Genomic DNA, 57,671 nt, shown 5'->3' on the forward strand with positions numbered 1-57,671 from the left:
AAGGCAAAACGTCGAGTCTAATGTCCGCACAAAAACAGGTCAACGCTGCACGACACAAGATGTCTCCGGTAGGCAAGCCGAAGCTCGGGCAAAATTTCCTGGTAGACGCAAACGCAGCACGACGCATCGTTGATGCCTTAGGCGACTCGCGGCAGTCTAACGTGGTGGAGATCGGGCCAGGACGCGGCGCTCTTACCCATCTGCTCGCCGAGCGTGCCCGCCATCTTTTCGCAATTGAATTCGATTCGATGCTGGCCCAGCGCTTGCGCGTCGCCTTCGCGAGTGCGAAGAATGTGGAGATCGTGGAAGCGGACTTCCTGAAGGTGCCACTCGAAGAACTGTTGCTCTCGCGTGGTGGTCAAGATCAACGCGCCAAGGTTGTCGGAAACATTCCGTACTACATCACTTCAGACATTGTCTTGCGTCTCTTTGGGCAATACACGTGGATTGAAACAATCGTACTTATGGTGCAAAAGGAGGTAGCGGATCGGCTCGCCGCTGAACCAGGCACTCGCGATTATGGGTTGCTGACGGTAACGGCGAATCTTTTTGCGGATGTGGAGCAGCTCTTTACATTGCCGCCCGGAGCGTTCTCTCCACCCCCAAAGGTGTATTCGAGCGTGCTCCGCTTTCGGATTTCACCGAAGATTGCCGAATTGGGAGTTGATGCCCGGGAATTCCTCAATTTTTGCAAATTGGCATTCGCGCACAAGCGTAAGACTCTCTTTAACAACTTGCGCACTCGGTATGGAGGCAAGGAGATCCGCGAGGCAATCCAAGAAGCTGCGGCTGACCCCAACGCTCGTGCCGAAGCCCTGAGCTTGAGTGAGCTAGCGAAGATCCACTATGCCTTAGGCACTGCGCCTATAGGAAATCATCGGTGATTGCCGCCCGAGTGTCCGCCGCCACCGCCTCCACTCGATCCATGTGACATCGATCCGCCACCAGACGATGGGGACGCTGAGCGCGACGAACCCATGGACCCTGAAGCTCCCATAGGCCGCGACTCCATACGCATGCTCGGAGTTCGCGGGGATTCCATTCTGGGACTCATTGACGGACTCGGATGATTCTCAGAATGCATCGGTGACGAATGGCCAGCGGGCTGCCGTCCCGCTGAGGGAACTTGCATGGCCTGCCGGGAACGATTTAGTTCAAAGTTGCGGTGATCTCGTTCCATGCGCTCATTCCGCAGAGCGTCCGAGCGACGCAGCGCGTCATTCGTCTGATTCACTCGCCCAGAGCCCGCAACTGTGGTCGTCGGGAACGTGCCTACGATCGTTCCTGCCGGTGCGGAGGTACCCGAGGTGAAGCCAGATGCCGGAACCGTCGTCTGCGATTGGGCTTGGCGCAGCACCTGCCTGCTGGCATCCGTCTCTTTCACTGCGTGAGGCCAACGGTGCTCTAATGCGTCATTGTCGATCACGACTCTGCGTGGCACTGGCATCTGCGTTCCGCCATTGACAGCAATTACTGGTGGACCGTGATGCGGAGCCTCGGGATGATGGTAGTTCGGCGGGCGATTATGCACGGGAGGCACCGTGTGCCAGGAGTTCCAGTGATTTCCAGGAGCCCAGCACCATCCCCGGCCATTCACGAACTGCCATGACCCATATCGATACGGAGCCCAACCCCACGGATAACTCGAAACGAACAAATATCCCGAGCCGGGATAAGACATCCAGTAGCCGTCGGCAAAGGGATCCCAACCCAATGACGCAGACGCTGGACGCCACATGTAGCCGTATCCGGGAACATAGAAGTAGTCGCCGTAAGAACTTAAATCGGAAAGCCCATAGACAAGGCTGTTGTTGGTACCTGTAAGAGCCGTGCTCGAAACTACGTCGTCATGATTCTTGACCCGCTCGCCGTCCCAATTGTCGTAGTTCTCTACGTCGATATTCCTGGCGAGATAATAACGGCTGGGATCATCGTCATCGAGACGAATTGTCTCTCCCTTTCGCACTGCGACTTCAGCCGCCGTTCCGTTAGAAACCTGCACCTCGCCACCGAGCACCGCTAATTCAACCTCATGCTGGTCCGCAGAAATGCGGAAGTGCGCTGCTTTCAACAGATCAATTCGATCGCGTCCGGCAGTGAGCTGGAACCTGTCTTGATCGCGATGACGCATATCAAGATAGGCGGTTCCGTGCTGTAGCTCCACCGAAGTATTGCGCCCACCATTGGAATCCAAGCTCAAATCCGAAAACACGATGAGTGTATCGGGCGTGAGTCGAATGGAGCTGCCATCCTCGAACTCGGCTTCGGCTTGACCGTCGCGTGCCCATAGTTTCCATCCGTGTGAGACGGGCATGTTCATGTACGCGGTATTGAACCCGCGGCCGTCGCCTTTGTCGAGCTCCACGTCGCCATCGACATAGCTCAAGCGCACGATGCGCGCATGCGAATCCGCTAGCAGCGGTACAGCCAGACTTAGACAGAGAAAAATGAGGAAGGCAGGAAAGACGCGAACGCAGCGGGACGAGCCTAATGCCAAACTGGACATACCGGGCTCCCTAAGTAGCTCAATATATTAGAACACTTTCTGAAGGCCAGCGTTGCGAGTTATTGAACTGGGTTGGGAGCAGCTGCCAGGCCAGCCCGGCCTAGAATTCGCTGTGCGGCTTGCTGAGCGATGTGCAGGACCGTGCGATCCGCCGCGATCCGTTGCAGCATTGGCGCAATCGCCTGGACTTCGTAAAGGTGTCCATCCTTGGAGAGAGCGTCCATGGCCTTGAGATCCTGATCGAGAGATAGCTTGTCGAAGCGACGGTCAAAGTCCAGTTTGCGGCCGCTCTCGATGGTTAGAGAAATGCCTTGAAAGATCTCCGTAAGCTGCTGGATAGATGGATTCTCAGAGTAGTTGTAGGTGGTCGAGGTATGACGGCTAGCGTCTTGGAAGCTCAGCGTCTTGCTCCCCGTTTGAGCAATCGGATGCGCAGTGAAATCAAACTGCCCGTCAAAAAACTTGACCTGCTCCGCCAAGACAAAAATCTTCTCTCGTATCGCGTCCGTCGCCTGGAACTGCTTCGTAAAGCGGTCCTGCGACGCCGCATCGGCGGCCTGGACCGACTGCTCAACGTTGCTCTCTACTGGCTGATTCCGTTCTTGAGTCTGGCTCAATGAATGGTCATCGGAAACGTAATCCACCTGACCGCCGCGGTGGACAGTCACGATGTAGTCGGAAGGCTTCCCGTATTTCCATGAAAAGTTGAATATGACTGCTGCATCCTGTTGCTGCGCCTGCAGTTGGCTAGCAATGAGACAGATCACGGAATACCCGGCAAACCGCCGAAGAACGCTCATCCGCGACTTGCCACCTCGTAGCGCTTCAGCGTCGCATGTGTGTGCAGATGGCATATAGCAATCGCGAGGGCATCCGCAGCATCGGCAGGGCGCGGCAGTTCGGGAAGGTTTAATAAGTGTGCGACCATATGCTGGACCTGAATCTTTTCGGCTTTGCCATATCCCACGACAGCAGACTTGATCGATAGCGGTGAATATTCTGCGACTTCGAGCCCCGCTGAGGAAGCGGCAAGCATAGCAACCCCCCGAACCTGCCCCAGTTTCAGCGCCGACTTGGCATTCACTGAGTAGAACACCTCTTCGATCGCGACCATCTGCGGAGAGGTCGAAAAGATCAGATGCGAAAGCTCTGTAAACACCGTCGACAGACGCTTTGCCATTGACTCGCGTCTTGAGAGCCGAATCGCTCCGGCCATCACAAAAGCGAGGCGCCCATCGGCATGCTGCTCCACGATTCCGTAGCCCGTGTATTCAGTGCCGCAATCGATGCCGAGGACCCGCATTGCTCCGAGTTTAACTCAAGGAAGGCAGGCTGTCGGCTCTCAGCTGTCAGCTTTCGGCCGGTTAGCTTCAGTGCGCTCACTATCCTCCGTACTGGCCGATCGCCGACTGCCGATCACCGACGGCCCTTCTGTATGCCTTCGGTTGATACACCTTTCACCTCTGATTTAGCTTGTAGTTACTCCGCATGATCCTTGAGGCCCTACATCAGGTCGCGAACCACCGCGAATCGCTCTCGCGCGACGCGGCGCGCGAGGTTATGTCGGAGATTCTCAGCGGAGGGGCTACAGACGCGCAGATCGCGGCGCTCTTGGTCGCGCTTCATATGAAGGGCGAGACCGTGGAGGAGATCGTCGGCTTCGCGGAGGCGATCCGCAAAGCAGCGGCTCCGCTGAAGGTCCACAATTTTGCCCTCGATGTCAGTGGGACTGAGCGTGACGCTCTCGTCGACACCTGCGGTACAGGCGGTGATGCCAGCGGGACCTTCAATATCTCGACTGCGACGGCGCTGACCGTGGCTGGCGCCGGCGTTCGCGTTGCCAAGCACGGCAACCGCAGCGTCACGTCCAAGTGTGGGTCGGCGGATGTAGTTGAGGCTCTGGGAATCAACATTACGTTGCCACCGGCGCGCGTTGCCGAGTGCCTGGAAACGGTCGGCATAGCTTTCCTGTTTGCGCCATCGATGCATTCGGCAATGAAGTATGTACAGCCGGCCCGACGTGAACTGCGGCTGCGGACGGTATTCAATCTACTAGGTCCGCTATGCAATCCGGCGCACGCGTCGGCTCAGGTGGTTGGAGTCTACTCTGCGTCACTTGTAGGGAAACTCGCACAAGCGCTGCAGATGTTGGGACTGCATCGCGCGCTGGTTGTTCATGGCAGCGATGGCTTGGACGAGATCACCATCACCGGCCTAACCCATATCGCCGAAGTCAGAAATGGCCAGATCCGGCATTACGATGTCTCGCCCGAAGAGTTCGGATTGCGCACTGCTCCCATCTCAGAGATACAGGGTGGCGACACGAAGGCAAATGCTGAGATCATCCGCCGCATTGTAGACGGAGAGAAATCTCCGCGGCGTGATGTGGTATTGCTCAACGCCGCCGCAGCGTTGGTCGTTGCAGGGCGGGCCGATTCCATGTCGGAAGCAATGCCGATGGTTGCGGAGTCACTCGACTCCGGAGCAGCTCGCGAGAAGCTGGTAAAGCTGGTCGAGTTTACTTCGAGTAAGTGGGCCTAAGAGACACCGCTTCCTCCTATAGAATCAGAACTCGAAGCTCACCTTCACCATGCCGCGCTACGAATACCGCACGCTCCATCCTGACGCCGAGAAGAGTTTTCTCGCCTGGATCGATCATCTCGACAAGGAATTCTCCAATCCCGATCCGGCTCATCGCAGCGTGGTCGTGCGCGACGCGCTCCACCAGATCTATCTAGGTCGTCCCTATGTACCGGAAGATGAGAATGAAGAGTACGACAACGCTTCGGTCACTTCCCAACTCTCAGCGCGAGCTTTGACGCACTCATTCGACCCGCGGAATGCCACACTCGAGCCTGAGTATTACGGCGACGTCGATCCCCTTCGATACGCGCCGCGCAAGCCCCTCATCTGGTTCTGGATGATGTTCGATCGCTCTCCGCTAGGCCTCAATCACTGGCTGGGATATCGCATGCGCTACATGGTCGCCAAACACGTGTTCAAGTCGCTTGGCAAGAATGTGAAGCTCTTTCACGGAATTGAAGTTTCGTTCGGCTACAACCTCACGATCGAGGACAACTGCGTCATCCACAAATATGTTCTCCTCGACGACCGCGGCGAGCTCATCGTTCGCGAGGGAAGCTCCATCTCCGATTACGCAAATGTTTACTCGCATGCGCACGATTTGAACGACTCAATGATAGTGAGCAACCATAAGACGGTTATCGGTCCACGCGCTCGCGTGACCTATCACGCAACCGTGCTCAGCGGAGTCACCGTTGGCGAGCAAGGAATCGTTGGCTCGATGGGAGTCGCCACCAAAGATGTTGAGCCGTATAACGTGGTGGCAGGAATTCCAGCCAAGACCGTTAAAGTGAAGACAATCGCCCCAGAGGCAAGAGGAGACAGGGTACAGCGGTCGGGACAACGCTGATCCACCCTCCTTTTTCCCTGTTCCCTCCCCTGTAACCTCTCCCCTATTCCCTGTTACCATCGACTTTCCGCATGAATTTGCATGCTGTCATTGTCGTTTTCGACATCATCGTCTTCCTTTTTGCCATCAGCGTGCACGAATCAGCACACGCATGGATGGCAAATCGACTGGGCGATCCTACGGCGCGAATGCTTGGTCGCATTAGCCTGAATCCCATCAGACACATCGACCTTTTTGGCACGATTCTGCTTCCGCTGATCGCGGCAATCACTGGAGCTCCGCTCCTGGGATGGGCAAAACCTACGCCGGTTGACACACGGAACTTCAAGCATCTTGTGCGGGATGACATTCTTACTTCGCTCATTGGTCCTATCAGCAACTTCATCGTTGCCGTTGGCTGCTTTCTCTTTTTGGGAATTATCGCGAAGACGTCGCCCACAGGTCATCGTGTTGTACACGACATTGTTGCGAGCGGATCGCTCAACACAGGCACCATACTCACGCCATTCGCGGCGCTTCTATACGAAGGAATATTCATTAACGTACTTCTCGGCATTTTTAATCTGATTCCCTTGCCGCCACTTGATGGCAGTCATGTCCTGCGTCATTTCCTGCCGGACGGAGTGCGCCGTATGTTTGACATGGCAGGAATCGCGATCTTGTGGATACTCGTCCTCTTGAGAGTGCCGTTTCTCGGACCTTTGCTCGGACCTGCGATGGACATCTTTAGAAATAATCTAATGAGACTTTGATGGATCAGGCCTCTTCTCAAGCCTCTACTCTCACCCCGAACTCGACGATTTCCGGACGAAAGCAGCGCATTCTGAGCGGCATGCGCTCCACCGGAAAGCTGCACCTCGGCAACTATGTGGGCGCCCTCGCGAACTGGGTGAAGCTGCAGGAAAACTACGATTCTTTTTTCTTCATCGCTGACTGGCATGCACTAACCAGCGATTACGCTGACACCTCACTCATTAAGCAAAATTCGATTGAGGTGATGCTCGACTACCTGGCAGCCGGACTCGATCCGCAGAAGTGCACGATGTTCATCCAATCGCATGTGCCGCAGCATGCGGAGTTGCATTTGTTGCTCTCGATGATCACTCCACTTGGATGGCTGGAGCGCGTTCCCACTTATAAGGAGCAGCAGCAAAATATTCGTGAGAAGGACCTGAATACCTACGGCTTTCTCGGCTATCCGCTACTGCAATCCGCGGACATCATGATCTATCAAGCCCATTTCGTGCCGGTGGGCGAAGATCAGGTCCCACACATCGAGATCACGCGGGAAATTGCACGTCGCTTCAACGGCTTTTACCCGCGCGTGGTTAAGTCGGGCGATCCCGATGCGAGGCGCACGTATGTCTTTCCGGAGCCTCAGGCGCTGCTGACGCCTTCACCCAAGCTGCCCGGCACCGATGGACGCAAGATGTCGAAGTCCTATGGGAACTCAATTCTGATGAGTGATCCCGAGCCGCTGATTCGGCAGAAGCTGAAGACGATGGTCACCGATCCGGCGCGAGTGCGCCGCAGTGATCCCGGCAATCCCGATGTCTGCCCGGTCGGCGATGTGCACAAAATTTTTAGCAGCAAAGATACTCTGCAAAAGGTATACGCTGGATGTCGCAGTGCCGGCATTGGCTGTATCGAATGCAAAGGATGGGCCGCGGATGCACTCGTATCAGTGCTGAATCCGATGCAGGAGCGCCGCCGGCACTACGAGAAAAATCCACGCGAAGTATGGGAAGTGCTGGAAGATGGAACGAGTCGGGCAAGCCGCGCAGCCGAAGTAACGATGGAAGAGGTTCGCGCAGCGATGAGGATGTCAAAGCATTACGAAGAGCCAGTCGAAGGAGCCGCACAGTAGCTCATGCCTGAGATGCCGATCATCAACCGCGAACCCAGCGAGTTTCCTTTCGCCGTGAGTGTCGGCACCGTTTTTGAGGGGCCGCTGGATTTGCTGCTCGACCTGATTCGTAAGCAGGATATCGACATCTACGACATTCCCATCGCCAAGATCACGGCGCAGTATCTCGGCTACGTCGAAAATCTGAAGCAGCTCGACGTGGACGTAGCGGCGGAGTTCATCTACATGGCCGCCCTGCTCATTCACATCAAGTCAAAGATGCTTTTGCCGCATGATCCCGACGCTCCTGCGGAAGTGCAAGAGGACCCGCGCAATGAGCTGGTTGAGCGCCTGCTTGAACACGAGAAATTCAAAAGCGCGGCGCAGATGCTTCTGCAGAAGCAGCAGATTGAAGAAGCTGTCTGGAGCAATCCCGCACTGAAGGACTTCAAAGAAGATGAAGGCGCCGAGCCGGAACTGGCCGCCGACGTTGTCGACCTGGTGCGAACCTTCCAACAGATTCTCGATCGTGTGCGTGAGCGTCCCATTATTCAGATTGATCAGGACGTTGTCACAGTCTCGCAGATGATCGACTATCTTCGCCGACGGCTGCTGCTTGAAGACAAGCCGCTGCGTCTGAAACGCCTGCTGCAGCCCATGCAATCACGCAACGCGCTCGTGTGTACCTTCCTTGCCATTCTGGAACTCGTGCGCTTGCAGGCGATCCTGCTGCGGCAGGAGAGGGTGTTTGGCGAGATACTGATTAAGAAGCACGAGAATTTCGAAGCCGTGATGGGTGAAGGTGCGGCCGTTCGGGACGACTGGAAATGAACGACTTTTTTGCCGTCGTATGCTGAATGGTAGAGACGCAGATGCCGCCTCTACTATGCTTTACGAGTAACCGATGAGCCTTAAAGCAAAAATCGAAGCCATTATTTACGCTGCCGAAGAACCGGTCATACTCGAGCAGATACTCTCGGTCGTCGCAGACGAGATTTCTGCAGAGCTCGGATCTCAACCTTCCGAGGCTCCACTGCCGATGCAAATAGTCGAGAACGACGGCCATCCGACAGAATCGGATGAGACGCTCTCCGACGCGAAGCAGGAAGCGAAGCAACATCGCGAGCGCAGCCGCCGACGTGTTCGTGAAGTCCTCGACGAGCTGGTGAAGGAATACGACTCGTCTGAGCACGGCATGGAGATCCGGCAGGTTGCGGGCGGTTACCGGATGTCGACCAAACCGGAGCATCATGACGCGGTGCGCTCCTTCGCCAAGAGTCTGAAGCCGCCGATCCGACTTTCGCTGCAGGCATTGGAGACACTCGCCGTTATCGCCTACAAGCAGCCGGTCACAGCGCCCGAGATCAGTGAAATCCGCGGAGTCGATTGCAGCGGAGTGCTCGCGAACTTGATTGCGCGTAAGCTGATTACAACCGCCGGTCGAAAGCAGGTGATCGGGCGTCCGATTCTGTATAAAACAACGAAAGACTTTCTATTACGCTTCGGCCTGAAAGACATCAACGAACTTCCGAGCATCGAAGAATTTGAGAAGCTGACCTCGGCAGCGCAGAGCGATCTGTTCGTCGAAGGCCGTGCCGACACGAATGGCGCCGACGGTTCTTCTTCTTCCGTAAGCGAAATTACAGACCAGCAACAAGCCTCGATGCCGCAAGACGAGCACTTGGATACAAAAGCAGCGTCGTAGAGACGCAGCATGCTGCATCTCGGCCATGCAGTAGGTAAACACCATGCCTCTCGAACGCCTTCAGAAGATCATTGCCGCTGCCGGAATCGCCTCGCGACGCAAAGCCGAGGAGCTGATCCAATCGGGCCTGGTGAGCGTCAATGGCACTACCATCACAGAGCTCGGCAGCAAAGCCGATCCTCAGGTGGATTCCATCCGTGTCAATGACAAGCTTCTAAAAGGCGCCGAGGGTCATGAGTATGTCGCCCTCAACAAGCCCAAGGGATACGTAACCACTGTATCGGATCCCGAGGGCCGGCCCACGGTAATGGAGCTCGTGCACAGCAACGCTCGCCTTTACCCCATCGGACGTCTCGACTTCAACAGCGAAGGCCTGCTGCTGCTCACGAATGATGGAGTGCTGGCGCACAAGCTGATGAAGGCCGCCTCTCACATTCCCAAGACCTACCTGGTCAAGGTTGCCGGCCAGCCGGACGAGCAACAGCTTCGCCGCCTCCGCTCTGGGGTCTCTATCGCCGAGGAGCGCGATCCGAAGCGCCGCGTACGCACCGCCGCGGCACAGATTCGCGTGATTAAAGAAGCGGACAATCCCTGGCTCGAAGTCACGCTGCACGAAGGACGTAATCGGCAAATCCGGAAGATGTTCGAGGAGATCGGACATCACGTGGAAAAAATCCGTCGCGTTCGCTACGGACCGCTCGAGCTGGATGTGCCGCCAGGTGAGTCACGAATTCTGACGCCAAGAGAGGTATCGCAGTTGCAGCGCGCGACGGAGCCACAAACGACATCTCGATCCGAGCGCGATGACCAACGTTTCAGGCGCCAAGATGGCGGAGCATCTCGGCGGCCATTTCGACAGAGAGATGAAGAACGCCCGCGTGAGAGCCGCAGTGAGCGCGAACCCCGATTCAGCGAAGAGCAAAAACGCAGAGACCGCGAAGACGGTGGACGAACCTTTCGCGCCCCTCGGCGCGACTACGAGCGTGCGCAGCACGCAGGCGAGCGCGCGGTGAAGTTCGGCGGCGGCAAAGGGGATCGCCGCCGGGAAAGGCCAGGGCAGTTCTCTGATCGAACGCGACGGGACAAGCGCGCACAAGAATTCTCTGAGCGGCCACACGATAATCGCGGTTCTTTCGCTGATCGACCGTCATTCAAAGATCGTGGTGGTGCGCGTCAAGGTTTTGGAACTCCAGAGCGCTCCAAAAGCGCACGAGGAGGCTTCAATCGAGGATCGAAGTCCTCGCAATTCGGGCAAAGCAGTGCGGGCAAGAAATGGTCAAAGCGCCCTGATGGCAGAAGTGGTCAGAGGCGCCCAAACAACGGCCCCCGTCGCCGAAGTTCCTGATACACTCTCAAGTTCTTTTGACCCTCCTGAAGCGAATTGATGAAAAAGATCGAAGATTTTGTACCGGCTCACATACGAGCGCTGTCGAAGTATGTGCCGGGCAAACCGGTGCGCCAGGCCGAACGCGAAAGTGGCATTCGCTGCATCAAGCTAGCGTCCAACGAGAATCCTTTCGGCCCATCTCCACTGGCAATCGCCGCGATACGGCAGGCAGCAACTGCGATCAATTTTTATCCCGATAGTGATGCCAACCACCTGCGCCTCGTACTCGCTGAGCATCACGGCGTCGAGCCGGAACAGATTCTCGTTACTGACGGTTCGACAGCCCTGATCGACATCCTTGCCCGCACGCTGCTGGCTGCAGGGCTGAATGCGGTGACCAGCAGGTGTTCGTTCATCATCTATTCGATCGTGACGTGTGCGGCAGGGGGGCGGCTGATCTTGGTTCCAACCCGGGACGATGGCTTCGACCTCGATGCGATAGCCGAAGCGATCACGCCGGATACACGGGTCGTGTATATCGCGAACCCGAACAATCCGACGGGAACCATGTTTTTCGCCGACGAGCTTGATCGATTCATCGAGCGCATCCCGTCGCATGTAATGATCGCGCTGGACGAGGCGTATTCGGATTATGGAGAGTTTTCCGCGCGCAAGAAGAATCAGGTTTACTCACGCTCGATCGAATGGGTGAGGAAAGGACGGCAGAACGTCATCGTACTGCGGACCTTCTCGAAGGCGCATGGACTGGCTGGATTGCGCGTTGGTTATGGCCTCGGCGATCCGCAGATGCTGCGCTATTTCGCCCAGATGCGGACGGCATTCTCGGTCTCCAGCACAGGCGAGGCCGGCGCGATCGCAGCATTGAAAGACGAGACGCACATTCATCTTTCTGTTGAACGCAACAGCGAGGGAGTCGAGTATCTGACTCCGCGGCTTCAGGAACTGGGCTTCCGAGTAGTGCCAACCACCGCTAACTTTCTTTATCTGGAAACTTCGGAAGATCCGACCCAGCTCGCAGCTCGCATTCAAAACGAGGGCTGCATTGTCCGCAGCCTCACGCCCTGGGGAATTCCCAATGCGCTGCGCATCACAGTCGGCACGCCTGACCAGAATCGCATCCTGATCGACGCCATTGCGCGCGTAATGCGGCCAGTGGATGCACCTTGACCGCCTCAGGCACTGGTCAGCTCTTGCCTGATACGTTGAGTAGGGATGTGATAGCGCTGCGCCGGCTACGGGAACACTAAGAGCGTGATCTCTGCCGAGCTACTCTTTCTTCTTTTTGCTGTGCGGCTTTTGCGCCTTCTGCGCACGCTGGCGCGCGCGATCCGAAGCGCTTACGTCATCCGCATTTTCGTCGTGTTCCTGCATACCGAATGTGAAAATAAAACAACATTTCTCCAATCGCAAGAGTTTTTCAAAAATTTTGGATACACAAAGGTAACAAATAGTTTCCGCGCACAACCTTCCGAAACGAAAATTTCGGACCGACACGTGCAGAAAATTGCCGCGGCTCCCAATGTGCAGCCTCAGGAACGCTGCTTGTTGTGCTCGTCGTAGTAGAGCAGAAGATCAGTCGAGACCGCCGCCGCGCCGAGCTGCCGCAGCATCGTAGTGACCTGCCCGCGATGGTATGTCGAGTGATTGACTACATGCGCGAGCTGCTGCCATAGCGGATAACTGTAGAACTCTCCCCGTAGATTCCGATAGCGCATGTCCGCGCCCAAGGTCTTCTCCGGCAGAGTGGAAATCCACTTCTCGCGATCTAAGCGAACTTGGTTCAGCTTCGAACGAAGCGCCTTACGATCACTGAATTCTGATGGCTGCAGCAAAGCCGGAGGCCAGCGCCCAAACCAGCGCTCCAGCCAGATCCACTCTGCCCCGACAATATGCGTGAATGTGTCGTGCAGTGAGCCGAAGCTATTGCCCAAGTCCCGCTTCAACAAGTCTGCGTGTAGCGGTTCGGCAGCATCGAAGGCACGATCGTTCGCCCAGGTGTTGTAGGCATATAACTCCTTGAAGTAGGCGATAGTTGGACTCAATTCATCCTCCTGACCTTCCCAGTCGGTATGATGGAAGTTGCGGCAGTGTACTGGATTTCCCAGCAACGGGGGGTTTTCGTCCCAGCTGCAGCATCGAACGAGACGTGGCTACGCTGACCACAAGTTTGCCTTCGCGATTTGCCGGCGCCTTCCGCTCTTTGCGCCATCGTAATTTCCAGCTCTTCTTTGCTGGTCAACTGATTTCGCTGGTCGGCACGTGGATGCAGAATGTCGCTGAGGCTTGGTTGATCTACCGGCTGACAGGATCATCGCTGCTGCTCGGCGCGGTTTCCTTTTGCTCGCAAATACCCATTTTCCTGCTCTCGCCTATTGGGGGCGCCGTCGTCGATCGTCGCCACCGGCATCGCGTAATTATTGCTACGCAAACCCTGTCTATGATCCTCGCCTTCATCCTGGCGGCAATCACCTTGCTTGGAGTAGTAAAGGTGTGGCAGGTCTTCGTGCTCGCCGCTCTGCTTGGATTTGTAAACGCCTTCGATATTCCCGCGCGCCAGGCATTCATTGTCGAAATGGTGGGTCGGGATGACCTGATGAACGCCATCGCACTGAATTCCTCGATGTTCAACGGCGCCCGCGTCATCGGCCCGGCGATTGCCGGCATCCTGGTCGCCAGTATCGGCGAAGGATGGTGCTTCTTCGCTAATGCAGTCAGCTACGTCGCCGTGCTTGCCGGGCTTCTGATGATGAAAGTTCCACCGTGGACTCGTCGTCCCCAGGAAACATCGGCTGTGGAGGACATCAAAGAAGGCTTCCTCTGGGTCTTTCGAACAAAGCCAATCTTTGCCCTGTTGCTGCTGGTTGGCATCGTGAGTCTCGTAGGAATGCCGTATGCAGTGCTGATGCCGATTTTTGCGGATCAAGTCTTGCACAGCGGAGCCCGCGGATTGGGAATGCTGATGGGATTCAGCGGGACGGGAGCGCTGATCGGCGCCCTCACGCTGGCAACCAAGTCCAGCCTAAGAGGACTGGGAGCATGGGTTCCCGCGGCCTCAGCTTCCTTCGGAGGCTTTCTAATTCTGTTTTCCTATTCGCGACTGTTTTGGCTTTCCGCAGTTTTCTTGATTCCGATAGGTCTGTCCATGATGGTGCAGATGGCCTCGACGAATACGCTTATCCAGTCCATGGTCCCCGACCGCCTGCGCGGCCGCATCATGTCTGCGTATTCCATGATGATGATGGGCATGGCGCCATTAGGAGCGCTGCTGGCTGGCGCGCTCTCTGAACACATGGGAGCTCCATTTACCGTCGCGGTCGGCGGCGCCTGCTCTATTCTGGGATCTATCTGGTTCAGTACTCAGCTCAAGGAGTTCCGTGTTGAAGCTCGCCGCCTGATCATTGCCCAGACTTACGCGGGGGGTGATCCGGCTGAGGAGATCACGACAGTGCGGGAGACATGACGATTCGGGACCTATCCCTTGACCATAGGCCTGTCGGAGATCTGCTGCAGGTTCCTGATCGCGAGGGCGCCGAGCAATTCAAACTCAACAGCGACCAGATCCGCTTCTTTCAAGAGCATGGATACGTAAGCGGCATTCGAATCCTCGACGAGGACCAGGTCGAGATCTTACGGCGAGAACTCGCTCAATTGGCCGATCCGTCGCATGATGGGTACGAACTGTTCTACGAATTCCATTCCAACGAATCCTCCGATCCAAACAAGGTACTCTTTCACGCCTTAGGCGCCTGGCGCATCGCGCGCGGCTTTCATGACCTGCTTTGGAGCCGACGATTAACGGTGCCAGCCTCGCAACTGCTCGCTGGGCCTATACGCTTCTGGCATGACCAACTCTTCTGCAAGCCAGCGCACCACGGCGGTGTTGTAGCCTGGCATCAGGATTACTCTTACTGGACTCGCACCAAGCCCCTCGCCCATCTAACCTGCTGGATCGGTCTCGACGACTCGACTCGCGAGAATGGATGTTTGCAGTACATCGCAGGAAGCCATCGCTGGCCAGATCTACCGATTACCGGGCTCGCTGGAGACATGGATGCGATCAATGCAGTGTTAAGCCAGCAACAGCGAAGTCAATTCGCGAATCCAGTGGCTGTCGAGTTAAAGAAAGGTGAGGCCTCGTTCCATCATCCGCGGCTCGTTCACGGCTCATTCGCAAACCACTCGACTCGCTCACGCCGAGCGACTGTAATCAACGTAATGCGAGATGGAGTGAAATCAGTGAGCAACGAGCCTTTGTTACAGGGCGTTCCGGTCATTCCATCCGGAGAGAAGATTCAGGGACAGTTCTTTCCGCTTCTCTACGATCCGAACGCTTAAGTAGAGACGTAGAATGCCTAAGCAATGCCGCGTGAGCCAGGCATGCTATGCGCTTCAAACATTCGAGCACGGAGGAGACGCAGCATGCTGCGTCTCTACTTGTCCTCCCCGCTTCCCTTCTTTTGCTGGTCTGGCTCCTCGACCGCTTTGAGTGGAGTGTGGGAATCCACCGGTCGCCCCGGAGGAGCATTCGTCACTGTATAAAGCTCGCCGTTCCGCATGTACATCCGCAGCATCTCCTGCTGATTGAAAGGCCGCGCGCCACGACGTCCAAATACTGAGAGCTGATTCCCGCTCTCATCGACGCCGCGATCACGGTCAGTGCCTTCTGAGACGATGAGCGCCGGTCCTTTGGTCTTGTATCTGGCGATAAGCTTCGGAGTTGGCGGTGGACTGAATCCATAGAATTTATCGTTATCGACCGGCGAGAATAGCTGCACGATTTTGAAGCCGGCTTCGCCATCCGCGACGAACGCAAACTGGCTGGAGCTAACCATTCCTGTCTTTACATCGCGCGTATCCCTCAATTCGCCATTGGCATTGAACATTTGCGCAAGTTTTGGATGCTCTGGGCGTTCGATATCGATAATCGCCATGCCATCCTTACCGTCCGCGACATAAGCGTATGTGCGGGCCAGATAGACGTTACGGGCATCACCTAAGAGGACCTTCGCGCCGTCGACCAATTTGGGCTGGTCGAGATGCGTGATGTCAAAAACTTTCAAGCCCTCCTTATCGGTCACAAACGCATAGCGGAATTGAACGGCCACACCGGTTGGCTCGTTCAGCACAGGCGAACCGATCTCAGCCGTAATCTTCGGGTGCAACGGATCGTCGAGGCTCACAACCTCAAGACCTCGATCGCACAGGATATAAGCGTAGACTCCGGCGATAGTGATGCGGCGAGCTCCGTTTAGCTTTCCGTCAGGATTGAACGTAGCGGCCCGACGAACGAAATTATTCGCCGGATTGCCATCGAGCAGCGTGCCCACTCCGGCAAAGTCCTTCTTCTCCTTCAGGTTGTTGCCGAGGACTACAAGCCCCTCATACTTGTCGGTTCCGTAAAGGAAGCCGTACATCAAGTGGATCTGCTGCTCTTCATTTTGTGGATCATGGCGCCGCAGCGGATCGACTCCGAGCGTAGTCGGGGTTGCGATTGCCGTGGCATATTTGCTCTTCACGTAAAACTTTTGTCCGAACGGTGAAACTGGAGCGGTAACGATCTTTTCCGAGAAATCCTTGTTATCAATCTGGGCGACGTCGTAGAAGCGGAATCCCCCCTTGCCCAGCGCTGCGTACGCGTACTCGCCGCGTAGTTGAATGTCGAGCACCTCTTCTCCGCCGAGTTTTGCGCGCACCGGATGCTCATCCGCATCCAGCTCCCGCTTGTGCTTTTGGAACTCCTCATAATTTTTGGGATAGGCAATCTTATGGAAGTCACTGCCGTAGATCGCTGGTGGCTCCTCGTGCTCGGCGATCTTGACGGCATTGAACCCCTCCTCACCCGCGGCGACGTAGACGTAGCGTCCCATGAAGTTGAGGAAGTTTGTGCCTTGAATCAGGACCTGCGCCATCCACGCATTGTTATCTTTCTCCTGCGAGACGTGGCAGTCCGTGCACTCTTTCGTTTCTTTGGCGCGCACAGTGTGCGGGACGTAGGGACTGAAAGCCTCTCCGCTGAAGCCTTCTACTGAAACAGTTTGCTGCTGGTAGTAGAGCCAGTCGCGCTGAGCGTTCTGCGAGCTCACCACAACTGCACAGGCTGAACGAATCGGAGAAACGCGATTACCGGTGACCGTGCCATCGATGCCGAGCATGTACACGTCATCCCGCAACACCATGAAATCGTAGGCGGTGTAGTTGCGCGTGAGCAGCCCTTCGTTGTGCAGCATCGGCATGCGCTGATTGGCAGACATCGACAAGTGGCATCCGAAGCAGCTTGTGGTCCAGGACGTGTGACAGCTCTGGCAGCTCATCTTGGTGGAAGCGTGCGCGAGCTTCGTGAGATCGTTTTGATCGGCGATGGTTCCCCAGGTAATGCCGTCCTTCTGAATCGTCTTTGCCAGCCGCGACTTCTCGCTGTAGTGCGGACGACCAGGCGTGATCGTGTCGATTACCTGCACGACTTCCCATTCCTGATTTGCCTCCATGATCGAACGCTGGTAGAGACGATCGCCGCGCCAATAAAACTGTTTCTCCTTGAATGGCGTTGTATTGATCGCAAGATTGATTCCGTTACCCGGTGCTGCCGGACCATTCGCGACCAGGGTTGCGCGGGAGCGAAGATCGCCATGGCAAGCTTCGCAGGTGATGACCAGCGCATTGCGCGTCTCGCCATAGAGCTTGCCGTTGCCATGGTTATCCTGCGAGAAATGGCAATCGGCGCATTGCATTCCCTTATCGAGATGAATGTCGGAGAGGTGAACGGCTTTCTTGAACTTTTCCGGATCCTTCCAGTCCACAACATTGCCGTCTGCGTCGAGCAGATTCCCCTTACGGTCATGCTTGTACACCGCGCGGAAGATCCAGCCATGACTGTGGAAGTCGGCCATCTGGGTCTTATCGAGCTGCTTGTTGAACTCAGGCGTGCCGACTTGCTGCAGGAAGCTTACGTCGCGCCATTTACCGCGATCGGCAGATCCTTCGGGATTGCGCACCTGGGCTCGATATGCATCCGTTGCCGATGGATCGTGTTGCTTCTGCGGATACATTTTGTCGGCGTTGATCTCGTTGTCCCACCATGTGTAGCCGTAGTACGTGGTGACCATGTTCGTGCCGGGATGAACGTGGCAAGTCATGCACTGGCTGGACGGAATCGAGAGCGTGAAGACATGCTGCAGAGGATGCCCGGTCTCGCTCTTCGAGATCGTCGGATCCGACTGCTGCGATATGCCGAGGTTCCCGTAACGGGCATACTTGCCGGAGTGCATCGGGTCGCGATCGTTGGCATAGACCACGTGACACCCGCTGCACCCGCCCTGGCGATAATCACCGGGCTGGTCGTTGGTGCCGGGAAATGACAGGAGTGGATCAAGCAGCCGGGTTTTTTGCAATCCAAGGAAAACTGGATCGGTGCGCAGCTCTGTGCCAAATCCCCGCGTGGACAGCTTCACGTCGGGATGTCCTGGATCCTCGTCCGAAACAGGATTCCCAATCTCGCCCTTTTCCCGTCCACCGCGCTCGAACACTCGCAGCACATTCCCAGGCTGGGAGATCTCCCAACGCTGCAGCGGATCGATGTACGGGAGGACTCCCTTCTGCTTCGTCTCTTCTGGAGTCGGTGGGGGCCAAGTGATCAGCCGCTGCGGCTTGCCATCCCGCGAGTAACTCTCTCCGAAGCGCGGATTCTTTAACGGATATCCGCCGTTGTTGTACAACGCAGCGCCCCAGAGCATGGCTCCGTGGGTCATCATGCTGGTGCGGACCTGGTGAACTTCTTCGGAATGGCATCCGGAGCGCCCGCAGGTCTCCTGGGACACGCGGTTGTCGCCGGGATTTACAAACTTCACCCATTCAGCGCTTTCCTTCAACCAAAGCGACCCAAAATAGGAACGCACCGGATTCGCGGCGGAGTGCTCGTCTTCGCGAAATCGCGCGCGAACGTGGGCCCTGTTTTTTGCATCGTTGTATTGCGCAGAATCCTTAGCCGCGCTGTTCATCACCGAGGCATCCCCGCCATGGCAATCGGTGCATCCGAGGCGCACCGTTCCCGGAGCATGCATCGTCGCGCTATCGATGGGATTGTGGCAGCCCGAACTCATGCAGCCGCGCGTCTTGGCGTCGGCTTCGTCCTGTGTCTGCAGGATCAGAAGTTGCGATCCTCGCCGCTGCGTGCGTTCGGTGATGCTCTCAGTCTGATCCTGCGACGAAGTTTGCGATTTTGTGGAGCTGGATTGCTGGGATTGCTGCGCTCCATGATGCTTGCTGGAAGCATTCGCTCCTGCTGCCAGACGCGTGATGAGCACCAGGCAAATTGCGAGGCCAAAGATTCCCATTCGACGAATGCTGCGAGACCTCTTCATTTATCCCCTGAGCTCACCGGGTTCAACTTGCCTATCTAGAACACGAACTTAATCAATGCAAAGGCACTAAGCAGCGTCTGGCCGGTATAGATATCCCGCAAGCCGCGCGCTGGAACTAATCCTGTAATACCGCCTTCGAAGATGATGTTCTCGGACAATGGCGGCCGATAGATCACACCAGTGCCAAAGTCCGCTCCTATCCCCCGATGAATGTGGTTCTGGAACAGAACAAGCTGAATCGGCTCGGTGTGGACGAATTGCAGGTAGTTGAAGTTCACCACCCAACGCATCTTCGGAGTTATGTCGAAGTCGGCTCCGGCGTTGAACACATATGCGCCGGGATTCACGTAGTTCGCCTGGCCCTCGTTCTTACTTGCTCTCAAATCGGGAAACAAAGCATTGTCCGACTTCAGGCCAATGAGCGTGCTCGTCAAACGAATGCCTTCACGGTTCCAGAAGCTGAACGGACCGCCGGCAAAACTCTGCGCTTCGTCGATCGAGTCGAATCCGCGGGCAATACCGTCGCGCGGATTCTTGTCACCAGACGCATACAAGAACGAAGTGCGCAGCCGCAGCCAATCTTTGTCGAGGGACAATTCCAGCGCCGCCAGTTGCGCGTTGATGTCGACACGATCGCACTTCCCGAATCCCTGCGGACACGGAGTTACATTGCGCCGCGAGGCAACCTGATTATCCGTGTCGTATCCCAGCACCTGATAAAACGCGGACGACACGTTGATCCGTTTAATGTGCCCGTTGCTGGCTGTTCCGATGTAATGCGAACGAATGCCATGCGGAATAATTACGCCAATCGGCTCCGGACGCGTGATGATCCCGTTGTTGTTGTAATAGATCGAAGGATCATCTTTATCAAAGTGGTAGCTGAATTGTGTTGTGTAACCCTTGAACAAAAAGTCCTGCAGGTACAGGTTCGCGATCGCCACCTGCTGATGGCGGTCATTGAACGTGTTCAGCCCACTATTGGTGTCTTTCTCCAGGTGATAGAAGTACGCGAGGTTGTACTCATACTTGTCTGACTTCAAATTTCCGAAGATCCTTAGCCCAGGCTGCTCTTCTGAGTAAATCAATCCGCGGAAATCACTTTGGAATTGCTGAATACCAGCGCGGACCGAAACGAAATCAAAGTTGGGACTCAGATCCTTGATTTTGTACTCGAAAAACGCGGCCTGCAGACCCACGTGATCGTCGAAACGATCAGTTCCCCGCTGCGGATTGATGTTCACGATGCCGCGCTCTCGCGTCAGCAGGTAATTCACGTCGAACGCCGGCGTGAAGACAATGCGCCAATCCTTCGGACGGAAGCTGGCATCGCCGTGGTAGAGCTCGCCGGTAAAGCGGAATAGTTCGCTGAGGAAGAACTGTCCGCCATTGCCGAAAAATTGAAATGATCCCGGATTACGCGCGGCTACCAAGCTTGGCGTTGGCAAACGACGCCCGTCCAGAGCGCTGACTGCGCTGCCCGTGAAGACGAAGAAAGTTTGCTGCCCAAAGATTGGATAATCGCCCTTGAGCTTGTTGCGATTGAAGGGATCGTACCAATGACCACTGGTGTACGGGTACTCGCCTGAAGCGGCGTACCTCTTATAGGCATTCAGCGGATCTTTGGGATCGCCACTCGTGATGTCCCAGCGGTAGCTTCGTTTCTCAGCGTTCGCGTTCTCAGTTGGCGGACCCTGAGCAGCCGCTGTTTCTGCCGGCATGGTCTCGTTGGGACGCCGGCGCATCTCGTTATAAGGTTGCTTTGCTTCTGCTTCAGTTTGACCCGCCTTCGGCGGCACAGCACCGGCCAAGGGACGATCCATCGGACCGTTCGCAAGGTACTCCTCTGTCGTTTGCAGCTTTACTTCAATGCTGAGGACTTCGCCCGGACTGACGCGGACGTTCTGGCGAGTAAAGTCCTGGAAGCCTTGTCGGCGCAGCTCGATCTGGTACACGCCAGCCTTGAGATCGCCAATGCGAAAAACACCATCGGCATCGGTGAGCGCAGCATGCAGGTGCCCGTTACTGTCGCGAATGATCACGCGCGTGCCGCCGATGCCGCGACCATCTGCACTGGTCACAAGTCCTTCAACCGAGCTCGTGGTAATGGGACGCCGGTTCGGCAACCGCCGCTGCGGTCCCTGAATGACAGTTTCTTTTTCCTGGTCTTCCTCTTTATTACGTGCCGAAGGAAGCTGCGCCGGATCCGCAGGAGTAGTAGCGGTGGCGGTCTGCTGCGACGAGGGCGATGATTCCTGTCGGAGTCCCACAGCGGAAACGGTCAGACACACCACCGCCGCCAGCGGGCCGCACAGAAGTCTCCGGACGCTCAACGGAACCAGCCTCTCCCTCCGGGGGTTGAGGGAATGTAAAGTGCTTTGACTGAAGGAACTCTGGGGTCCGTATTAGGTATCACATCCGGCTCACTGCAGCAAGAAGAACCGGAGGCCGGGTTTTTTTGACTTAACCCTCGCCCAAGCGCCTCAACGCAGACTCCACGTGAATCTGCGTGGTATCCAGCAAGGGAACTCCGGCAGCTTCCGCGCCGCGCAAGATCAGCGGCAGCTCAGTGCCTCCGAGGATCACCGCCTGAATGCCATGCCTCTCCCTCATGTGAGCAATGATTTCTGTAAGCCGTTGACGTGTCTCGTCGAGAAATACACCGTTAACCAGCTCTTTGAAATACCTCTCGTGGATAAACGCCTGATCGTGCTCATCCGGCACATGAATTTGCATCTGCCGTCGAGAGAACACCTCAGGATAGAAGCTGGCCTGCATGGTGAATCGAGTTCCCAGCAGACCTATCTTCTTGAATCCGGACTGATGTGCACGCTCTGCGGTGGCCTCCACAATACTGATCAGCGGCAGCGGAGAGCGGCGCTCCACCTCGTCAAAAACAATGTGAGGGGTATTCGCGGTTATGAGAGCAAAATCCGCTCCAGCCCTCGCCAGTTTATGTAGCTCAAGCACGAAGAACTCAGCGAGACCCTCAAGCCGCTTCGCTTCAAGGCAACGCAGCGCATATTTCATATTCACGCTGTTGATGATGATCGAAGGCGGGTCTGCCTCAGGATGCAGCGCCCGATGGGTATTGATCAGCGACCGGTAGTAATCGAGAGTCGACTCAGGCCCGAGGCCGCCGATGAGGCCGATGGATTTCATAAGCGCCCAGCACAAACGCAAAATTTCGCAACTTGCAGGTGATTCGCGAAATCTCATCCTCGATTCTGTTTAATTTGATTCTGGGACGAGAACACAATGAGCGAATCCAAGCGCATTGCTCAGCTATACCGCAGCGTCTATGAAGGCGACAGCAACGGCGAAGCCTGGCATGGGCCAGCCCTGAAACCTCTGCTGAAAGATGTCGCCGCCGAACAAGCCTCACGCACGCCTGCAGTGGGACGACACTCCATCCTTCAGCTCGTGCTCCACATCGCCTACTGGGAAGAAATCGAACTGCGCCGGTTCCAAGGCGAAGTCGTAAACGCCCCGCTGAACACACCCGACGATTGGCCCAGCAACCGCAAAGTCGGTGAGAAAGAGTGGCAATCAATTCTGTCGCGCCTTGAGGCGTCGCACGCGGCATTGTTCAAGGCAATCGAACGCGGCACCGACGAGCAACTAAGCAAACAAGTGCCCGGGCGCAATCATGACAACTACACGCTCCTACACGGAACCATCGATCATTGCGTCTATCACACCGCGCAGATTGCGTTGCTGAAGAAAGGGTAGGAATCGGGAAATCGGGTGATCGGGTGATCGGGTGAGGTAAGGACGGGCATTCGGCGTTCTGCTTTTGTGAACTACACGACCAGCGTTTGCCGGCCGAAAGCCGAATGCCGATAGCCACTTCCTACTTCACCCGATGACCCGATGACCCGATCAGGATGGCCCGATCACCCGATTCCGCTGTCCCCTCCGCTGCTACTTGACGAACCCCAACCCAGCCCTGAGCATGGCAGCAAATGAGAAAGTTCCTGCCTGCCGGTCTTGGAATCGCTCTTCTGCTCAGCTGCTGGGCCACGATTGGGACCTGTCAGGAGGCTACGGTCCTCGTTGGTTCCGGCTCAACAGTTCCGGCTCCGCTTGTCAACAAATGGGCCGAGGCTTACAACCAACGCAACCACAATGTGCAGATGAGATATGTCGCGATCGGCGCCGACGAAGGCGTCGCGGCTATCTCTCACGGGAGCGGCGACTTTGCCCTCGGAGAAGTTCCCTTAACTGCAAAGGAGCGTTCCAAAGCGGGACTGATCGAAGTTCCGGCCATTTTGATCGGGATCGTCCCTGTTTACAACATCCCAGGCGTTCACGCCGACTTGAAATTCTCTGGAGACGTCTTAGCGGAGATCTTCTTAGGCAAGATCAAAAACTGGAACTCCCCGGCTTTAGCCAAGCTCAATCCCGGAGTGAACCTTCCCAATTTATCCATCCAAGTCGTGAACCGGCCGGCGGGAAAAGGATCGAATTACATCTTCACAGAGTTTCTCTCCAAAGCGAGTCCCAGGTTCCGTAGCGAGGTTGGCGTTAGCGCTTCGCCCAGGTGGCCGGTAGGCAAACCTGCCGAGCGCAGTTCGGAAATGGTAGAGATGGTAAGGTCTGAAGCAGGCGCCATCGGCTATGTGGAGGCGCAGTACGCGATTGAGGCCAAAATCCAATTCGGCCTGGTGCTCAACTCTTCTGGACATTTCATAAGGGCATCGCCCGCAACCCTGGCCGAGGCTTGCCGGGTGGTCGAGGCCCCGACGTTCGACAAGTTTTCCGCTTCGCTCACTGACCCGCCGGGAGCCCGCTCGTTTCCGATCACCAGCTACGATTGGCTCTACCTCCGCACAAATAGCGGCGATCCCAAACGAGCGGCAGCCCTTCATGACTTTCTCGATTGGGTGTTCTCGGTCGGGCAGCAGATCGCGGCCAGCTCCGGGTACTCAGAACTGCCAACGCCGCTGCGCGCCAAGATCGGCGCGTCACTAAGGGAAGTGAAATAGGAAGATTCGGTAGCGCTGGGTGCGTTTATATCCGGTTGCCCGCTACGGGGTAGCCGTCCGTGACAGAGTCGAGACTTCCCGCACGCGCTGCGAGAATGCGCGATTCAAGTCGTCTGCTCTCGTGCGAAAATCGAGCACCCTTCCCCGAAGTCTTTCCGGCACCCAATGCCCTCGGCTCTTGTAGCTTGGCGGAATGCGGAATTCGATTAGCTTGGCCATGTCAGTAACCCCCTCAGCGATGGCCGGTCCGTTGGAACCCAATCGCTACCCTAACCTGGATTCCCCGGAGATCCTGCGCTCGGCTGACTCCTCATGAATCCCTTAAGCAATCCTTCAACCAGAGCTGAATCCACAGGGCAAACCATTGATCTTCCGAAACCGCAGACATCAGCACGGCCTAAGCAGGAAAGATAAAGTGAACGATGAGGTTCAGTTTGTTGCAGAACACTAGCCGTTCGGTTAACGGCGATTCATGAAGATGCCCTCACCGCCGACGCCTCCGATTGTGATCCAGGCTTTCTTCTCAGCAGCGCAGAACCAGCGTGATAACAAGCCCAATCGGGAACGGTTCGACGTTGTGCTTACTCTGATACCGGGAGCCCGACAGCCCTGATTGTCATGCCGACTCGCAAAACATTATGATGGTCTGCCGACGCATGATCGCGCCTTGACTCTGCTCGGCAACGGTTTCGTGATAGCGGGGTTCGGCGTGTGCGAAATCAAACGAATCTATTCGAGCTCTCATTGTCCGCTGGCCGCGGACTTCAAAATCACTCTGAACGTTGCAGGCGAGACTGAAATCATCGAAATGTGCAAAGAGCAGTATGAAGGCGCTTTGTCACAAATTGGAATGCTCATGCGCTATTGGCCCCAATTCGAGTTGAAGGTGGAGCAACTGCAATCAGAGTCAAAGCAACCAGGGGGCCTGGGCAAGATCGCCTGAGCATGTCCGCCGCGCGTGCAAGAGTCTGGAAACGCTTCCTGGCGGGCCAGAACTCGGATCAATCGGAAAAACTCGGCGACTTCACCACAGGCTGGCGCGTTCTGTGGATCGCGCTTCTCGCCATCTGCATCGGCATTCTCAGCAGCTACATCGCATTCCTGTTGCTTCGGCTGATTGGCCTGTTTACCAATCTTTTCTTTTATCAGCGGCTCAGCACTGAGTTCACTTCCCCGGCTCATCATCATCTCGGAGCGCTCGTCATCCTCGTTCCCGTTCTGGGAGCCATCATTGTTGGGCTCCTTGCCCGATATGGATCCGAAAGAATTCGCGGGCATGGAATACCTGAAGCCATCGAATCCATTTTGCTGAAAGGCGGAACGGTAGAACCGAAGCTCGCGATTCTGAAACCATTGTCCGCTGCAATCTCCATCGGTTCCGGAGGGCCGTTCGGCGCTGAAGGCCCCATCATTATGACGGGCGGCGCATTTGGATCGATGGTGGCGCAGTTCTTTCATCTGACAAGCTCCGAGCGCAGAACTCTCATGGTTGCCGGCGCCGCCGCAGGAATGTCGGCGACTTTCGCCACCCCCGTTGCCGCGGCTCTGCTATCGGTCGAACTCCTGCTTTTCGAATGGAAACCTCGCAGTCTGATCCCGGTAGCTATGGCAAGCGCGGCAGCAGCCGCGGCCCGGCGCTACGTTTTAGGCCTTGGCCCACTCTTCCCTGTATTGCCACATTCCTTGCTGGTCGGACCGAAAGGCTTGCTTGGCTGTGTGGTGATTGGAGTGTTGGCCGGAGCACTCTCAGCGCTGCTGACGCTTGGGGTATATCGCTCAGAAGACGCCTTTCAAAAGCTCCCAATTCATTGGATGTGGTGGCCGGCCATCGGCGCTATTGTCGTGGGCGTGGGCGGATTCATCTTTCCCCCAGCGCTCGGCGTCGGGTATGACGTCATCGGCAAACTGCTGCAGAGCGACACCACGCGCACTTTTATCCTCAGCATCCTCATCGTTAAGTCTGTGATCTGGGCGGTATCGCTCGGATCAGGCACCTCCGGCGGAGTGCTCGCTCCACTGCTCATGATGGGCGGTGCTTTGGGCGGCCTGGCATCCCCATTCCTGCCCCAGGAGGGAGTAGGCTTTTGGCCGCTAATCAGCATGGCGGCCGTCCTGGGCGGGACCATGCGATCTCCGTTCACTGCGGTAATCTTCGCCCTGGAGCTGACACACGACATCGATGCCTTGCTCCCCCTGATGACGGGGCTATCACCTCAGCCGTGAGTACTCGGTAGATCCGCTGGAAATACTCTTCGTTCGCGAGGTGATGCGCACCAGCATCGTCGTTCTTCCCACCAACGTGTCGGTGCAGGAACTTTCAACCTCACTGCGAAGCAAAAACTCGCGGGGCCAGAGGCTATATCCAGTTCTGAATGGAGATGGGAAACTTTCCGGAGTGCTAACTCGCGGAGATCTCTACAAGATCATCGAAGAAAACGCAAATCGCGACGGCTCAATGCGACTAACTGAGACCCTGAGGACAGCCCCCACATGCGCTTACCCGGACGAGCCGCTCAGAGTCGTCGTATACCGCATGGCGGAAACCGGCTTCACACGCTTCCCCGTGGTGGAACGGGACGATCATGGCAAGCTCCTGGGAATCGTCTCGTTGGATGACCTGCTCAAAGCGCGCGTCGCGACTCTGGAAGCAGAAACACGCCGCGAACGAGTTCTGCGCATTCGATACCTCTTCCCATTTCAACCGAATCGCAGCGGCTAGCTGGGTCAATAACCGCAAAGCGCCATAAGAAAGCAGAACCACCTGCGGTAGCGGGTGGCGCCGTGGGGCTTGGAGCAGTTGGGCTCGGTGCCGCTCGGGGCTGCACCATTGCACCCGCTCCCTGCCCATTTCTGATAGAAGGAGATTTCTCCGTAACTCTTTTGTGGCGTGATTTGGTCTATTAACTGAGAGCGTCGAGAGTGCTTCACGCACAGGTCCGCCTTCACGGTTGAAGCGCTCTACGAAATCGGACGATTCATCACTCATAAGTCACTCCATATTTACTCCGACCGAGTTCAATTTGGGAAAGAGCGCCGCAGCCGGGTCCCAACGAACGCGGCTTTCGTTCGTTGGGTGGCAAGGCGCTCACGCTCCACAGGAGGGCTAGTCCCTTAGTGACTGCCTGACTGGGCCTTCGTAACTGAAGACTGGGAGCATGCTGCCATACCATTTCCTTAATTTGAGGTAACCCTATGGAGATGCCAACAGAAGTTATGGCCTTACCACGGAACACGGTAATGGCTTTACGGCGACACAGTATCTTGATTATGGGGATATTTGTGTTGGCGGCAGTGGTGTTTGCGGGTTGGATGTACGCACAACGGCGGAACGATGACAGCCTCTCTGCGCAATTTCGCAGCTCGGCGCAACAAGCCTATCGCGCAATCAGCAATTGCGAAAATTACAAGCTCACACGCGGAGACTCCTATCAGGTACGCGAGCTGGAGGCAGAGAAAGCTGTAGCCGCAGCCGGCGCAATCGCTAGAAGCAATGCTGATCGGCTGGCGGCCATGGCCCTATCCGATTACCTGCATCAAGTGAAGATAGTTCACCTGGCTTGGCAAAACCGTGATCGAAAGAGCGGCAAACAGGGTTATGCGGAATCCAGCCGCGAATTACGGACGGCAAAACAAAAAGTGCATGCCTTCATCTCAATAGCTGAAGAACGGACGCACAAACCTGCACGAGGGTAAGCGAAGCGGAGCCTGGCAAGGCGGACGCGTGCACCTCTTTCCCGTGATTCGTCGTCAAGCAGAACCACCTGCGCTAGCGGGTGGTGCTGTGGGGCTTTGGTGTTGTTGGGCTCGGTGTTGGGCAGAACCACCTGCGGTAGCGGGTGGTGCTGTTGTTTTTGGGGTTGCTGTTGGGGTTGACGTGGTTCACTGACGACAACTGCAACTTCAACCGCAACCCCAACTGCACCACCCGCTACCGCAGGTGGTTCTGCCCAAGCTCAACCGCACCACCCGCTACCGCGGGTGGCTCCGCCTTGGCGCGCGCGGTCTTGATCTGGGACAGGTCCGGATCGGCGTGCTGCCACGCTTCGAGGAAGTCGCGGTAGGCTTTCACGGCTTGTTCGTTCTTGCCCTGCTTTTCCCATGCAGTGGCGATGCCGTACAGCGCGAAGCCAGAGTGTGGACGCTCTTCGAGCTCTTTCTTATACGCTTCGCGGGCTTCTTCAAACCTTCCGGCGCGGATCAGTGCGCCGCCCAGCACCTCCAGCGGAGGACGCGAATACTGCGGGGGCTCGGTGTATCCGAGTTCTTTTTCATCTTTGCCGGCGCGTTCGAGGAGCTTGCGTCCCTGCTCAAGGTTGCCTTTTCCCATTTCGGTATCGCCGCGCAGTTCGAGGGATGCTGTGCCTAACAGCTTCAGAACGCGGTCTCGCCAGTTCTTGTTCTCTTCATCCACATCTTCTTTCGACAATCGCCAAAGCAGCGCGTCGAGAACTCTAGCCTGGTGCTCGGCTTCGTTCAATTGGCCGGATTCGGCGGCTTTCATGCCCTTGGCGTAGGCGAGCAGGCCATCGCGATAGTTGCGCGCCCACACACTCACTTTTGCTTCGGGAACGCCGAACTGCAGTGGATGGCGGATGGCGCTGTCCCAGTCGGCGAAGCGGATCGCCAGCCTGGTTTCTGTGCTGCCGATCTGGAGAACGTAGAAGTTCGGGGCGCCGGAGTGATCGGGATCGCCGTACAGGCCCTCGAGAAGGCGGGCATGCTGCTGCGCCTCCTGATACTTGCCTTCTTCGGCGCAGTCAGCGATCAGGTAGGCGATATTGTGGGCGTAGTTCCAGTCATCTTTCTCTGCTACGTGCTGCCGGTCCATGTAGGCGCGATCGACGTGCATGGAATCGAGAAAGATCTGTCTGGCGCGCTCGTAGTCGCCGACGCGATAAAAGATGTGTCCGGGCATGTGGACCATGTGTCCGGAATCTGGAGCGAGCGATCCGAGGCGCTCGGCGCTTGGGATTGCCAATTCGGGATGGCTGCCTTCCACGGCGTGGATCCAGTAGTGGTTGGCGGCGGCGTTGTCGGGATGCTGCTGCAGGATCTCGCGCAGTACCGACTGCCCATAAAGGGAACCGGAGCGCGGTTCGCCCTCGGTTGAATAGCCATGATTCAGGGAGAGCGCATAGAGGAGGCGGGCTTCGAGATCATCCGGATAGCGGTCGATCAACGCTTCCATTTGCTTGGCGTAAGCGGCTTCGGCATCGTCGTCGTCTTTCTTCTTGTCGCTCGCGACGTCGGCGTGAATGTAGCGCTGCTCATGGTCAGTCGCTTTCGAGGCGAGCTCTTCCGCTTTCTTCAGCTCCGCTTTGTGCTGTTCCTTGTCGCCGCCGCGACTGTCGAGTGCGCGGGCCAGTCCCCAATGACACATCGCGCAATCGGGATCGAGGCGCACCGCCTCTTCAAAGGTGCGTAGAGCCTCATAGTCCCAAAAGCAATGTAGGGCTGCGAGTCCCTGATCGAACCATTGCTGTGCCTCGGGCGATTTTGTCGTGATCGTGATATGAGCATGGCCTAATCCGCTCATCTTCTTCGGAGCGGGCAGCTTGGTTAGATCGAGCCGCGCGTTCTCAGGATCGGCCGTGTGCTGGTGCTGGGCGAAGGAGAACGTCGCGATGAGAAGGAAAGCCAGGATTCTCATGGGTGCTATCGGGAACTATATACGCCAGAGTACTGGCGGCGGTAGGGACGGCGGAACTACCTGCGGTAGCGGCTGGTGCAGTTGTTTTTTGGGTTGCCGTTAACCTTTATCGTTGCTAGTGAATGCCTTGAGTTGCGGCGGAACTGCAACAGCAACCGCAATTACAACCGCCACAGCAACCGCAACTACAACAGCACCACCCGCTACCGCAGGTGGTTCCGCCACCCAACGGCTATCGGTACTACTTACTCCAGTTGCGTCGGTGGCGTCAGGACTTTGCGCGCTTCGTCGGCATCTTCCTCGCGCACTAGCAGCTTGAACCCGCCGCTAGCCCAGGCGATATGCGGACGCATCCCTCCGGCCGTGTCGGCCTGGATCATTGCATCGATTTCTGCAGATTCAAGAGCGCTCGCAGCGATGTCAGCTTCGGCTTCTGTGGCGAAGGTTCGCACTACAACTAAATCATCATCCTGCATGCTTATATTCTAGGCGTTGCGCTAGGGGCAAAAGCCAATTCACCGACAAAAGAACAATGAGGAAAACCTTGTGCTTTCCTCCGTACCTCCGTGTCTCCGTGGTGAAAGAAGCCCGCTCAAGCTGGTAGCCACTCTCCCTTCTACAGTAAAATTGAGCATCCCCGTCGAACCGTAGGAGGCTGTCTCTGGGTTTCCGTTTTCTCTGCCGTGCGTCTTCGGCTTTACTGCTCGCTTGCCTACTGTCTTCCAGCACATTCGCTCAAAAAACCGCGCCACTTGCCGCGTCACATTCGGGGCTAGTCGCCGATCCGGCCGGCCAAAAGATTACGCTCGATGTCAGTGAGACCTTTTTCTCGTTTTTTGCTGGATTGAATGCCTGTGGCTATGACCAGGAGCTTTCGTCATCAGAGGCGGTTCGCAACCAGATTCGCGCTGATGTGATTCGCGCGGTGGCTGCATCGGAAGATGCGCAATTCGAGCGTAAGCAGCTTTGTGACTACGTCCGCGACCATCAGGCAGCCGATCCTTCCCGCAACATCGCGCAGTATGTCTCGCTGGCGCTGTACACGACCGAACCGCCGGAGTTTAAGACTACGATCCGGGACGCCGATCTGCCTCCGGACGCGCAGAATGTACTCGGGTATCTGCCGGTGCTTCAGGCCTTCTATCAGGCCGTGCATTTGCATCAGCTGTGGGTGCGATACGAGCCGCAATATCAGGCTTATGTCGATCGCTATCACAACCAGGTAGCGAACATGATTCTGGAGACGGACGCTTATCTCCGTCTGCCCATCAGCGGATATGTGAGCCGCAGCTTCGCTCTTTATATTGAGCCGCTGGTCGCGCCGCGAGAAATCAACGCACGCAACTATGGCGTGAACTATCTGATGGTGATGGCGCCGGATAACGGCGTGTTGAAGATGGAACCGGTGCGGCACACCTATCTTCATTACACGCTCGATCCGATGGCGCTGAAGCGCTACAACCGCATGCAGACGTTGAAGCCGCTGCTGCAGACGGTCGCGAATGCTCCGCTGGATGAGAAATTCAAGACGGATATTGCGCTGCTCGTCACGGAATCGCTGATTCGCGCGGTTGAGATTCGCACCACGCCAGTTCCTTTCGTCGACGGTGAAGATCGCAAGCAGCGGGAAAAGCGCCTTGAGAGCACCCATTCGCGCGCGGTGGATGAGGCCATGCAGCAGGGATTCATCCTGACGCGGTACTTCAACGAGCAGTTCGCAGATTTTGAGAAAGGCGAGGTCGGTTTCCAGGACGCCTTTGCACCGATGCTCACCAACCTGAATCTGACCATGGGACGCGAGGAGAAGCGCGCCCGTGAGATTACGTTCGCCAAGCAGGGCTCTCCCGATTTGGTACGCTCCACGGTGAAAGCTCCGGCGGATTCTCTGGATGCTGCGGAAGAGAGTTTGATCGCCGGCGATGCCAAAGGCGCAGAGGAGATTGCCACGGGGGCGATCAGCAGCGGTTCGAGTGACGAGGCGCGCGCAACGTTCATTCTGGCTCGCGCTTCGTCGCTGCAGGGCAAAATGCAGAACGCGATCGACAATTTCCAGAAGACGCTGCAACTCAGTCACGATCCGCGTATGCTTGCGTGGTCGCACATTTACCTTGGGCGCATCTTCGATATTCAAGAGAACCGTGAGTCTGCGCTCCGGCATTACAACGCAGCTTTGAACGTCGGCGATGCTGCTCCGGATACCAGGATGGCGGCTGAGCGCGGTCTGCAGAAGCCTTACGAAGCGCCACGCAATAAATAACTGCTAAGCTCCTTAGTTCTGAGCTGGCGGTTTAGAAGCTCAGAAGCTTAGGGAGCTAAGCCCATATTGGAACTAATGACGAATCGGAACTTCTCTTCTGTTATTAAGGGCGCGGTGATGCTTCCAAAGGGCACCGGCCGCTGCCGCAGTGGGTTCTGCCGGCTGGTTTGTGCTTCCCTGCTTGCGACTGCCGGGTTTGCGCAGACTACGCAACCAACCGAAACGCCTCAGGCTGGATCGACGCAGCCGGCACAGAAACCGGCCACTCCGCCGCCAACAAATCGTCAGATTCCGAGTCTTGTTGGTGGTCCAACTACGCCGCCTCAAGCGCCTCCTGGTCCGCCGCATAAGACGCCTCCGGCAGCCAAGACAAACGACGAATTTGCTGCTTATAACGCTGCCGTCAGTAATCCGGATATCGGCGCAGCTGAGAAATCGGCCGATGATTTCGCCACAAAATTCACCCAAAGTGACCTTCGCGGACTGCTTTATTCGGCCATCATGCGCCGCTATCAGCAGGCCAATGATCCTGAAAAGACGCTGGAGATGGCGCGGAAGGTTCTTACCTATGAGCCGAACGATCCGGTAGCGCTGGTCATGGCGGCTACAGTGCTCGCAGAACGTACCCGGGAAGGCGATTTAGACCGCGAAGAACGGTACGACGAGGCTGTGAAATACGCGCAAAAGTCGCTCGATACGGTGAATACTGACCTCATGGTGCCGTCAAATGCGGGCGCGGAACAGATCAATTCGGCGAAAAAAGTGCTGCAGTCCATGGCTCATTCCGCGATTGGAATGGTGCAACTAGACCGCAAAAACGACGCCGCAGCCAGTCAAGAGTTCCAGCAATCGATCGCTTTGAGTGTCCCAGGACAGGTAGAACCGCTCACTTACCTGCGTTTAGCGCTGGCACAAGACCATCTAAAGCAGTACCCGGAGGCCTTAATTTCGGCGAATAAGGCGGTAGAAGTGTCGCCGGCAAACTCTCCAGTGGCGATGTTAGCGAAGCAGGAGGTCGATCGTTTGACGGAGTTGAGCAAAGCTGGCGCTCCGGGAGCGGGAATTCCGGCTCCGGAGGCGTCCACAAATGCCGTTCCGCCCGCGTCAAAACCGCCTTCAGAGGCGCCCAGAAGCACCACTATACCGAGGTCAGAAACGCCTAGGTAGTACTTGCGTCGATGAAAATCGAAGACCTCGAACAACTAGAATCGGCGCTGGAATACCATTTTTCTGACTCAGAACTGCTCCGACAAGCCCTTACACACAGCTCGTTAGCGCACGAAATGGAGACCAAAGCCGCAGCAAGTGGAGGCGATGATGGCGCTAATCGGGCGAAAGATAACGAACAATTTGAGTTTTTAGGCGACGCAGTGCTGGGTTTAGTAAGCAGCGAACTGCTGTTTCAGCGCTTTCCAGCGCACCAGGAAGGCCAACTTTCGAAGATGCGAGCGCATTTAGTGAGCGCTCGGCATCTAGTTAAGGTGGCGCGAAACCTCCAACTCGGACGCTATTTGCTGCTCGGACGCGGCGAAGAACGCAGCGGTGGAAGGGCAAAACCGGGTCTGTTAGCGGATGGATTAGAGGCTTTGATCGCCGCAATCTACCTCGATGGGGGCATGGAACCCGCGCGAAAAGTGATTGTAAGGCTCATTTTGGAGCCGGAATTGGTGCGTTTGGAGTCTAATCCTGATCTGAATGAGCACTTTACCGATTACAAATCGGCGCTCCAGGAGTGGGTTCAGGCGAAGGGATTGGCACAGCCTGTGTACTCCGTAGTGAGTGAAACCGGCCCCGAACATCGGAAACTGTTCACTATGCAGGTTCGTATCCTTGAGCAAGGGGCGTTGGAACCGATTTATATGGCCACCGGCGAGGATTCAACAAAGAAAAAAGCCGAGCAGCAGGCAGCACGAATCGCGCTTGAATATCTCCGCTCTCACGAGCCAATTCAGGCAGAACAGCCATGAACGAGCACATGCAATCGCCCGAAATCCCGGCCGTTGAAGCCTCAGAAAGCTCCGAAACTGCCGCTTTTGTTGCACTTGCTGACCCCAAAACGAGTGTTCCCGGAGGCCCAGAAACTGCGACAGAGTCGAGTTCGGGAGGTGTAATTTCTAAATCGCCGACCCGGGTTCCCCGTCGCAGGAACGCCGAAGACTGGATGAGCGGCATTCAGTGGCTTTCATCCACAGTTGTTCTTGCAGTATTTGTGATTACTTTCCTTGCCCAAGCCTTTCAGATCCCATCGCAATCGATGGAAAAGACGCTGCTTATTGGCGATTATCTGCTCGTCGATAAGGTCCATTACGCTGAGGGAGGCATCTGGAACTCCCTTTTGCCTTATTCGCAGATCGGGCGCGACGACATCATTGTCTTTCGCTATCCCGTGCAGCCAACTCAGCATTTTGTGAAGCGCGTGATTGGAATCCCAGGCGATCGCATTCACTTGTATCGCGGAAAGGTCTTTGTAAATGGAAAATCTATCGATGATGCCACTTTTGCCATTCATAAGAGCCAGCAATTTGACTCTTACCGCGACAATTTTCCCGCCGGAAATTACATTAGTCCCGAAGTGAACTCGCGCTGGTGGCTGGAGATGCACAACATCGTGCATCAGGGAGAAATCGTCGTGCCGCCTGATAAGTACTTTGTAATGGGCGACAATCGAGATGAGAGTCTTGACAGTCGCTATTGGGGATTTGTTCCCCGTGAAAACATCATTGGTCGCCCGTTCCTGATTTACTGGTCAGTCAGGCGCCCTGAGAGTGCGTCGACGGATGGTAAACTTGAGCGTTTGCTCTATACGCTGGTACACCTTCCGGAGGACGCTCGTTGGGACCGGACCTTCCATCTAGTTCGCTGATTTTTTTCCCTGACTGGACTACTTAATTGTGAAAACTGACGTACTCATAGCGAAAGAAAAGACGCAGTCGGCCCCTGCCGAGAAGCCGCAAAAGAAGAAGGAAACGCCCATGGAGTTCATTTCTTCCATGGCAGCGGTTCTAGTCACTGGACTTTTCATCATTACATTCAACATCCAAGCCTTTGAAATTCCATCGAGTTCGATGGAATACACGCTTTTGATCGGCGATCACGTCTTTGTAGACCGCATTACAGTCGCTCCACCTACGCATTGGGCTCCGTTTGAACACTACCGAAAGATTCAGCACGGCGACATCGTTGTTTTTCTGTCGCCGCAAACACCCGGACTTTATGTCGTGAAACGTGTGATTGGCATCCCGGGAGACAGACTTCATTTGCGCGACGGGGTCGTCTATCGCAATGGACAGCCGCTTCATGAGCCTTATTTGATTCACAAAGTAGGTGATTACAACCCGTATCGGGACAATTTTCCTGCCGTCCCAGCGATACAGGCGTCTGCGCAAGTCTCTCCAGAATGGCCAGTGCAAGTAGGAGTGCTGAAGCAAGGAGACGATCTGGTGGTGCCTCCGGACAGCTATTTTGGTATGGGCGACAACCGCGACGAAAGCTACGACAGTCGTTATTGGGGATTCATTCCTCGCGAGAACATCATCGGGCGACCTCTGTTTGTCTATTGGTCATTTGAAACACCTCCGGATCAGTGGCAAAAGACCGAGATAACTGAACGCCTGCACTTCCTTGGACACGTCGCTCTCCATTTTTTTGACGAAACACGCTGGCGCCGCATGTTCCATCTGGTGCATTAGATGTCTGCGCTATCGACGCGAAAGCGAGTGTACTTGGCGATGGCGTGCACCCTCGCGTTGGGGTTCTTGCTTCCGCCAACCATCAACCTGAATCATTTCCGAGTGCGGTTCTCGGAATCGCTCTCCCGGTCCATGGGACGGCCTGTAAGCATTCAGGATGTCCGTTTACGGCTACTTCCTATACCCGGCTTCACCTTTCGACGGCTCAGGATCAGCGATGATTACGAATTCGGCGCTGAGCCTATCCTTCTGACGTCGGAAGAGGGTGGGCAGCGCAGTGTCGCAACCCTAAGGTGGTCGTCGCTGTGGAGGGGCAGATTTGAGGTCGCCAGCATTTCACTCACGCAAGCCAGCCTCAACATCGTGCAATCTCCGGGTGGTCATTGGAATCTCGAACGCCTTATCAATCGCGCAGCGCAGGTTCCATCCGCTCCAACTGGCAAGAAGCAGGCGGAAGCAAGATCGCGCTTCCCCTACATTGAGCTCAACGAGAGCCGCATTAACTTCAAGTTTGGTGCTGAAAAGAAACCGTTCGCTCTTTCCGACGCAGAGTTCGCGTTATGGCTTGCTGCGGAAAATCGCTGGAATGTTCGCCTGAAAGCGATTCCGCTGCGGACGGACGAGCGAGTTACCGACACTGGATTGATCAGAGTCTCGGGCTCGTTCGACCGCGCGCCCCAGTTCTCAAGTACACCATTTCACCTGCAGGCGAGCTGGGAACGGCCCGAGGTGAATGCGGTTACTCTCATCACCCGAGGTCACGATCCCGGTTGGCGTGGAGCCGTCGAAGTCAACTCTGAGCTCAAAGGTACTCCCGACAACTTCAGTGCAAGGCTGCTGGTCAGCATTGACGAATTCCGCCGCTTCGACATCGCACGTTATACGTCCTTTAATTTGCGTGTAAGCTGCGAAAACCATTTTTTTGCAGAAACTCCGATTGGAAGTGGAATTAACCAGTGGGAATTCAATTGCCGGGTGCCGCTGGAATCGGGAGTTCTGACTGCTCAAGGCAAGCTTCACGCGCTTGCCTCACCAGATATTTCTGTGCGCCTCGTCGCCAGCAAGGTTCCGATCTCGCCATTGCTTCGCGCTGCGCTACATGCGAAGAGCGCTCTGCCTGATGATCTCAGTGGTGAGGGCGTCCTCGATGGCACGTGGTCGATCGAAGGCACTGCTGGAGGACGAACCAAGTGGAGTGGCGCCGCAACGGCACGCGACGTTGTGATTGAGTCTCGCGTGCTCGATTCTCCGCTCACATTTCCCCGTGTTGTTACCGTGAATTTCAGTTCTCCGGAATTGCCACCGGCACAGCCGCGTCACAAGGTAGACGCGCAAGCAACCGCCTCACGCGCAATCCTTGAGCCTGTCATCCTCGATCTCGGTGGCGAGGCCCAGCTTTCGGCGTCATTCGATGCACAGGGATATCGTGTCGATTTGGATGGGCCAGTCGACTGGCAACGTTTGATGCAGACAGCAAGAGTGCTTGGGCTGAATCCGCCTAAAACCGATCTGCGAGGATCCGGAACTATTACCGCACAGTACTCCGGGGAATGGCGGCACTTCAGTCCGCCATCGGTTGCTGGTCAGGCGCAAATCCGCTCGGCAGTCCTCTCCCTACGCGGATTTTCCGAGCCCCTGAAGTTGATAGGTGGTTCCCTGAAGTTCGACAGCGAGAATGTTAGAGCCGAGCACATTCGCGCCACCTTTCCCAATTCCGAACTAGCCTTCAAAGGAGATTTTTCTGCGGCTCGTAACTGCGAAGAGCACCTGCTTTGCAAAGCTACGTTCGAGCTGCAGGTCGATAATATTAATGACACAGCGCTGATCAAGCTGCTCGGCGCTTCTTCTGGATTGTCGATTCCTTTTTTGAACTCGCGACGGTTCGAAGCGAAGTGGCTGCTCGATGTTCCATGCGACGGCACTATCACCGCTGACCACCTGAAGATCGGAAACTTCGAGGCCAAACATGTGGTGGCCCAACTGGAACTTGCATCTGCAAAAGTTCTCGTCAGGAACTGGACCGCAGATGCATTCGGTGGCCAGCATATGGGTGAGGCCGCATTCGATTTCTCTGGTCCACGGGCCGCGATTACTGGTACCGGATCTCTGAAACGCGTCAGAGTGGAAGACGCTTATGGTGAAGCTGCGGAGCCTCTTGGTACTGGAAGTCTTGACATCGATTATCGGCTGGCGATGAATGGCCGAACTATGGATGAACTGACTTCGTCCGCAAGCGGCTCCGGTGGATTCACGTGGCGCAACGGTGAAATTCGAAGCCTTCATTTCGATGACTTACATGATCCGGCGCTCACTTTTGCGCTGTGGACAGGTCGCTTCATCGTCGAAAAACAGCGCGTTGCGCTGCAGAACACCCGCATGACGTCTGCCTCAGGAATGCGTCGCGAAGTCGTTGGGCAAATATCCTTCAAGAACGAGTGGAATCTGAGGTTTGTGCGAGCCGATGGCAGCGGATTCGTTGCGAGTGGCAAGATCACCGATCCCAGTATCTCGAGCGATATCCCGAAATTGGCCGAAGCACGTCAGTAATCGGGCCAACTATCGCACGGGTCATAGAAATCAAAACACAGTAAAGCAAAGTGGGTTTGAATAATACGTGAGAGATTTTGCGCCAGAGAATCTGCCTCAGCTTGCAAGCTTTCAGCTCGACAGCACTTCGTGGCGGAGCAGATGTACCCTCCTCCGCTCGCAAACAGTCGGGCTCGCATTAATAGGGATACTCTCATTCTCTTTAGTTGGGGTTGCACAGGACAATCGGCACGCCAAGGCTGGGCACTTCTCTACGGCGGCACAGCGGTTCGAAGACAAATTGAATTTCCTCGAACGGAATGGAAAATCCAAACCTGTGCAGCGACGCTCCACTCAGATCAACGCTGATGAAGTGAACGCCTGGTTCCATGAAGGCGGATATAAATTGCCACAAGGAGTTCAGAAAGTAATCTTTCACTCGCAGCCAGACACAATCCAGGCCAATGCGACAGTCGATTTTGATCAGGTAAAAGAAGGACGGCATAACCTGAATCCACTGCTTTCAGTTTTTAGCGGAGTGCACGACGTTGAGGTTACGGCGAATGGGTCAGCCCAAAATGGGCAAGGCCATGTGACCATCCAGAGCGTCTCAATAGACGGCGTCGGCGTTCCACATCTCGCCTTGGAATTGTTCGTCAACAAGTACATCAAGCCCAAATATCCAAATGTCGGCCTTGAGAACGACTTCCAAATGCCCGATCGTATTGATACCGCTACCGTAGGCAACGATAACGCCTTACTCACTCAGAGGTGAATTGGTCCCATTTCGGGCTGCAGCGCGGCATTTCTCTGGGGGAGACTTGCACTCTTGCGACTAGGGCATTCCTGAATTCACCCCTCAACTTACAATTAGATTCTTGCCTGCTACACTGCAATCACGTCTCCGAATCATTCTGGTTCGTCCGCGCAACCCCCTCAACATAGGCGCGGCTGCGAGAGCAATGAGCAATTTCGGGTTCTCTCAGCTTCGCGTGGTGAATCCCTATGAAGTGGCCTTCCGCGAAGCTCGGTCAGCCGTAGGAGCTTCAGATGTGCTGCGGAACGCACAGTCATTCGAGAGCCTATCCGACGCAATCGCCGACTGCTCATTGGTGATAGGAACAACCGCGGTCGCCCACCGTACCTTGCAACATCCTATGGTGCGGCTTGATCGAAGTAGTCCATTGATAACAGTGGATTCGACACACTGTGCACTTCTATTCGGATCAGAGAAGATTGGACTTTCGAACGAAGACCTAAGCTATTGTCATTTGGTCTTGAACATTCCCACAGGGCGAGAGAACGTTTCGATCAATCTGGGACAAGCTGTGGCTGTATGCCTTTACGAACTCATTCGCGAGCCTGCGGATACGGCAGTCCTCAAACAGAGTGAACCTGCGATCGCTGAAGAACTCGAACGATTAACCAGCGTTTTATCGGATGCGCTGTTGGCGAGCGGCTACACCAAGAGAGGCGCGTCTGCTTCCACGACGGAAAAAATACGACGTCTGATCCGTCGTTTGACTCTCTCCAGCGAAGATGCTGAGTTACTTCTCGGAATGCTAAAGAAAATTTCCCGACGACAGTGAGAGACAAAGGAGGGAAACGAGGCGCACCCTCCTGAGCAGCTATGCCTTGAGCGAAGCAATATCCATCACAAACCGATAGCGCACGTCGCTCTTCAAGACACGTTCGTAGGCTTCGTTGACCTGCTGTATCGGTATCACTTCAATATCGGAAGTCACATTGTGCTTGCCACAGAAGTCGAGCATCTCCTGTGTCTCGCGAATGCCTCCGATCATGGAGCCGGAAAGACTCCGTCGGCGACTGATGAGAGGTGCGGCTCCCATTGGCACTTTCTTCTCAGGAATCCCGAGGAGAACCATCGCGCCGTCCAGCTTGAGCAAATCGAGATATTGATTCCAGTCGATATCAGCAGAGACGGTGTTGAGAATCAGGTCAAAATATCCCTTCAACTCCACGAACGTCTCCGGATCCGAGCTCGCATAGTAATGATCGGCGCCAAGCCGTATGCCGTCCGCCTTCTTTCGAAGTGATTGGCTCAAAACGGTGATCTCCGCCCCTAGGGCATGCCCGAGCTTCACACCCATATGACCAAGTCCGCCCAATCCGACGATAGCCACCTTCTTGCCCGGACCAGCCTGCCAATGCATGAGCGGAGAGTACAGCGTGATTCCCGCGCAAAGCAGAGGTGCTGCGGCATCGAGCGGCAGATTGTCAGGTATGCGTAAGATGTAGTCTTCGTTAACTACGATCCTGTCAGAGTATCCGCCGTATGTCGGCGTGCCGTCGTGCTCCCGCGAGTTGTAGGTAAATACGGTGCCATCGCAATACTGCTCCAGGCCTTCTTCGCACTGAGGACAGTTGCGGCAGGAATCGACAAAACAACCAACTCCAACGTTGTCACCAACTTTGAACTTGCGGACTTTGTCGCCGACCGCAGCGACGACGCCTGCGATTTCGTGTCCGGGAACCATCGGGAAGATGCCTTCTCCCCATTCATCACGAACCTGATGTATGTCGGAGTGGCAGATACCGCAGTACTTGATCTCGATCAGGACGTCGTGTTCACGCGGTTCGCGACGTTCAAATGAAAAAGGAACAAGCGAAGCCTTTGCTTTGCCGGCAGCATAACCGATGCTCTTCAGCGCGGCGGGAGCTATGTGGTTCTCAGTTTTCAGCAAGCTATACCCTCCCAGAACCCTCTTCTAAATATAGAGGCGCTCCGGTGGCTAAAGGCGACAAAAAAATAACTAAGCAGAGAGGCACGCAATTCTTCCAGGGGGGCCACTGAGGAAAGAAGCACGAATTGTCTGGCTTTTAGCCTCGCAGTTACCGATTGTTTCGTAGGGCGAAAAATGAATGCACGCATTCTAGTGGTTGGCTCCGAGGGAAAGACCGCTCTCATTGAAAGCCCGACCCGCCACTCCGATTCAACTTGCGCGTCTTGCGCTAGCGGCTGCCACTCTGGCATCCACTTCTCGTACTTCGATCGTGCCGCCAAACTCCAAGTGTGGGCAATCGCGTGAAATTTCGACTGCAACTTCATAGCTCGGTGCCTCGATCAGATAGTAGCCACCAAGCCATTCCTTAGTCTCACTGTAAGGACCGTCTGTGACTAGAATCTTGCCGCTTGCGTTGCGCAGGACTCTTCCCGGTTCGTTTTCCAGCTTGTGGCTGTCAAGATAATGCCCTTCATCCGTGAGCTTCTGGCGCCAGGCTTGATATCTAAGCATTGCCTGTTGCATTACCGCGGGATCCAGTTTCGCACCCGCGGCTCCGTCGTGGTAAAGCAAGAGCAAATATTGAGCCATGACTATCTCCTTGAATTAGCTTACTCGCGTGAACTGCGACACTTCCCTGAATTTCGCTGATCCACCTTGCATGTAGCGCCACTCCGCCGAGAAGTGATTATCGTCAATGAAGTGCATCCTGGCGCTGTGCATGTGCCCTTCATCACCAGTGGGCATGTTGTCTGCACTTACAAACTCAAAGTCGAGTTCTCCGGTCTTTGCGTCGTACAAGGTGGCACGGAGGTGCGGCTGGTTGGCGGCAATGCAGTAGTGCGTCAGAACTAATTCACCGCGGTCAATGTAGTAGACCGTGATCATCTGACCGCTGTTCGGCGGGAGGGCATCGCTCGAGAAGCGTTCCATTACCGCCGATCCTCCGGAAATAATTTCGTATTTCCGCTTCGCATGTTCTCCTTTTGGTCCGACAGATCGCCACTCACCCGCCAGACTCTTGAGCTTGGCAAGGGCTACAGCAGACTGCAGCTCCGCAGGAGTAGCTGGCGGCTTCGTCCCGAGAGTTCCCGAAATGAGGAAAAGAAGCCTTAGGAGCGAGAACAGACTCTTGATCGTCATGGCGTTTCTCCTGGAGGGCATTTCGGGGTGTTCTACTCTGCCCTCTCACCCTATCAACGGACAGGAAGGACGGAAATGGACATTGTTTCAGGAGAAATTTTCGAATTGATTAGGGCAGGCTCGTTTGGTTAGCTTTGCGTTGGCAAACTAAGCGGCTTCTATCTTTGACTCCACTGGCAAACCTGCGTTTCGCCATGCATCAAAGCCACCTTGGAGCGCCCAGGCATGTTTGAAACCGCGTTCGTGAAGCTTCTGCACCAAACTGGTGCTGGATGCTTCGTTCGGTCAAGTACAGTAGCCAACGATGGTTCTCTCTTTCGGGATTTCGTAGATGTGCTCATCCAGATCGTCCGCAGGGACGCGAATTGCCTTTGGCAACATCACATCAGACTGCGCCCACGCTTGCGGATTACGCGTGTCGATGAAGACAATGTCTTCTCCTGCCTGCATTCGCTTCCTTAGTTCATCAATTCCAATCCTGAGATTGTCGGGCATGTGACCTCCTTGCTGCCTCTGGCGTAGATGAAGGTTTTAAGCAGCCCGCTTCAGATCCAGGCTTTCAAAATCGCCGTGTTTCCCGATCACCCTGATCGCCAATGGAATCGTGGTAGCAGCTCCAACGCCGACGAGCGCCAATCCTGCCGCCCTGCGCTGGTCGCGATTGAACCGATCAGAGATCAACAAACCAATTCCTATACCTAATGCCACGCGAGTACCCGCGATGAGAATAACGTCGGTGACGCTCAGTCTACGTTCCATGATGGCCATACAACCTCCGCTGAGAAGTCTGATGCAGAGGCTGCGATTTGCGATCACCCACGAAAATCAGGAAGAAGTTCGGAACCGTAATGCCGATGTTGCCGGAACTGCCGGTTATTCGAAGTTATCGTGCTGCGGTTGCGCGTTCAGCATGCAGGTACTGCAGTACTCGCACGGAGACTTGCCCCTGCTGTAAAGCAGCGATGCCTTCGGCTGCAGCGCGGGCTGCGGCGATTGTGGTCAGGGTGGGAATACGATGGGTCACAGCGGCCCGACGGATCGCCTGCTCATCGAACCATGGATCCTGGCCCTGCGGAGTGTTGACCACAAGCTGGATGCGGTCGCCCTTAATAAGATCGACTACATTGGGGCGGCCTTCTTTGACCTTATAAACGCGTTCTACTGCGAGACCGGCATTTTCCAAAACGCTGGCAGTCCCATGCGTGGCGACGATATTGAATCCCAGCTCTGCGAAACGATGTCCAAGCTCGACGAGACCGCCTTTATCACGATCGGCAACGCTGATGAAAACGGTTCCATTCGTGGGCAATGTCTGTCCTGCGGAAAGCTGGGCTTTGGCGAAGGCTTCCCCAAAGGTGTTGCCGACTCCCATTACTTCTCCAGTAGACTTCATCTCCGGGCCGAGCACCGTGTCTACGCCGGGGAACTTGGTCCAGGGAAACACCGGGCTCTTGACGAAGAAGCATTCGCCGGTATCGAGGTCGGAACGCCGTTCAATGTACTCAGGCAGGAACTCTCGCAGCTTGCGTCCAGTCATGAGCCGGGCAGCGATCTTCGCGAGAGGGATGCCAGTTGCCTTCGATACGAAAGGTACGGTGCGTGACGCACGCGGATTTACTTCGAGCACGTACACCCTGTCCCTCTGAATGGCGAACTGGATATTCATCAGACCGATCACTCTCAGCGCGCGTGCCAGTCGGAAGGTGTAATCGCGCATCACGTCCAGAAGATTTCTGGGAATATCTACAGCCGGAAGCACACAGGAGGAATCGCCGGAGTGAATACCGGCCTCTTCAATGTGCTGCATGATGCCGGCAACTACGACGTCTTCGCCGTCCGAGAGCGCGTCCACGTCAACTTCCACAGCGGCTTCGAGGAAATGATCAATCAACACCGGACGCTCTTGCGAATATTCGACGGCTTCCTTCATGTAGCGGACTACGGACGCGTCGTCGTATGCAATGACCATCGCGCGCCCACCAAGTACATACGAAGGACGAACCAAAACCGGATAACCGACGCGGTTTGCGCCCGCAACTGCTTCTTCGACACTCGTGGATAAGGCACCCGGAGGCTGAGGGATCTCCAGTTCTTCGAGGAGCTTCCCAAAGCGCTTGCGATCTTCGGCTAGGTCGATCGACTCTGGCGAGGTACCGATGATTGGCACTCCAGCGGCTTTCAGCGCAAGCGAGAGATTCAATGGAGTCTGCCCGCCGAATTGCACGATCATCGAGACTGGAGCTCCGCCGGATGCTTCATGTTGGTAAACCGCGAGCACGTCTTCAAGTGTCAGGGGTTCAAAGTAGAGCCGATCGCTGGTGTCATAATCAGTCGACACCGTTTCGGGATTGCAGTTGATCATGATGGTTTCGTAACCATCGTCCCGCAGGGCAAAGGAGGCGTGGCAGCAGCAGTAATCGAACTCAATTCCCTGCCCGATCCGGTTCGGGCCGCTTCCCAAAATGATAACCTTCTTCTTCGGCGTGGGAGGCGCCTCATCTTCTTCTTCGTAAGCCGAGTAGAGATAAGGCGTGTAGCTTTCAAACTCCGCGGCGCAAGTGTCTACAAGTTTGAACACCGGTTTCAGACCATTTTTGGCACGCAGATAGCGAACCTTTTCAGCAGCTCCCTTGCTGTCGCCCATCTTCCACAAATCGGCGAGCCGAGCGTCCGAGATACCCATGCGCTTAGCTTCACGCACAATCTGCGGCGGAGCGGAATCGGCTGGATGCTTCTCGATCTCCTTCTGCATATCGGAGATCTCTTTCATCTGGTGCAGGAACCAGGGATCGATGCCGGTGATCCGCGCAAGCTCCTTGATCGTGTGTCCTTCTCGCAGTGCGTAGCGCAGATACATCAGACGCTCTGGATGTGGAGTTACGAGGCGCTGCATCAATCGCCGTGGCTCAATGTCCTCGGCTGTGGAACGCTTGCCCGTATCCAGCGAGCGAACTCCCTTCATGAGCGCTTCCTTGAAGGTGCGACCGATTGCCATCGCCTCGCCCACCGACTTCATCTGTGGCCCGAGTCCCTCTTCGGCGCCCGGAAACTTCTCGAATTGCCACTTAGGGATCTTTACTACTACATAATCGATCGTCGGTTCAAAACAGGCTGGAGTCTTACGTGTAATGTCGTTGGGAATTTCATCCAGCGTGTAGCCGACAGCGAGTCGGGCAGCGATTTTCGCAATCGGGAATCCGGTTGCCTTAGAGGCCAGAGCAGAAGAGCGAGAGACACGCGGATTCATCTCGATCACCACCATCCGTCCAGTGGCGGGATGAACGCCGAATTGGATGTTCGATCCACCAGTCTCGACGCCGATCTCGCGAATTACCCGGATCGCGGCATCGCGCATGCACTGGTATTCGCGATCAGTCAGCGTTTGTGCTGGTGCAACAGTGATCGAATCGCCGGTGTGAACGCCCATCGGATCGAAGTTCTCAATCGAGCAGATGATGATGACGTTGTCCCTCAGGTCACGCATCACCTCGAGTTCGTACTCTTTCCAACCGAGCACCGACTCTTCGATCAGGACCTCATGAACAGGAGAAAGATCCAGACCGCGTGCAAGGATTTCAAGCAGCTCTTCGCGGTTGTAGGCAATGCCGCCGCCCGAACCACCGAGAGTGAACGACGGGCGGATAATGACTGGAAATCCAATTTTTCCCGAGAACTCGAGCCCATCGCGCAGATTGTTGACGAGAGCGGATTTAGGAACGTCGAGGCCGATGCGCGTCATCGCATCTTTGAACAGCAGCCGGTCTTCCGCCATCTTGATCGCGCGCAGCTGCGCGCCGATCAGTTCCACTCCGTACTTGTCCAAAATACCGGCATCGGCAAGCGCCACCGCAAGATTGAGCGCAGTCTGTCCACCGACAGTCGGCAGCAAAGCGAACTTCCCGCCGGTCGTTCTCTCGAATTCAACGCGAATGATTTCTTCCAGGTACTCGCGCGTCAGAGGTTCAATATAGGTCCGATCTGCAAGCTCGGGATCAGTCATGATGGTCGCTGGATTCGAGTTCGCCAGCACAACTTCGTAGCCCTCCGCCTTCAACGCCTTGCAAGCCTGTGTGCCTGAATAATCGAATTCAGCGGACTGGCCTATGATGATTGGGCCAGAGCCGATCACGAGGATCTTCGAGATGTCGTTACGTCTTGGCATCGTTCAGAACTGATTTCGTCTCAACCCTTCCACTCGTGCATCATCTTCACAAAGTCGCCGAACAAGTAATGGGAATCATGTGGACCGGGCGAAGCTTCCGGGTGGTACTGCACGGTAAAGAGCGGCATTGTCTTGTGCCGCATACCCTCGAGTGTGCCGTCGTTCAGATCGAAATGAGTCATCTCCACTTCACTCTGTTTGAGAGAATCAGGATCCACGGCAAAATTGTGGTTATGGGCTGTGATCTCGATCTTGCCCGTAGTTTCCTGACGCACTGGGTGATTTCCGCCATGATGTCCAAATTTCAACTTGTAAGTTTTTCCTCCGAGTGCTAAGCCAACGAGCTGATGACCAAGGCAGATTCCGAAAATGGGAGTCTTCCCCGCCAGCTTGCGAATGCTGTCATGCGCGTATGTAACTGGTTCGGGATCGCCTGGACCGTTGGACAGGAACACACCGTCCGGCTTGAGCGCGAGGACATCTTCTGCGCTGGTTTCCGCCGGCACTACGGTCACGTTGCAGCCTTGGTCTACGAGCATCCGCAGGATGTTCTGCTTGATGCCATAGTCGTAGGCAACTACATGCAGCGCGTGCTCAGGACTGAACTCCTTCACTGGCTGACCGGCATAGGTCAGGATCGGACCCTGATTCCAGGAATAACGCTGCTTAGTACTCACCACTCGGGCGAGGTCGGTGCCGTCCATTTTGGGAATGGAACGAGCCTTAGCCACGAGCTTGTCCGGATCCGACTCGATCAGCGAGACCACTCCCCGCATCACCCCGTGCGTTCGCAAGTGTCGAACTAGAGCTCGCGAATCAACGTCGGCAATGACCGGAATATTGAAGCGTTCCAGGTACTCGTCTGCAGCCTGCTGGGAGCGCCAGTTCGAGCTGATTGGCGAAAATTCGCGAACGACCAGCCCTTCAATGAAGGGTCGAACAGCTTCGTTGTCTTCGGGATTCGTGCCGTAGTTGCCGATTTGCGGGTTGGTGAGTACTACAATCTGCCCGGCGTAGGATGGATCGGTGAAGATTTCCTGGTAGCCGGTAAGAGAGGTATTAAAAACGACTTCCCCGTAGCACTCTGCTTTTGCTCCGTAGCCTTTGCCTCGGAAGATGCGGCCATCTTCCAGCGCAAGGATTGCTTGCACCTGTTTCTCCGGGGGTGGATTTTACAGATTTTATCACGTTGGAAAAGCTTGAAAACGAGGGTCGCAGTGGAAAATCGGGACCTTGCAGCTGGATCTACTACTCCAGGCATCCTTCTGCTCACCTCCGGCAACTAATGCGAATGGAATTCTAGTATCGCTTTTCTATCCCCCAGGTGCTCGCGCTTAGGTCGCTATCACCGCAGACGTCGGCGTTAAAAGCAAGGAAATCCACGGAAAGGTGCGTTGGGCATGAAAGCCATCCTCTTTGTCGACGATCATGAAGTGCTGGCTCGCTTGAGTTGCGAGATTCTCGAGATGCAAGGGTATAAGGCGGTGAGCGCCTACAGTGCAAAGGAAGCCTTGGAAAAATTCAGTCAGCAGGACTTCGACATCCTGGTCACGGACTTCCGTATGGACGGGATGAATGGCGTCGAACTGGCGCATCGGATCCGCGAGAAGAGCCCAAACACTCCCGTGATCATCGTCACCGGCTACGGTCCGGTGGATGGCGGAAAAGACGTGAACGCCTGTCTTCCGAAAGAAGATCTCTTTCCTGCCCTCCTCGAAAAAATTAAGTTTTACCTCGGTGAAGGAGACGCTGCAACGAGAACCGAGGAACCAGCAAGCGTCGTCAACTCGTAACCAGCCTGCCCTCCCCCAATCCCGGCCTTCGTTTCGACGAAGGCCGGAGCCTTTTTGACGCTGGACGCGGATGAGTCGTGCAATTGCTAGACTTGAATCCTCATGCGTCGCTTGATCATTAACGCCGACGACTTCGGCATGACTGCCGGCGTGAATCGCGCGATCTCGGAAGCTCATCGTGCTGGGCTAGTGACGTCGGCGACGGTCATGGCGAACGAGAGTGCAACCGACGACGCCATCTCGATCGCAAAGCAGAATCCCTCCCTGCGGACCGGATGCCACATTGTCCTCGTAGATGGCAGGCCATTCTCCGAGCCGCAGAAAGTTTCAACGCTCATCGATTCCTGGAACGGACATGGCGCAAGCTTTCGAAGAGGCATTCCTCAATTAGCGATTGCATCGGTTGCCGGACGAGTGCGGCAGACGGACGTGCATGACGAGGCGTCGGCACAGATCGAACGCCTGCAGGCACGTGGACTTGTGCTGTCTCACGTGGACTGTCATATGCATTCGCACATCCTTCCTCTGGTTTTGCGCGGAGTACTGCAAGCGGCGCGCGAGCATGGGGTGGATGCGGTTCGTAACCCGTTTGAGCCGACCTGGTCCGTGGCAGCCACTCACAAGAGCTCCAGCTTGCGTTCATGGAATCGCTCTGCTCAGGTAACCGTGCTACGCGCGCTTCACTCGCAATTCCGCAGCACAGTGAACCAGTACGGAATGAAAACAACCGACGGCACCATCGGAATTGCAGTTACAGGGCTGCTCAACCGCCAGTTGCTGACGCGCCTGATTGAGTCAATGCCGGAAGGTATATGGGAACTCGTAACCCATCCTGGATATAACGATCGCGCCCTCATGGAATCGAGCACCGAGCTCAAACAGTCGCGCACAACCGAACTTGAACTCCTCACCTCTCCGGAAATTCTCGAACTACTTCGCATGCGTGGCATCCAGCTGATTGATTATGGCGATTTATGAGCCATGGTCGCCAGGTTGCACGCTATTGTCAGTGGCGAACTATGTTCGCTGCTATCATGAGGCCATTTTGCAGTGCAAGGAAAATCCGTCGGTCCGCATTCCGACCTGTGCGGCGTAGGTAAACCGATGGGTCAGGCAATCCATGCGAGCAACGGACTGCGGAATTTCAAATTCACTGCTTATTCATTGTTATTCACTGTTCCGGAACGACCGACGGAATGCTGCGTTTCTTTTACACCGTTGGGAGCAGGGTGCTTGGGAGAAATCGTCCGTCGTTCACAATAGCCGACTGCACAAAATTCACTGTTAATTTCGCTGTTCCGTGCAAAAGGGGTGACTTCGGGGCAAGACCGTCGGTCGTCCTCAGCTGAATAGTTGTGGCGTCTAGTCAGCTTGCTCGAAGAGTGGTTCTCATTGGCCTAAAGCGATCCGCTGAACGCTGTGAGCTCGGCCCGTTTGCGGATCGCAATCGATGAGCACGCCGTTAAGGCGAACATCGCCGCGAGCAGCATCGAAACGGTTGGGCATGCTGGTGAGGAATCGCGCCAGCACTTGTTCTTTCTCTACCCCAATCACGCTGTCATGCGGACCGCTCATGCCGACATCGGTCTGATAGGCGGTCCCATTGGGCAATACGCGTGTGTCTGCTGTGGCAACGTGCGTGTGGGTACCGAGGACCGCCGTAACGCGTCCGTCGAGATACCAGCCCATGGCGACCTTCTCCGAAGTAGCCTCGGCGTGCATATCCACAACAATGACCTTGGCGTTGGTTTGTTCGAGCAGTCGGTCCGCAGTGCGGAATGGACAATCGTTTTGAACCATGAAAACGCGTCCTTGCAGGTTCATTACGGCGTAAGGCACGCCGCCGCGCGTCATTCCCTCGTAGTGTCCGCTGCCGGGAACGGTCGCGGGATAATTTGCTGGACGCAGCACACGTCGTGCAGCGGAGTTGCCATTCTTCGTTCCTGCATTGAGATAATCTCCGATCTCTTTCTTATCCCACACGTGATTCCCGGTAGTGAGCACGTCCGCACCGAGCTCGAAGAATTCTTCACAAATCGCCGGCGTTACACCAAAACCGCCGGCGGCATTCTCAACATTGATTATCAACAACTCGGCTTTATTGCTCTCGACCAGATGGTGCACATGCTCGCGCACAATCTTGCGTCCTGGACTTCCGAAGACGTCGCCTATAAACAGAATTTGCACTCGTCAGGATAACAGGGGAAAAATTTGAGGTTCAGTTCGCGCGATCGACACTCAAGACGAACTCATTCGGCAATCTCTACCTCACGCAGGAAATCGTAGTTCCCCGCCGGATCTGGACTTAGATTCTTCACTCTCGCAGTGTGCACGACTACATTATCCAGCGACCACAGATTTAGCGAAGGCAAGTCGCGCAATACTTGTTGTTGGATTCTTGCGTAAATTTCCTTGCGCTTTTCCTGATTGAGTTCGATGCGGGCCTGTTCTATCCACGCATCCACTTGGGGATTCGAGTAGTAGCTGCGGTTAGCGCGACGCGGCGCGAAGCTCTTGCTGTCCAGGATGTACTCGAATATCTCTGGGTCCTGGTTGGCTCCTCCGACCCAGCGCAACGTATACATCTGAAACGCGCCCTTCACGACGTCAGCATAGAACGTGGCGAATTCAAAAGTTCGTACGTCGAGATCGATCCCGACGTCAAGCAACTGCTCTTGCAGGATCACGGCCAGCAAGCGACTCGTCTCTTCGGTCGAGGTCTTCATGATCAGATGCAGGCGCTTGCCAGCCTCAGTCGAGTAACCTGCCTGCTGCAATAAATCTTTCGCCTTACGCACGTCCCGTTGATAGCCATGCAGGGTATCGTCGTACGCCCAATGCACCGCAGGAATCACACTTGCGACCGGTCGCACTGTGCCACGCCACAGGTAATCGATGATCGGTTGCACATCAATTGCGTAAGCAATTGCCTGGCGCACGCGGATATCGCTCAGTATCGGATCGCGAAGATTAAAAGCCAGGTACTGCACAGATGTTCCTGGAGCTTGCTCGACCACCAGACTTCGATCTGCTCGCAACGATCGAACCATATCTGCGGTAAGCGCATTGACCTCAACATCAGCGCTTCCCTTTCGCAATTCGAGGGCGCGAGTGGTCGTGTCTGGCACGACAGCAAAGCGAACACGTTCCACTTTGGGCTTGTCTGCCCAATAGTCATCGTTGCGGACGATCACCACTTCATTGTCCTGCTCATTCTTTACTAACTTGAATGGCCCACTGCCGACGAGATGCTGATTAAAGCTCTTGTCGCTACCATAGGGAACAATTCCGATGGCGCCATCGGACAAATTCCATGGAAGTCCCGAATCGGGCTCCTGCATGTGGAAAATCACCGTCTGGTCGTCGGATGCCTCGATGCTCGCGATGTGCTGATAGCTCGTAGTAGCTGTTTTAGAGCTGACGACTGTTCCATCGGTCATCGAGTCAATGCTCCACTTCACATCTCTGGCCCTAAGCGCGCGGCCATCGTGAAAGCGAATCCCCTTTCGCAAGTGAAAGACATATGTCAGCGGATCGCGAGTCTCCCAACTTTCAGCGACCCATGGCTTCAAATTGAAGTGCTCGTCTTTGCGCACGAGCGAATCGAACAACAATTCGTCGATGCGCTCCGATTGGGCATCGGTACCAATGCGTGGATCAAGATTCGCCGGACTGGACTCAATGAGAAGAGTAATTGTGTTGGGATCGGCACGACTGCGGGAGCAGCCAACCAGGAGCAGTAGGACGAGCAATACGAAGACGATGTGGCGTTTCGCCAACTTGAGCTGTGAACTAAAACTCATGGATAACTGATCTTGCCCAAAACTGCGCGTCGGTTCGCCCCAGTTGCACTGGGCACATTTCCTGGCTGTCGGTTCCATGTTTGATAGGCGAGCAACGCGAATGCGACAGCTTCCTTCGCCTGGCTTGGTAAACCCAAGTCATCGGAGGTGAGCACACGAAAGCCGAGCGGCCTAACCTGTTCCGAGATCATGCGCATCAGTGTTTTGTTCTGTACGCCACCGCCGCTGGCGACGTACTCACGCTTGCCGCCAAGCGAGTGCTCCGCATGAAATGTAGACAGCGTCCTTCGCAATGAATCACCGATTGATGCTGCTGTCAGGGCAGTCGCCGTTGCTAGAATATCGAACCTGTCTGCTCGCGTCCCACACCAGCGAAGAAATTGGGCGACGAATTCGCGTCCGAATTCCTCGCGTCCTGCGCTCTTAGGTGGCCTGCGGCGAAAAAAAGGGTGCTCTAGACCACGAGCTAGCGCGCGCTGGATAACCATGCCTTTAGCTGCAAGCGCGCCGTTAGCGTCATAGGCTTTCCTGAAGAGCTTCTGCGCGCAAGCATCAATCACCATGTTTCCCGGACCAGTATCAAACCCGATGACCTGCTCCATTTTCCCAAGATGGCTTCCCCTAGGGATAATGGTGAGATTCCCGATGCCCCCAAGATTCTGAAGTACCCGGAGCTTCCTGGTATCACTGTAGTAGGCGACATCGAGCAAAGGAACCAGCGGTGCTCCGTTGCCTCCGACAGCCATGTCCCCGGGGCGGAAATCGGAGACGACTGGGACTCCGAGACGAGCTGCCAGAATTGCTCCTTCGCCAGTCTGCCACGTCGTCGAGATCAGTCGTCCAAGAAAAGCCGTGGGCGCACCTTGGTGATAGAGAGTCTGGCCATGGCAGCCAACCACCTGGACTTCAATTTTTTGATTGTCCACAGCTTTCGCTACAGCCTCGGCATACAGCTCGCCCAGCAAGAAATTCATCCGTGCAAGATCAGCAACGCGCGCAGAACGCGCATTCATAGCAGCGAGCACCGCTCGCCGTACCACATTGGGATAAGCGAAATGCTCATGCGCAAGCAGCCTTAAGCGGAGCGTTCGTTCCTTTCCCGCAATTCGGACAAGCGCAACGTCAATGCCATCGGCCGAGGTGCCGCTCATCACACCAGCAACGATCATAGCCAGCCTGCGGCCGACTCCCTCTCGACCTCGTGCGCGAAGTTGTGCATCTTCGCCTTCAGATTCTCGATCTCAGTGGAGGTGGGCTCCATTGCCATCGTCTGCTTCAGTGCCTTATTCGATGTTTTGAGGCGCAGCACTCGATCTGCAGCTCGCGTCACGACGTCGGCAAATTTACGATCTCGCTCAGCCTCCTGCAAGACGGCTTCATAACAGCGCCAAACAAATTCTTCCTTCTGACAGACGAGGAAGATATCTGCTCCAGCTCGTAACGTCCCAAGAGCAGCATCTTCCATTGACGCCGCAGCCAGCACTCCACCCATCTCGAGATCGTCAGAGATCACCAGGCCGCGATACCCGATCTTTTTTTTCAGCACGTCAGTTATCCACGCGCGCGACAAGGAAGCAGGCGTCTTTGGATCCTGCTTCGACGCTCTTGGATAAGTCGCATGAGCAACCATGACGAAGGGAACAGCCTTGCTCAACTCGTGGTAAGGCCGGAGATCCTCTGACCAGAGTTGATCCCATCTGCGCTGAATCGCTGGTAGCTCCCTGTGCGTATCCAGATCAGCGCCTCCCAATCCGGGAAAGTGCTTGCCACAGCCGAGAACCTTTGCCGATGTTAGACCCTTCAGGAATTGCTGCGCATACCGAATCACACTCTTGGGATTATCGGAAACCGTTCTTGAAGTGAGCACATGACGTGCTTCGGGGAGATCGAGGTCAAAGACTGGAGCAAAGTCCACGTTAAAACCGAGCGCTCGAACCTCTTCGCCTATAATCCGGCCGTGCTTTTCGAACAGCTTCTCCGAGTCAGTGCGGAAGACATCTGCCGCCGACGGCGCGGGTGCAATGATATTGCGCAGGCGATCGACAGTGCCGCCTTCGAGGTCCACGCAGCGAAAGAGCGGTGTGTTGACTGCCGTCTGGCAGATGCGCAGCAATTGCGCGCACTGATGCGGTGATTGAATGTTGCGGGCGAAGAGAATGACGCCGCCAGGATGCATGCTCGTGAGCAACCGTCCCGTAGCGGGAGAGACTTCGGGCCCCTCGAGGCCCATAATCAGCAATTGTCCAACACGATGGCGTAGCGGGAGTGAGGAGGCTCTCATGTCGTACGTCGAGTGTAAGACAGCCTCTCGGCTTTCGGCTATGGCAGGGCAGCTAGAACTGCACTAGTCAATCAAGTTGCTTCTTCAATTCATCCAGAAGCGTAAGGGCCTCAATTGGAGTTAGATGATTCACGTCCACCTCTTTCAAGCGATCGACGATCTGCTGCGAGAGCGGTGTAAAGATGGCAAGCTGAACAGAAGAAGGTTGCTGGGGTTCTTTTCCTTCAAACTGTCGTACTGACTGTCGCTCCTGGCCTTCATGCTGGATCAGCACTTCCCTGGCTCGGCGAATGACATCGATCGGCAATCCGGCGAGCTTCGCGACTTCGATTCCATAACTCTTGTCAGCAGCGCCGGGCTCAACTTTGCGCAGAAAGATGATTCCACCCGGGATCTCTTTAATGGAGACGCGGTAGTTTTTCACCAATGGCAGTTCCTCTCCTAGCGCCGTAAGTTCGTGGTAGTGAGTCGCGAAGAGCGTTTTCGCTCGCGTAACGGAATGAAGATATTCCAGCGTTGCCCATGCCAGGGCAAGTCCGTCGTAGGTAGCAGTGCCGCGTCCCATTTCATCGAGCAGTACGAGCGATTTCGGAGTTGCAGTGTTGAGAATGGCTGCGGTTTCGGTCATCTCGACCATAAACGTCGATCGGCCACGCGCAAGATTGTCACTCGCCCCGATGCGCGTGAAGATGCGATCAGCGATGCCGATGCGGGCAGCACGCGCAGGAACGAATGATCCCATCTGCGCCATGATGACGATCAGCGCCGTTTGCCGCAGGTACGTAGACTTCCCTCCCATATTTGGACCGGTGAGCAGGACAATTAGTTCCGATTCGGGATTCAATAACAAGTCGTTAGGTACGAAACGCTCAGCCCCCGTCATGACCTGTTGCTCGACGACGGGATGACGCGCTTCCACCAGTTCGATGACGCCAGAGTCATCCAGCGTGGGACGAGCATACGCACGCTCGGCCGCGATGTTTGCCAGAGCGAGAAGGACATCCGTCTCAGCCAGAGCAAGCGACGTTTGCCGGATCCGCTTCGCTTCGCCTGCGATCGCCGCACGCAACTCGCTAAACAAACGGCGCTCGATCTCAACGATCTTCTCTTCGGCCTCAAGCACTTTGCTTTCATATTGCTTCAACTCCGGCGTAGTAAACCGCTCGGCGTTTACGAGCGTCTGCTTCCGTTCAAAATCGGCAGGAACCAGATGCAAATTGGGCTTGGTAACCTCAAGGTAGTAGCCGAAGATTGAATTGAACTTAATCTTCAGCGAATTGATGCCTGTGCGTTGACGCTCTCGTTCTTCAATTTGCGCAATGTACTGCTTGCTGTTACGGCTCAGATCGCGGAGCTCATCCAGCTCTGCGTCAACGCCGCTCCGAATCACCCCGCCATCGCTGAGGGATAGAGGTGGTTCGGTAACGATCGATCGGTCAATGCGCTCGCACACATCCGCTAGAGGGTCGATAAGGATGTTCAATTGTTGCAGGCGCGCCGCATTAAGGTGGTCGAGGCCAAGTTTTATCTCCGGAAGATGCCCGAATGAAGCTGCCAAGGCAAGCAAATCGCGTGCGTTTGCGGTCTCCAGCGTCATCCGACTCAGCAGACGTTCCAGATCGAGCACGCCTTCCAGCTTGCGACGAAGCTCTTCGCGGTAAATCGTGGTACCAACGGCTTCTGCCACTGCATCTTGCCGCGCCAGAATTTGCGGCAAGTCGATTGACGGACGCAGTAGCCACGAGCGAAGCAGCCGCTTTCCCATGGGCGTGAGCGTCGCATCGAGGGTGCGAAAGAGTGTCACTTCCGACCCGGTGCCGGAGAACAGCGGTTCAACCAGCTCCAGATTGCGAACCGTAACAGCGTCCAGCACCAAACAATCTTGCCGGTCGTAGAAGCCTATACGATCAACGTGCTCGAGCGTGCCCCGCTGCGTGCTGCGAACGTAATGTAGTATGGCTCCGGCTGCTGTTGCTGCCGCCGGGCGCGTAGCTAGTCCGAAGCCCTCGAGTGAGAGCACGCCAAATTGGTTCTCGAGTAGAGGAATAGCGTAGTCGGGCGAAAAGGCCCAGTCTTCCACCGGCGTTTCAGTGAATCTGCGACTCTCCGAGAACGCGTAAAAGCTGCTGTCGGCGGTAGCAAACAGAGGAAGAGCCGCGGGATAGAGTACTTCCCTCGGACGCATGTGCCCGAGTTCTTCGATCAGGCGCGCACGGTCCTGCAGCGCAAATTCGGTAGCTCGAAATTCTCCGGTCGACAGATCCAGAGCGGCGACCCCAGCCCGGTCCCCAAGCTCCGCGATCGCTGCCAGGAAGTTGTTTTCTTCCGAGGGCAAACTCGCGTCGGTGCTTGTCCCCGGCGTAAGGACACGCGTGACCTCTCGCCGAACAATCTTCTTGGCGGCTTTGGGATTCTCCATCTGCTCGCAGACAGCAACGCGAAATCCCTTGCGCAGTAATTTCGCCAGGTATCCCTCAGCGGCGTGATACGGAACACCGCACATGGGAACCGCCACATCCTTCTCTTTGTTGCGAGATGTGAGCGTGATCTGGAGTTCCCGCGATGCCACTACCGCGTCGTCAAAGAAAAGTTCGTAAAAATCGCCCAGCCGGAAGAAGAGCAGCGCGTTGGGATGCTGTTTCTTGATCGCGGCATACTGCCGCATAAGGGGCGTCGAGGCTTCGGTCACTGCAGGAGATTATCTGTCATTGCAGAGGAAGTGTCAGCCGAGGATTGCTGTTGAAATCGAGAACATTTGGGAAGTGAGCGTAGCCATCGTCGCAATATTGTGCATTGTAGAGAGGCTGTGTCTCTACGCTGCTGATGGACCATTCTTTGCCTGCAGCTTACCGCACGGCTGAGTTCAGCCTTTTCATTGCCGCCGCAAACTTGGAAGCGTTGTAGGCTGACGGGTTCTCCAGCTGCTGGAAGAGCCCGTTGATGGCCGCTCGAGCCTCCCCGCCGCTGCTTCCACCGGCTTTGGCGTAGGCGATATAAATCGAATCCAGCGCCATTGCAGCTTGTTCTGCAGCGCGCTCTCCCTGATCGGAGATGTAGTCGGCATCGCCCGAAATAGCCCGCAGAAGTCGCGCCGTCTTCTCGCGGTCGAAGGAGGCTGTGCGCAGCTCGTCGGCTAACCTACCGGCGAGATTCGCAGCCTGGTTCGACAGCTGCTCGATATCCTCGCGGCTGGGCTGAAGCGAACTGACCAGCGCGGCGAGCTTCTTCATTGTGTTCTGAAGTTCTCTTGAGGTGCCGGCGTCAACCTCGTTCGCCACATGCTGGAATACAACTACGCGCGACAAGTTGTATGCCGGATCGCCCGCACGGCGAGTCTGGTAGTATCCTCGGCCTCCTCGGGGGTTCTCCGTCACGCTGCGCAAGCGCCAGCTTTCGTCCGAGGGAGTTAGGCTATGGTGGCAGGCAAAGCAGTCGAGTTC

The 57,671-nt window shown here is 55.7% G+C and carries 48 protein-coding genes and 2 pseudogenes (1 of these 50 running past the window's edge); 27 read left to right on the forward strand and 23 right to left on the reverse strand.

Translation table 11 applies throughout. The features are described 5' to 3' along the window. Positions 1-59: 59 nt before the first annotated feature. On the forward strand, positions 60-884 hold the full coding sequence (gene rsmA, locus DMG62_13165) for a ribosomal RNA small subunit methyltransferase A (protein ID PYY22484.1): 825 nt from the start codon (positions 60-62) through the stop codon (positions 882-884). Here rsmA and DMG62_13170 read toward each other — a convergent pair. Genes DMG62_13170 through DMG62_13180 form a run of 3 tightly spaced genes read right to left on the reverse strand, consistent with a single transcriptional unit; the run spans position 875 to position 3,809 of the window. After that, the gene (locus DMG62_13170) at positions 875-2,506 is read right to left on the reverse strand and encodes a hypothetical protein (GenBank protein ID PYY22413.1); all 1,632 of its coding nucleotides are present in this window, start codon (positions 2,504-2,506) and stop codon (positions 875-877) included. The two genes, rsmA and DMG62_13170, sit on opposite strands and share 10 nt — an antisense overlap. Positions 2,507-2,565: 59 nt before the next feature. After that, positions 2,566-3,306, reverse strand: a complete 741-nt coding sequence (locus tag DMG62_13175; GenBank protein PYY22414.1) for a hypothetical protein — start codon at positions 3,304-3,306, stop codon at positions 2,566-2,568. Beyond that, positions 3,303-3,809, reverse strand: a complete 507-nt coding sequence (locus tag DMG62_13180) for a crossover junction endodeoxyribonuclease RuvC (GenBank protein PYY22415.1) — start codon at positions 3,807-3,809, stop codon at positions 3,303-3,305. Before DMG62_13180 ends, DMG62_13175 begins: the two co-directional genes overlap by 4 nt. 185 nt (positions 3,810-3,994) lie before the next feature. Between DMG62_13180 and trpD the strand changes: the two genes are divergently transcribed. From trpD to DMG62_13220, 8 genes are all read left to right on the forward strand, one after another. Beyond that, a complete protein-coding gene (trpD, locus tag DMG62_13185; GenBank protein ID PYY22416.1) occupies positions 3,995-5,047 on the forward strand; it encodes an anthranilate phosphoribosyltransferase in 1,053 nt (350 codons plus the stop codon). Between the two features lie 49 nt (positions 5,048-5,096). Continuing rightward, on the forward strand, positions 5,097-5,939 hold the full coding sequence (locus DMG62_13190) for an acyltransferase (GenBank protein PYY22417.1): 843 nt from the start codon (positions 5,097-5,099) through the stop codon (positions 5,937-5,939). A 71-nt stretch (positions 5,940-6,010) separates the two neighbouring features. Then, complete coding sequence (locus DMG62_13195; protein ID PYY22418.1) at positions 6,011-6,691, forward strand: site-2 protease family protein; 681 nt, start codon at positions 6,011-6,013, stop codon at positions 6,689-6,691. Beyond that, positions 6,691-7,806 (forward strand): tryptophan--tRNA ligase, encoded by a 1,116-nt coding sequence (gene trpS / locus DMG62_13200; protein PYY22419.1) that lies wholly within the window; start codon positions 6,691-6,693, stop codon positions 7,804-7,806. Before DMG62_13195 ends, trpS begins: the two co-directional genes overlap by 1 nt. Before the next feature lie 3 nt (positions 7,807-7,809). Then, positions 7,810-8,616: a chromosome segregation protein ScpA gene (locus tag DMG62_13205; protein PYY22420.1), complete on the forward strand. Its 807-nt coding sequence runs from the start codon at positions 7,810-7,812 to the stop codon at positions 8,614-8,616. Between the two features lie 73 nt (positions 8,617-8,689). Further along, complete coding sequence (scpB, locus tag DMG62_13210) at positions 8,690-9,490, forward strand: SMC-Scp complex subunit ScpB (GenBank protein ID PYY22421.1); 801 nt, start codon at positions 8,690-8,692, stop codon at positions 9,488-9,490. Positions 9,491-9,533: 43 nt separating this feature from the next. Beyond that, positions 9,534-10,835: a hypothetical protein gene (locus DMG62_13215; GenBank protein PYY22422.1), complete on the forward strand. Its 1,302-nt coding sequence runs from the start codon at positions 9,534-9,536 to the stop codon at positions 10,833-10,835. A gap of 39 nt (positions 10,836-10,874) precedes the next feature. Beyond that, positions 10,875-12,005 (forward strand): histidinol-phosphate transaminase, encoded by a 1,131-nt coding sequence (locus DMG62_13220; protein PYY22423.1) that lies wholly within the window; start codon positions 10,875-10,877, stop codon positions 12,003-12,005. 362 nt (positions 12,006-12,367) lie between these two features. Here the strand turns inward: DMG62_13220 and DMG62_13225 are convergent, their stop codons facing one another. Continuing rightward, positions 12,368-12,946, reverse strand: coding sequence for a damage-inducible protein DinB (locus DMG62_13225; protein PYY22424.1), 579 nt, complete (start codon positions 12,944-12,946; stop codon positions 12,368-12,370). Between the two features lie 38 nt (positions 12,947-12,984). On the opposite strand from DMG62_13225, the gene DMG62_13230 reads away from it, so the two are divergent. Continuing rightward, positions 12,985-14,298 (forward strand): MFS transporter, encoded by a 1,314-nt coding sequence (locus DMG62_13230; protein PYY22425.1) that lies wholly within the window; start codon positions 12,985-12,987, stop codon positions 14,296-14,298. Beyond that, the gene (locus DMG62_13235) at positions 14,295-15,173 is read left to right on the forward strand and encodes a phytanoyl-CoA dioxygenase family protein (protein PYY22426.1); all 879 of its coding nucleotides are present in this window, start codon (positions 14,295-14,297) and stop codon (positions 15,171-15,173) included. Before DMG62_13230 ends, DMG62_13235 begins: the two co-directional genes overlap by 4 nt. A gap of 95 nt (positions 15,174-15,268) precedes the next feature. Here DMG62_13235 and DMG62_13240 read toward each other — a convergent pair whose 3' ends face one another. From DMG62_13240 to DMG62_13250, 3 genes are all read right to left on the reverse strand, one after another. Continuing rightward, positions 15,269-19,195 carry a hypothetical protein gene (locus DMG62_13240; GenBank protein ID PYY22427.1) on the reverse strand — a complete coding sequence of 1,309 codons (3,927 nt, stop codon included), beginning with the start codon at positions 19,193-19,195 and terminating at the stop codon, positions 15,269-15,271. A 35-nt stretch (positions 19,196-19,230) separates the two neighbouring features. Beyond that, positions 19,231-21,537: a hypothetical protein gene (locus DMG62_13245; protein ID PYY22428.1), complete on the reverse strand. Its 2,307-nt coding sequence runs from the start codon at positions 21,535-21,537 to the stop codon at positions 19,231-19,233. Between the two features lie 121 nt (positions 21,538-21,658). Next, positions 21,659-22,414 carry an aspartate racemase gene (locus DMG62_13250; GenBank protein ID PYY22429.1) on the reverse strand — a complete coding sequence of 252 codons (756 nt, stop codon included), beginning with the start codon at positions 22,412-22,414 and terminating at the stop codon, positions 21,659-21,661. 39 nt (positions 22,415-22,453) lie between these two features. Between DMG62_13250 and DMG62_13255 the strand changes: the two genes are divergently transcribed. The 5 genes and pseudogenes from DMG62_13255 to DMG62_13275 all read left to right on the forward strand — a co-directional run bounded on the left by DMG62_13255 (position 22,454) and on the right by DMG62_13275 (position 27,876). Continuing rightward, complete coding sequence (locus DMG62_13255; GenBank protein PYY22430.1) at positions 22,454-22,927, forward strand: hypothetical protein; 474 nt, start codon at positions 22,454-22,456, stop codon at positions 22,925-22,927. Between the two features lie 233 nt (positions 22,928-23,160). Continuing rightward, positions 23,161-24,183: a phosphate ABC transporter substrate-binding protein PstS gene (pstS, locus tag DMG62_13260; GenBank protein PYY22431.1), complete on the forward strand. Its 1,023-nt coding sequence runs from the start codon at positions 23,161-23,163 to the stop codon at positions 24,181-24,183. A 613-nt stretch (positions 24,184-24,796) separates the two neighbouring features. Next, positions 24,797-25,126: a hypothetical protein gene (locus DMG62_13265; protein PYY22432.1), complete on the forward strand. Its 330-nt coding sequence runs from the start codon at positions 24,797-24,799 to the stop codon at positions 25,124-25,126. A gap of 2 nt (positions 25,127-25,128) precedes the next feature. Next, positions 25,129-26,902: pseudogene (locus DMG62_13270) on the forward strand (chloride channel protein). Between the two features lie 548 nt (positions 26,903-27,450). After that, the gene (locus tag DMG62_13275; protein PYY22433.1) at positions 27,451-27,876 is read left to right on the forward strand and encodes a hypothetical protein; all 426 of its coding nucleotides are present in this window, start codon (positions 27,451-27,453) and stop codon (positions 27,874-27,876) included. A 235-nt stretch (positions 27,877-28,111) separates the two neighbouring features. Here DMG62_13275 and DMG62_13280 read toward each other — a convergent pair whose 3' ends face one another. Next, positions 28,112-29,833 carry a hypothetical protein gene (locus DMG62_13280; protein PYY22434.1) on the reverse strand — a complete coding sequence of 574 codons (1,722 nt, stop codon included), beginning with the start codon at positions 29,831-29,833 and terminating at the stop codon, positions 28,112-28,114. Positions 29,834-29,945: 112 nt separating this feature from the next. On the opposite strand from DMG62_13280, the pseudogene DMG62_13285 reads away from it, so the two are divergent. After that, positions 29,946-30,083: pseudogene (locus tag DMG62_13285) on the forward strand (pyridoxamine 5'-phosphate oxidase). On the opposite strand, the gene DMG62_13290 reads toward DMG62_13285, so the two are convergent. Continuing rightward, positions 30,079-30,309, reverse strand: coding sequence for a hypothetical protein (locus tag DMG62_13290; protein ID PYY22435.1), 231 nt, complete (start codon positions 30,307-30,309; stop codon positions 30,079-30,081). The pseudogene DMG62_13285 and the gene DMG62_13290 overlap by 5 nt on opposite strands. After that, complete coding sequence (locus tag DMG62_13295) at positions 30,299-30,562, reverse strand: hypothetical protein (protein PYY22436.1); 264 nt, start codon at positions 30,560-30,562, stop codon at positions 30,299-30,301. The genes DMG62_13290 and DMG62_13295 overlap by 11 nt, the downstream gene beginning before the upstream one ends. Positions 30,563-30,677: 115 nt before the next feature. On the opposite strand from DMG62_13295, the gene DMG62_13300 reads away from it, so the two are divergent. The 8 genes from DMG62_13300 to DMG62_13335 all read left to right on the forward strand — a co-directional run bounded on the left by DMG62_13300 (position 30,678) and on the right by DMG62_13335 (position 39,894). After that, positions 30,678-32,090, forward strand: a complete 1,413-nt coding sequence (locus DMG62_13300; protein PYY22437.1) for a hypothetical protein — start codon at positions 30,678-30,680, stop codon at positions 32,088-32,090. 75 nt (positions 32,091-32,165) lie between these two features. Beyond that, a complete protein-coding gene (locus DMG62_13305) occupies positions 32,166-33,257 on the forward strand; it encodes a hypothetical protein (GenBank protein ID PYY22438.1) in 1,092 nt (363 codons plus the stop codon). A gap of 11 nt (positions 33,258-33,268) precedes the next feature. Beyond that, a complete protein-coding gene (rnc, locus tag DMG62_13310) occupies positions 33,269-34,057 on the forward strand; it encodes a ribonuclease III (GenBank protein PYY22439.1) in 789 nt (262 codons plus the stop codon). Beyond that, positions 34,054-34,953, forward strand: a complete 900-nt coding sequence (gene lepB, locus DMG62_13315; protein ID PYY22440.1) for a signal peptidase I — start codon at positions 34,054-34,056, stop codon at positions 34,951-34,953. The genes rnc and lepB (DMG62_13315) overlap by 4 nt, the downstream gene beginning before the upstream one ends. A gap of 109 nt (positions 34,954-35,062) precedes the next feature. Next, a complete protein-coding gene (gene lepB, locus DMG62_13320; GenBank protein ID PYY22441.1) occupies positions 35,063-35,779 on the forward strand; it encodes a signal peptidase I in 717 nt (238 codons plus the stop codon). Then, on the forward strand, positions 35,780-38,326 hold the full coding sequence (locus DMG62_13325) for a hypothetical protein (protein PYY22442.1): 2,547 nt from the start codon (positions 35,780-35,782) through the stop codon (positions 38,324-38,326). A gap of 67 nt (positions 38,327-38,393) precedes the next feature. Then, a complete protein-coding gene (locus DMG62_13330) occupies positions 38,394-39,080 on the forward strand; it encodes a hypothetical protein (protein ID PYY22443.1) in 687 nt (228 codons plus the stop codon). A gap of 103 nt (positions 39,081-39,183) precedes the next feature. Then, positions 39,184-39,894: an RNA methyltransferase gene (locus DMG62_13335; protein ID PYY22444.1), complete on the forward strand. Its 711-nt coding sequence runs from the start codon at positions 39,184-39,186 to the stop codon at positions 39,892-39,894. Positions 39,895-39,933: 39 nt separating this feature from the next. Here DMG62_13335 and DMG62_13340 read toward each other — a convergent pair whose 3' ends face one another. From DMG62_13340 to DMG62_13370, 7 genes are all read right to left on the reverse strand, one after another. Beyond that, complete coding sequence (locus DMG62_13340; protein ID PYY22485.1) at positions 39,934-40,974, reverse strand: hydroxyacid dehydrogenase; 1,041 nt, start codon at positions 40,972-40,974, stop codon at positions 39,934-39,936. A gap of 285 nt (positions 40,975-41,259) precedes the next feature. After that, positions 41,260-41,640 carry a transcription initiation protein gene (locus DMG62_13345; protein PYY22445.1) on the reverse strand — a complete coding sequence of 127 codons (381 nt, stop codon included), beginning with the start codon at positions 41,638-41,640 and terminating at the stop codon, positions 41,260-41,262. A gap of 15 nt (positions 41,641-41,655) precedes the next feature. After that, entirely contained in the window at positions 41,656-42,192 is a 537-nt protein-coding gene (locus DMG62_13350) for a hypothetical protein (GenBank protein PYY22446.1), read from the reverse strand. Positions 42,193-42,477: 285 nt separating this feature from the next. Further along, positions 42,478-42,687 carry a hypothetical protein gene (locus tag DMG62_13355; GenBank protein ID PYY22447.1) on the reverse strand — a complete coding sequence of 70 codons (210 nt, stop codon included), beginning with the start codon at positions 42,685-42,687 and terminating at the stop codon, positions 42,478-42,480. Between the two features lie 36 nt (positions 42,688-42,723). Then, positions 42,724-42,960 (reverse strand): hypothetical protein, encoded by a 237-nt coding sequence (locus tag DMG62_13360; GenBank protein ID PYY22448.1) that lies wholly within the window; start codon positions 42,958-42,960, stop codon positions 42,724-42,726. Between the two features lie 115 nt (positions 42,961-43,075). Further along, on the reverse strand, positions 43,076-46,354 hold the full coding sequence (gene carB / locus DMG62_13365) for a carbamoyl phosphate synthase large subunit (GenBank protein PYY22449.1): 3,279 nt from the start codon (positions 46,352-46,354) through the stop codon (positions 43,076-43,078). 20 nt (positions 46,355-46,374) lie between these two features. Continuing rightward, positions 46,375-47,505 (reverse strand): carbamoyl phosphate synthase small subunit, encoded by a 1,131-nt coding sequence (locus tag DMG62_13370; GenBank protein ID PYY22450.1) that lies wholly within the window; start codon positions 47,503-47,505, stop codon positions 46,375-46,377. Between the two features lie 249 nt (positions 47,506-47,754). Between DMG62_13370 and DMG62_13375 the strand changes: the two genes are divergently transcribed. Beyond that, positions 47,755-48,147, forward strand: coding sequence for a hypothetical protein (locus tag DMG62_13375; GenBank protein PYY22451.1), 393 nt, complete (start codon positions 47,755-47,757; stop codon positions 48,145-48,147). Positions 48,148-48,249: 102 nt separating this feature from the next. Further along, a complete protein-coding gene (locus DMG62_13380; GenBank protein ID PYY22452.1) occupies positions 48,250-49,125 on the forward strand; it encodes a hypothetical protein in 876 nt (291 codons plus the stop codon). Positions 49,126-49,536: 411 nt separating this feature from the next. Here the strand turns inward: DMG62_13380 and DMG62_13385 are convergent, their stop codons facing one another. The 6 genes from DMG62_13385 to DMG62_13410 form a co-directional block, all read right to left on the reverse strand. Next, positions 49,537-50,334: a TIGR00282 family metallophosphoesterase gene (locus tag DMG62_13385; protein ID PYY22453.1), complete on the reverse strand. Its 798-nt coding sequence runs from the start codon at positions 50,332-50,334 to the stop codon at positions 49,537-49,539. A 62-nt stretch (positions 50,335-50,396) separates the two neighbouring features. Continuing rightward, a complete protein-coding gene (locus DMG62_13390) occupies positions 50,397-51,950 on the reverse strand; it encodes an ABC transporter substrate-binding protein (GenBank protein ID PYY22454.1) in 1,554 nt (517 codons plus the stop codon). Then, the gene (locus DMG62_13395) at positions 51,947-53,119 is read right to left on the reverse strand and encodes an anhydro-N-acetylmuramic acid kinase (protein ID PYY22455.1); all 1,173 of its coding nucleotides are present in this window, start codon (positions 53,117-53,119) and stop codon (positions 51,947-51,949) included. The genes DMG62_13390 and DMG62_13395 overlap by 4 nt, the downstream gene beginning before the upstream one ends. Further along, a complete protein-coding gene (locus DMG62_13400) occupies positions 53,116-54,231 on the reverse strand; it encodes a beta-N-acetylhexosaminidase (GenBank protein ID PYY22456.1) in 1,116 nt (371 codons plus the stop codon). Before DMG62_13400 ends, DMG62_13395 begins: the two co-directional genes overlap by 4 nt. A gap of 67 nt (positions 54,232-54,298) precedes the next feature. Beyond that, positions 54,299-56,920, reverse strand: a complete 2,622-nt coding sequence (locus tag DMG62_13405) for a DNA mismatch repair protein MutS (GenBank protein PYY22457.1) — start codon at positions 56,918-56,920, stop codon at positions 54,299-54,301. Between the two features lie 157 nt (positions 56,921-57,077). Continuing rightward, positions 57,078-57,671, reverse strand: the 3' end of a protein-coding gene (locus DMG62_13410) for a hypothetical protein (protein ID PYY22458.1). The gene runs 852 nt beyond the window's last position; the window shows 594 of its 1,446 coding nt (coding positions 853-1,446); the start codon falls outside the window, past its right edge; the stop codon is at positions 57,078-57,080.

Source organism: Acidobacteriota bacterium (genome assembly GCA_003225175.1).
In the GTDB taxonomy this organism is placed as follows: Bacteria; Acidobacteriota; Terriglobia; order Terriglobales; family Acidobacteriaceae; genus Gp1-AA112.

Coding starts and splice junctions, on each gene's coding strand:
- DMG62_13255 (PYY22430.1), top strand. CDS start 22,454: ATGAGCGAATCCAAGCGCATTGCTCAGCTATACCGCAGCGTCTATGAA.
- DMG62_13325 (PYY22442.1), top strand. CDS start 35,780: ATGTCTGCGCTATCGACGCGAAAGCGAGTGTACTTGGCGATGGCGTGC.
- DMG62_13345 (PYY22445.1), bottom strand. CDS start 41,640: ATGGCTCAATATTTGCTCTTGCTTTACCACGACGGAGCCGCGGGTGCG.
- DMG62_13170 (PYY22413.1), bottom strand. CDS start 2,506: ATGTCCAGTTTGGCATTAGGCTCGTCCCGCTGCGTTCGCGTCTTTCCT.
- DMG62_13280 (PYY22434.1), bottom strand. CDS start 29,833: ATGAGAATCCTGGCTTTCCTTCTCATCGCGACGTTCTCCTTCGCCCAG.
- carB (PYY22449.1), bottom strand. CDS start 46,354: ATGCCAAGACGTAACGACATCTCGAAGATCCTCGTGATCGGCTCTGGC.
- DMG62_13215 (PYY22422.1), top strand. CDS start 9,534: ATGCCTCTCGAACGCCTTCAGAAGATCATTGCCGCTGCCGGAATCGCC.
- DMG62_13400 (PYY22456.1), bottom strand. CDS start 54,231: ATGAGAGCCTCCTCACTCCCGCTACGCCATCGTGTTGGACAATTGCTG.
- DMG62_13360 (PYY22448.1), bottom strand. CDS start 42,960: ATGGCCATCATGGAACGTAGACTGAGCGTCACCGACGTTATTCTCATC.
- lepB (PYY22441.1), top strand. CDS start 35,063: ATGGAGTTCATTTCTTCCATGGCAGCGGTTCTAGTCACTGGACTTTTC.
- DMG62_13395 (PYY22455.1), bottom strand. CDS start 53,119: ATGATCGTTGCTGGTGTGATGAGCGGCACCTCGGCCGATGGCATTGAC.
- trpS (PYY22419.1), top strand. CDS start 6,691: ATGGATCAGGCCTCTTCTCAAGCCTCTACTCTCACCCCGAACTCGACG.
- DMG62_13355 (PYY22447.1), bottom strand. CDS start 42,687: ATGCCCGACAATCTCAGGATTGGAATTGATGAACTAAGGAAGCGAATG.
- DMG62_13350 (PYY22446.1), bottom strand. CDS start 42,192: ATGACGATCAAGAGTCTGTTCTCGCTCCTAAGGCTTCTTTTCCTCATT.
- pstS (PYY22431.1), top strand. CDS start 23,161: ATGAGAAAGTTCCTGCCTGCCGGTCTTGGAATCGCTCTTCTGCTCAGC.
- DMG62_13220 (PYY22423.1), top strand. CDS start 10,875: ATGAAAAAGATCGAAGATTTTGTACCGGCTCACATACGAGCGCTGTCG.
- DMG62_13375 (PYY22451.1), top strand. CDS start 47,755: ATGAAAGCCATCCTCTTTGTCGACGATCATGAAGTGCTGGCTCGCTTG.
- DMG62_13390 (PYY22454.1), bottom strand. CDS start 51,950: ATGAGTTTTAGTTCACAGCTCAAGTTGGCGAAACGCCACATCGTCTTC.
- DMG62_13290 (PYY22435.1), bottom strand. CDS start 30,309: ATGCAGGATGATGATTTAGTTGTAGTGCGAACCTTCGCCACAGAAGCC.
- lepB (PYY22440.1), top strand. CDS start 34,054: ATGAACGAGCACATGCAATCGCCCGAAATCCCGGCCGTTGAAGCCTCA.
- trpD (PYY22416.1), top strand. CDS start 3,995: ATGATCCTTGAGGCCCTACATCAGGTCGCGAACCACCGCGAATCGCTC.
- DMG62_13195 (PYY22418.1), top strand. CDS start 6,011: ATGAATTTGCATGCTGTCATTGTCGTTTTCGACATCATCGTCTTCCTT.
- DMG62_13250 (PYY22429.1), bottom strand. CDS start 22,414: ATGAGATTTCGCGAATCACCTGCAAGTTGCGAAATTTTGCGTTTGTGC.
- DMG62_13190 (PYY22417.1), top strand. CDS start 5,097: ATGCCGCGCTACGAATACCGCACGCTCCATCCTGACGCCGAGAAGAGT.
- DMG62_13275 (PYY22433.1), top strand. CDS start 27,451: ATGGGGATATTTGTGTTGGCGGCAGTGGTGTTTGCGGGTTGGATGTAC.
- DMG62_13180 (PYY22415.1), bottom strand. CDS start 3,809: ATGCGGGTCCTCGGCATCGATTGCGGCACTGAATACACGGGCTACGGA.
- DMG62_13235 (PYY22426.1), top strand. CDS start 14,295: ATGACGATTCGGGACCTATCCCTTGACCATAGGCCTGTCGGAGATCTG.
- DMG62_13175 (PYY22414.1), bottom strand. CDS start 3,306: ATGAGCGTTCTTCGGCGGTTTGCCGGGTATTCCGTGATCTGTCTCATT.
- DMG62_13240 (PYY22427.1), bottom strand. CDS start 19,195: ATGAAGAGGTCTCGCAGCATTCGTCGAATGGGAATCTTTGGCCTCGCA.
- scpB (PYY22421.1), top strand. CDS start 8,690: ATGAGCCTTAAAGCAAAAATCGAAGCCATTATTTACGCTGCCGAAGAA.
- DMG62_13380 (PYY22452.1), top strand. CDS start 48,250: ATGCGTCGCTTGATCATTAACGCCGACGACTTCGGCATGACTGCCGGC.
- rsmA (PYY22484.1), top strand. CDS start 60: ATGTCTCCGGTAGGCAAGCCGAAGCTCGGGCAAAATTTCCTGGTAGAC.
- DMG62_13205 (PYY22420.1), top strand. CDS start 7,810: ATGCCTGAGATGCCGATCATCAACCGCGAACCCAGCGAGTTTCCTTTC.
- rnc (PYY22439.1), top strand. CDS start 33,269: ATGAAAATCGAAGACCTCGAACAACTAGAATCGGCGCTGGAATACCAT.
- DMG62_13305 (PYY22438.1), top strand. CDS start 32,166: ATGACGAATCGGAACTTCTCTTCTGTTATTAAGGGCGCGGTGATGCTT.